Genomic DNA, 55,742 nt, shown 5'->3' on the forward strand with positions numbered 1-55,742 from the left:
CAATAAAGTTAGTTTGTCTAGCATCTAAAATAAAAATTGACGTTTCACGTTGTTTGTTTCGTTCAGTTTTCAAAGAACTGCTTAGTCGCTCATTTGCGACTTCCTTATGTTAACATCTTCGTTTTTCAATGTCAACTAAGTTTTTCAATTTCTTTTTTGTCGTTTTTTGCGTTTCCGCATCAGCGACGGTTATTAATTTATCATATAATATCTATCGACGTCAACACTTTTTAATAAAAAGTTCTTTTTCTTACATAACGAATACATTCTTCTGCATTAGCGACTCTTCGAAACAAACAAAAAATGATTTTATACCTTTCTTCCATTGCCTTTTTTACAACGTCATGAATACGTTCATCTTCAAAATCAAATAAAAGTTCTTCTAACTCTCTCTTCAATATGTATTCCATTTCTTTTTTCTCTTCTTTCGTTAACATAAACCCAAGCAAATCATCACCTCAATCACTTCTTCCAGATCAATAAAAATTAAGCCCATTTTCATTTAACAAAATCCTACCATCCATTATATCCACTACTTACGATATTAATCCCTTGTTCTCTTTTTTATATTTACAGCATATATGTAACTGAAAAGGATTGGACAAAGGGGCGTAATATTATGTTTTTCTTTTTTATTACGAGTAAAAGAAACTTTAAACACATTAGCTTAATAGTGATACTTTCCTTATTTACAGCATGGCTACTCTTTTTGAAAACATATTCACACGAGTCTGCTTTTTCAACCGCTACAGGACCTAAAGTTATTTACAAAGGCGACACCTCTAAAAAACAAGTTGCATTCACGTTTGATATTAGTTGGGGAGACAAAAAAGCAATTCCAATCCTTGATACACTTAAAGAAAGAGATATTAAGAATGCAACCTTCTTCCTTTCTGCTGCATGGGCAGAAAGACACCCTGATGTTGTTGAACGCATCATAAAAGATGGACATGAAATCGGTAGTATGGGTTATAATTACACGTCCTACACTTCTCTAGAGGCAAATGAAATACGAAGAGATCTTCTGCGAGCACAAGATGTTTTTACAAAACTCGGTGTGAAACAAATTAAACTATTGCGTCCACCTAGTGGAGACTTTAACAAGGCAACACTTAAAATAGCAGAATCACTCGGATACACTGTCGTTCATTGGAGTAATAACTCAAACGATTGGAAAAACCCTGGCGTAAACAATATCGTTTCCACCGTCTCTAATAATTTAAAAGGTGGAGATATCGTCTTATTACATGCATCCGATTCTGCTCTTCAAACAAATAAAGCTTTACCACTGCTTCTACAGAAATTAAAGAGTGACGGCTATGAGCAAATATCCGTATCACAACTTATTTCCAACACAAGTACGAAAAGTAAAGATGTCCAATAATTTTTTACACATAAAAAGCTCTACTACCTTTCGTTCAGGTAATAGAGCTTTTTTTATCCCGATATTTTCATTCGTACAACTACCCTGCGTAAAAACTCTCTTAATTAGGCCGACTTACTCGTCTTTCCAATTAAACGATGTAATATAAGTAACTGATATGCATTACATAATAAAAGTGGTATCACCATTAAATATAACCAATCTGTATCATTAATTCGAAGTGCTGGTACCCACTCAAGAATTGTTACAACAACCATAAAGAACAAAGCTGGCACAAATGCCTTTTTATTCGTTTCTTTACTTTTTATATAAGCAACGATGGCCCCAAACATAAATAACACACCAGCAACAAGTATGTTATTCCCTAATGAAATTTCCCCATTTGCAATCAATACCGATCTTAAATACACAAAATCAAATAAAACGAATGCAATGAAGAAGAGCTGGACTATATTCCATAAAGAAGATGACCTGAACATCCCTAATCCAAAACGATGAATTGTTAAATAGGCAAAAAACCCCATTTGACTTATCACACTAAAAATAAATCCTACACCCATCAACCAGAAGGAAACTGCCAAAATTTCCTTTCCGTCGAAATTTTGAAAAAACTTCGCGTACTTGTCCCACTCTAAAACAAATCCAATAATGACTGTACTAACCCCACCAAGAAACAACGTCGTAAAAAATAGTCGAACCCACTTGCGGCTATTCACAACACATCCCCCATTATCCTTATATTTCTAATTAAATTGTATCAATGACAATTTCAAAAAGCTAGCCATGTTCATGTATAAATTCCTTAAAGATATTTATATTAAAAAGAGAGAACTGTGCTGAAAGGAGTTCCAACTTATGAAACGGATGCTGCTCGTTTTGACTTCTTCTTTTCTATTTCTTGTACTTGTAGCATGTGCACAAGAAAAAGAAGCAAAGTCCGAACTTGATTATGATCAAACGAAGAAAATGATTGTTGATATTTTAAAAACCGATCAAGGTAAGAAAGCCATTCAAGATGTGTTAACTGATGAAAAAATGAAACAAGCACTCATACTAGATGAAACAGTAGTAAAGAAAACGATTGAAGATGCAATGGTATCCGATAAAGGGCAACAATTCTGGGAAAAGCTCTTTAAAGACCCTGAGTTCTCATCGAAATTCGCTAAAAGTATGGGAAAAGAACAAACAGCCTTAATGAAAACATTACTAAAAGATCCTGAATACCAAGCAGGCGTTATAGAAATTATGAAAAACCCTGAAGTAGAAAAAATGATGTTACAAACAATGAAGAGCAAAGAATACCGTCAATATTTACAACAAGTATTAACAGAAACTGCTGAAAGCCCACTCTTCCAAGCTAAGATGATTGATATTATTAGTAAAGGTGTCCAAAAAGCCGAAAAAAGTGGTTCTGATAAAAAGGAAGCCGGCGGTGAAGGTGGTTCCCAAGAAGGTAAAAAGGAACAGCAGTAAAAATAATAACGATAATAATGAGTGGACAATACATGTATCATCCACTCATTATTATTTTATTTTTGCGCAACAGTTGTTTTATCAATTACCGCTTCAGCTATTGTGCGATAAATAAGACCTGTCGTATGCGTATCTTCATATACTGACGGCGCAAAATCTTCTTTATTCCAATCAGGTTGTTGAAGCGGGATTCGGCCAAGTACTTCTGTTTGAAGTTCTGTAGCTAATTTATCTCCACCACCTCTTCCAAACACATATTCTTTTTCGCCAGTTGTTTTACTTTCAAAATAAGCCATATTTTCAACAACACCAAGAATGCTATGTTCTGTACGTAAAGCCATTGCTCCAGCACGTGCTGCTACAAATGCCGCTGTTGGATGCGGTGTTGTGACAATAATCTCTTTACAAGCCGGCAACATCGAATGTAAGTCTAGCGCAACATCACCTGTACCTGGTGGTAAATCTAAAACTAAATAATCTAAATCGCCCCATTCTACTTCTGTAAAGAAATGATTTAACATTTTCCCAAGCATAGGCCCTCTCCAAATAACCGGTGCATTATCTTCTACAAAGAATCCCATTGAGATTACCTTTACACCTAGACGCTCCACTGGAATGATTTTATCTCCTCTTACTACAGGGCGTTTTTCTATCCCCATCATATCAGGTACGCTAAAACCATAAATATCAGCATCAATGATACCAACTTTTTTCCCTAGACGAGCTAAAGCAATAGCAAGGTTAACAGAAACTGTTGATTTCCCTACTCCACCTTTTCCACTCGCCACTGCTAAAAATGTCGTTTTCGAATTTGGTGACAATAAAGATTCAGTTTGCTCTTCTTCTTGTTCTGGTGCAAACTGAGCTAATTCCTCTTCTGTAAATTCTGCAAAGCGAAGCCCTACTGTTGCTGCTCCTAGTTCTTTTACTAACTTTACAATTCCAGATTGCAATTGCATTTGTTCCGCGGTACCAGTTTTTACGATTGCAATTTTAACACTTACATGTTCCTTCTCAGGCTTGACTGTTACCTCTTTAATTGCCCCTGTTTCTTTTAACGTTTTATGTAAAAACGGATCTACAATCCCTTCTAACGCTTCCACTACTTGCTCTTTCGTTACCATAATTAGCCCAGCCCCCTGTATGAAAAATAACATAATGTTAATTAAATATATCTCTCTTTACTTTTGAAATAAATGCGTTTACATTTCCAGTATAACATATTTTCGGAAAACTTCGTTAACGAGAGAAACGCAAAAAAATCCTCCTTATTCTGGAGGATTTCCTTTTTCCGTGAAATAACGTAATATACCACGATATACTGCAGCTGCTACCTTTTGCTGATATTTCTCCGAATTTAACATATACCTTTCATTTACATTCGATAAAAAGCCAGCTTCAATTAAAGCACCTGGGGTTTTCGCATACTTTAATAAATACACATGAGAAATTGTTTTAGCAGAACGATTTGTATTCTCTAAACTCGTTCTCAACTCAGCTTGTATAAATTTCGCAGCACGTTCATTTTCAATTGAAGAACGGTAATAGAACGTTTGTGCGCCTTTCGATCCACTACTAGTTAAAGCATTTAAATGGATACTTGCAAAAAAATCTACATCGGGTTTATTAATAATCTCTACACGTTTTTTTAAATCTTCTGCTTTACGTCTACTATATGACTTTGTATCTTTCTGGGCTAAATCATAATCTCCCTCACGCGTTAAAATCACTAGTGCACCTTGCTCTTGTAAATAATCTTGCACCTTCTTTGTAATCTCAAGCGTAATATCTTTTTCTACAATATCCTTGCCACCAACAGCCCCTCCGTCTGGTCCACCATGCCCAGCATCTAATACAATTACTTTCCCTGATAAGGGTAAATTCCAAGCTCGCCACGATTTTGTAATTTGAAATTCTTGTTTGACTAAAAAAAACAAAATAACCGCAGCGAGTGCAAAAGAGATAATTCGAATTCTCTTCATACCTTTCCTCCTCCAGCTAGTCCCTCTAATTACTTATATGGGACAAGAGGAAAGTTTATGCTTGTCTTAATGAAGCTTTAATCGATATCTTCTTTCACCTTTTTCATATCCTTCCTGCCACCATAAGCCGATAAACTGCTGGCAAGATTCAAAAAGTGATTCCTCATCTTGTAACTTAATCTCCCGCATAGTCATGCTCGTTAAAAATTGAAATAGTGTTTCCGTTAATTGTTGCTCTTCTTCTAAGGCCCTATATTTCACATCAAAGAACGATTCGCCATAATAACCAAATTTGCTATATCTCGCTCCTAATAAATACGATTCTATCCCTAATTCAATGCAGTAATCTTCATACTGACGATGAAGTTCCTGCATCTGAAAGGCATCTCTAATATTTGAACGTAATGTTTTTAATGATAATTCCCGCAGCATCTTCCGCTCATATTTCAACTGCTTTTCTTTTTGTTTTTCTTGTAAGCTGACAATGACATTCATAGTACTTATAAACCTCCCTAATACGTATTAGTCTAAACTTCTAAAGAAGAAGCATACGCGAGAGGATAGCACTAAAATATTCCAAACTACAAAAATTTCAAAAGAGGAATGAAACATAAAAAACCCCAACTAAAATGGTTGGGGTTTGTAGTTCGCAAAAATTAACGTTTTGAGAACTGAGGTGCACGACGTGCGCCTTTAAGACCGTATTTTTTACGCTCTTTCATACGTGCGTCACGAGTTAATAGACCTGCACGTTTTAGTGTTAGACGGTATTCTGGATCAGCTTTTAATAAAGCGCGAGAAATACCGTGACGAATAGCACCAGCTTGACCAGTGTATCCACCACCATTTACGTTTACAAGTACATCGTAGTTACCTAAAGTTTCTGTTGCAACTAGAGGTTGTTTCACTACTTCACGTAATGCAGCAAATGGGATATAGTTTTCAAAATCACGACCGTTAATGATAACGCGTCCTTCGCCTGGAACTAGGCGTACGCGCGCTACTGAACTCTTACGACGTCCAGTGCCATAGTATTGAACCTGTGCCAAAGTAAGCCCTCCTTTAATTGATTATCCGCGAAGTTCGTAAACTTCTGGTTTTTGTGCTTGGTGTGGATGCTCTGCTCCAGCATACACGTTTAGTTTCTTAGAAACTTGACGGCCTAAGCGTCCTTTTGGAAGCATGCCTTTAATTGCAAGCTCTAACATTTGTACAGGGTAGTTTGTACGCATTTCAAGAGCTGTTCTTTGTTTAAGTCCACCTGGGTGGTTAGTGTGACGGTAGTAAATTTTATCGTTTAATTTATTACCTGTTAAATGAATTTTCTCAGCGTTAATAATAATTACATGATCACCCGTGTCAACGTGTGGTGTAAATGTAGGTTTGTTTTTACCACGTAAAATGGATGCTACTTCACTAGCAAGGCGACCTAAAGTTTGACCTTCAGCATCAACCACATACCATTTACGCTCAACTTCGTTAGCTTTTGCCATAAAAGTCGTACGCATGTGTTTCCCTCCTCGTTATCTTTTCCATAGAAAAAATCTATTGTTTATCTTAAACACGATTTCCTTCCGGGGCTAATCGTGGTTTTAGAAACAATACCATATGTTATGATATACTTTTGAGTTTCTAATGTCAAGCAAATGTTACACCAGGATTAGTTGTTATAGTTTACCTGCCATAAATAAAGCCCATGACCAGGAGCCATCTTTCCAGCAAACTGACGATTTTGTTTCGCTAAAATCTCTGGAATGCTATCCGGATCAAGCTTTCCTTGCCCTACGCTCAGTAACGTACCAACAATAATCCTGACCATATTATATAAAAATCCATTACCTACAAAACGAAAAATTAATTCGTCGTCCTGCTCAATTAGCTCGATTTCATAAATTGTTCTCACTTTATCTTTTTTGTCAGTTTTTGCCGAACAAAAAGAAGTGAAATCATGCGTTCCAATAAAATAAGGGATCGCTTTTCTTATAGCATTTATTTCGAGCGGATATGGATATTGATATACGTAATTTCTACGGAATACATCCGCAGTCTTTGATAATAATACACGATAACGATATTCTTTTCTCTCGACACCGTAACGTGCGTGAAATTCTTCTGTTTTTTTCTCTACCTGTGTGATAACAATATCATCTGGTAACATAGTGTTTAATGCATTGCTCCATTGCCACTCTTCAAGAGACAACGGTGTATCAAAGTGTATCACTTGTCCTTTAGCATGAACAGTAGAATCTGTTCTGCCCGATGCCTGAACACGAACAAGTTCCCCTTTATGCAATTTCTGTAAAGCTTTCTCTATTTCTTGTTGAACAGTACGATGCTGCGGTTGAATTTGATAACCACAAAAATGCATGCCATCATATGCAACCGTACATTTTATTCTATCCATTTCTTTATTCTCCATTACGATCGCACCCATGCCAAAATACAAGCTAAACAAAGTAAGCTTATAATCGTTACAGTATCGCTTGTTTTCCAGCGTAGTTGCCTAAATTTAGTACGTCCTTCGCCACTTTGATATCCACGGGCTTCCATAGCAATTGCTAAGTCTTCTGCACGCTTAAAAGCACTGATAAATAGAGGAACGAGTAGTGAAATGATAGCTTTCATCCTATCTTTTATCGGTCCCCCTGCAAAATCAATACCACGTGACGATTGTGCCTTCATTATTTTACTCGTTTCATCCATTAATGTCGGGATAAAACGAAGAGAAATTGACATCATTAATGCGATTTCATGAACAGGAACTTTTATACGCTTCAACGGCTTTAATAACGTCTCCAAACCATCTGTAATCTCAATGGGTGTCGTCGTTAACGTTAATAATGTCGTCATTAAAATAATAACGAAGAATCGTATAGAAATGTATATTCCTTGCTCTAATCCTTTTTCATGTATCGAAAACCAACCAAGCTGGAATAGTACTTCCCCTTCTTTATTTGTTAAAATATGCAGGAAAAATGTAAAAAGAAAAATCCATAGAATTGGTTTTAAGCCCGAAAGTACATAACGAATCGGCACTTTTGCAAAAAATAAAGCAATGAGTGCATATAAAAATAAAAATCCATATGAAATCGCATTATTTGCTAAGAAAACAACAAATACATATAAAAAGACAATCAGCAGCTTCGTACGTGGATCAAGTTGATGAATAAGAGAATTCCCTGGAATATATCTTCCAATAATCAACTGCTGCATGATTCATGACCACCTTTTCGTAACACCTGCACAACTTCATGAGTAAGATCCTCTAAAGATAAGGTAGCCTTTGGGATTGAAATGCCAAACTTCTCTTCAATTGCACGTTTATACTTTAAAGACATAGGAAGATCCACACCAATTTTCTCTAGTTCATCAGCATGTGAAAATACTTCCTCTGCACTTCCTTGCAAAAAGACCGTTCCTTTATGCATGACTACAATCTGCTCGGCATATTTAGCAGCATCCTCCATATTATGCGTTACAAGGATAACTGTAAGGCCTTTCTCCTTATGTAGCTTATAAAACATCTCCATAAGTTCATTTTGCCCTTTTGGATCTAGTCCTGCTGTAGGTTCATCTAATACAAGCACTTCGGGTTCCATCGCTAATACGCCTGCTATCGCAACACGCCTCATTTGCCCACCACTTAACTCAAATGGTGAACGCGCTAACAGGTCTGGTTCTAACCCTACAAGTTCAATTGCTTCTCTTGCCTTTTGCTTCGCTTCTTCTTCCGATACCCCAAAATTAGTAGGGCCGAAACAAATATCTTTCTCCACAGTCTCTTCAAATAACTGATGTTCTGGGAATTGAAAGACAACCCCTACCTTTTTACGTAGCGGCTTTAGCTTTTTTTCTTTCTTTCCTGCCGAAATGAAATGTTCACCAATTTGAACTGTGCCATTTGTCGGCTGCAATAAACCATTTAAATGTTGAATCATCGTCGACTTACCTGAACCAGTATGACCGATAATGGCATAATAGCCCCCACTTGGAAACGACACGTCTACATCATAAAGTGCGCGTCTTTCAAATGGAGTTTTATATTGATAACGATGTTCTACTTTTTGGAATGTAATCTCCAAAGTTCGTTCACCAAGCTTTCCATTGTAAGATGCGTATTTTGCAAGAGAATTTCATTTCTTTTTAATAATTCTGCTATTTTCACTGAAAATGGTACATCTAATCCAATTTCTTGGAGCATATGAGAGGACTTGAAAATTTGTTCTGGAGTCCCTTCCTCTAATATCTCTCCCTTATTTAAAATAATGACACGGTCTGACTGTGCCGCTTCTTCTAAATCGTGCGTAATTGATAACACGGTAATACCTTTTTCATTAACAAGTTGTCTAACCGTTTCTACCACTTCACGTCTCCCTTGAGGGTCTAGCATTGACGTTGCTTCATCTAATATCAAAATAGACGGCTGAAGTGCTAAAACGCCTGCTATTGCTACTCGCTGCTTTTGCCCACCAGATAACGAATGTGGCTCATCATTAAGAAAATCTTCCATACGGACTAGTCGTAAGGCCTGATCTAATCTTTCTACCATTTGCTCTCTTGGCATTCCGATATTCTCTAAACCAAAGACAACGTCATCTTGCACTGTTGTTCCAACAAATTGATTATCTGGATTTTGAAATACCATCCCAATTTGTTTTCGAACATCCCATACCGTTTCCTCTGACAAAACCATTGTATCATTTACTGTAATTGTCCCTGCTTCCGGCAAAAACAAACCATTCAATAATTTTGCAAGTGTAGACTTCCCAGAACCGTTTTGTCCAATAACAGATACCCATTCTCCTTCATATAAGGAGAATGAAACATCTTTTAATGCATAAGTGGCTGCACCAGGATATTGAAATGATATATTTTCTGTCCGAAGTTTCTCTTTTTTCAATACAAGGCACCCTTTCCTTCGCCAAGTAAGCCTATTTTTATATTTAAAAAAAAGGGCCATGACCAGTTTCTTGAAAAGAACTGTCCTGCCCTTTTAATTATCATTATACTAACTCGATAATTACCATTGGTGCTGCGTCTCCGCGACGTGGACCAATTTTTGCAATACGAGTGTATCCGCCTTGGCGCTCAGCATAGCGTGGAGCTACATCAGCGAATAGTTTTTGAAGTGCATCTTGACCAGTCTCAGCGTTAGCTACTTCATTGCGAATGAAAGCTGCTGCTTGACGACGAGCATGAAGATCTCCGCGTTTACCTAAAGTGATCATTTTTTCCACTACAGAACGAAGTTCTTTTGCACGAGTTTCTGTCGTTTGGATGCGCTCGTTGATAATTAAATCAGTAGCTAAGTCACGTAACATAGCTTTACGTTGCGCACTTGTACGGCCTAATTTTCTGTATGCCATTCGTAGTTCCCTCCTTTGTTGATGGGTTTAAATCCTCAGTCGTCTTTACGTAAACCTAAACCTAATTCCTCAAGTTTATGTTTAACTTCTTCTAAGGATTTACGTCCTAAGTTACGAACTTTCATCATATCTTCTTCTGTTTTGTTCGCAAGCTCTTGTACAGTATTAATTCCTGCACGTTTTAGGCAATTATAAGAACGAACAGAAAGGTCTAGTTCTTCGATAGTCATCTCAAGAACTTTCTCTTTTTGATCTTCTTCCTTCTCGACCATAATCTCAGCATTTTGTGCTTCATCAGTTAAACCAACAAAGATATTTAAATGCTCAGTTAAGATTTTGGCACCTAAAGAGATAGCTTCTTTTGGCCCGATGCTTCCATCCGTCCATACATCAAGCGTAAGCTTATCATAATTAGCCACTTGTCCGACACGTGTCTTTTCCACTTGGTAAGTCACACGTGATACTGGAGTATAAATAGAATCAATAGGAATTACTCCTATTGGTTGATCTTCGCTTTTATTTGCATCAGCTGGCGTATACCCACGGCCACGCTTTGCAGTTAAACGCACGCGGAAATGCGCATCTTTTGCTAACGTTGCAATGTGTAAATCTGGATTTAAGATTTCTACATCACTATCGTGAGTAATATCAGCAGCTGTGACAATACCTTCGCCCTGCACATCAATTTCCAACGTCTTCTCTTCTTCAGAGTAGATTTTAAGAGCTAACTTTTTCAAGTTTAAGATGATCGTTGTAACGTCTTCTACTACGCCCTCAACTGTTGAAAATTCATGTAATACGCCATCGATTTGGATAGCAGTAACAGCGGCACCAGGGAGTGAAGATAAAAGAATACGACGTAAGGAGTTACCCAACGTAGTACCATATCCACGCTCAAGCGGTTCAATTACGAATTTACCATATTTAGCATCTTCGTTAAGTTCAACCGTTTCGATTTTCGGCTTTTCGATTTCAATCATTAACTAAACCCTCCTTCAAAACGTCGAAACCCCGGTTAAACAAAGGTATAACCTCTGTCTAACCGAAAGTCCCCCTTAGGCAGTTCCCGATTGTGCACAACAAGCGATGTTTCTGTACGAAATTTCTCGATAATGCATCATATCCATTATAGACAAAAGGGAAAATTCTATACAGAAAAATTACACACGACGACGTTTTGGTGGACGACATCCATTATGAGGAACTGGAGTAACATCTCTAATTGCTGTTACTTCTAGACCTGCAGCTTGAAGAGCACGAATTGCAGCTTCACGACCAGCACCAGGACCTTTAACAGTAACCTCTAAAGTTTTTAAACCGTGCTCCATTGCAGCTTTAGCAGCAGTTTCAGCAGCCATTTGCGCAGCGAATGGAGTAGATTTACGAGATCCACGGAAACCAAGTGCACCAGCACTAGACCAAGAAAGCGCGTTACCGTGAGTATCTGTAAGTGTTACGATTGTGTTGTTGAAAGTAGAACGAATATGAGCTACACCAGCTTCAATATTCTTTTTCACACGTTTTTTACGAGTGTTTGTTTTACGTGCCATTGTTAGTTCAACCTCCTTTACTTATTATTTCTTTTTATTTGCTACTGTACGACGTGGACCTTTACGTGTACGAGCATTGTTTTTAGAGTTTTGACCACGAACTGGTAAACCACGACGGTGACGAAGACCACGGTAAGAACCGATCTCCATTAGACGTTTGATGTTAAGAGATACTTCACGACGAAGGTCTCCCTCAACTTTAATACGATCGATGATATCACGGATACGTCCTAATTCGTCTTCCGTTAAATCACGAACTCGTGTTTCTTCAGAAACACCAGCTTCAGCAAGAATTTTTTCAGCAGTTGTGCGACCAATGCCGAATACGTAAGTTAAAGAAATAACAACGCGTTTGTCACGAGGAATATCTACACCTGCGATACGTGCCATTCTGAATGCACCTCCTTCTGATTAACCTTGTTTTTGTTTATGTTTAGGGTTTTCACAAATAACCATTACTTTTCCACGTCTACGAATAACTTTACATTTTTCGCAGATTGGTTTAACTGACGGTCTTACTTTCATGTCTCGAACCTCCTTAAAGATTACGGAGTGCTATATTATTTAAAACGGTACGTAATACGACCACGATTTAAATCGTACGGAGATAATTCTACCGTAACTTTGTCTCCTGGTAAAATACGAATGAAGTTCATACGGATTTTACCAGAAACGTGAGCCAATACGACATGCCCATTCTCTAATTCTACTTTGAACATAGCATTTGGCAACGTTTCAAGAACGGTACCTTCGACTTCAATTACATCATCTTTAGCCATTCAATAGTTCTCCCTTCTTCAAATCAGTAACATTTTACACTGCTCTGAAATCCCGGAGAGCCAGCTACTTATAAAGTGGTAAGGATTTCGTATCCTGCTTCTGTAAGAGCAATCGTGTGCTCAAAATGGGCACACCATTTACCATCTACCGTTACCACTGTCCAGTCATCAGATAGTGTTTTTACATATCGTCTTCCTTGATTCACCATCGGCTCAACACAGATGACCATTCCCGGCTTTAATCTAGGGCCTCTATTTGGTGGACCATAGTGCGGGATTTGAGGGTCCTCATGTAAGTCTTGCCCGATTCCGTGACCAACATACTCCCTAACGATCGAGAATCCATTCTCTTCAGCATGGGTTTGAACCGCATGTGAGATATTTGATAATCTCTCGCCTGGTTTTACTTGTTCTAGACCAAGATACAACGATTTTTCTGTGACATCAAGTAGCTTTTGAACAGATTCAGAAATGTTTCCAACTGGATACGTCCATGCAGAATCTCCATGGTACCCATTGTATTTCGCACCAATATCGATACTGATGATATCGCCCTCTTTGAGCTTGCGCTTCCCTGGAATTCCGTGTACAAGCTCTTCATTTACAGAAGCACATATGCTCCCCGGAAATCCGTTGTATCCTTTAAAAGATGGCGTAGCACCATATTTTTGAATCGTCTTTTCCGCTATTTGATCGAGCTCTTTCGTTGTAATTCCTGGAGTAATGTGCTGTTTTAACTCTTGATGAGTCAAAGCAACGATCCTGCCCGCTTCTCGCATGATTTCTATCTCGCGAGGAGTTTTGCAGATTATCATTACGCTAAGCCTCCGATGAGAACATCGATATCAGCAAATACTTTATTGATATCTTGCTCACCATTAATGCTTTGTAAGTAACCAAGCTCCTCGTAGAAATCAAGCAAAGGTTTAGTTTGCTTAATATTTACATCTAAGCGATTTGCTACAGTTTCTTCATTGTCATCAGAGCGTTGATATAACTCGCCACCACATTTATCGCACACGTCAGCTTTTGCTGGCGGATTGAATTCTAAGTGGTAAGTCGCACCGCACTCTTTACAAATACGACGGCCTGTAAGGCGTTTTAATAACAATCCTGAATCCACATTAATGTTTAAAACATAGTCGATTTTTTTGCCAAGATCTTTCATAATCTCTTCAAGAGCTGATGCTTGTGCAACAGTTCGTGGGAAACCGTCTAATAAGAAGCCTCTTACGCAGTCTTCTTGACTTAAACGTTCACGAACGATTCCGATTGTAACTTCATCTGGAACAAGTGCCCCTTTATCAATAAAGGATTTTGCTTGTAAACCCATTTCAGTTTCAGCCTTCATAGCTGCACGGAACATATCTCCTGTTGAGATGTGAGGGATGTTATACTTGGCAACAATCTGTTCGGCTTGTGTACCTTTACCAGCACCAGGAAGCCCCATTAAAATTAAGTTCATCCTTGTTCCCCCTCAGAGTACATGAGCATGTAGGGAAGACAATACTTCCCACTTACTCACTGCTTGATAAACCCTTTGTAATGGCGTTTTACCAGTTGGCTTTCTAGTTGCTTCATTGTTTCTAAAGCAACGCCGACAACGATTAACATACTCGTTCCACCGATCTGTGCAGATGGAGGAAGATTTCCCAGCTTCGTAAAGATAACTGGTAAGATTGCAATCGCTGCTAGGAAAATTGATCCTACAAAGGTCAAACGATACAAGATTTTTGTTAGATATTGTTCTGTATTCTTACCCGGACGAATACCTGGAACATATCCACCTTGTTTGTTTAGATTCTCTGACATTTGCTCTGGATTAACCTGAACAAACGCATAGAAATATGTGAAGGCTACAATGAGCGCAACATATATGATCATTCCCACTGGGTGAGAATAGTTAAAGTTTGCAATAATCCACTGCGATACATCATGTTTCGGGAAGAACTGTGCAATAGTCGGAGGAGTAATTAAGAATGAAACAGCAAAAATTACTGGAATAACACCAGCACTATTTACCTTAAGCGGTAAATGTGTGTTTTGTGCTCCAGCATAACCACCATTTCCTCCTGTTACACGCTTCGCATATTGAATTGGGATCTTCCTAACAGCCTGTTGAATGAAAATAACACCCACAATAACTGCTAGCACAGCTAGTAAAATCAATGCAACTTTAACGATACTCATGAACAATTGATCTCCGATATTTTGAAACTGTTGCTGATACACTTGAGATATAACACTTGGGATCGCTGCGGCAATACCACCAAAGATAAGAATGGAAATACCATTACCTACACCTTTAGCTGTAATCTGTTCACCTAACCACATTAAAAATGCAGTACCAGCAGTCAGTACCGTAGCAATGTATAAATAAGTGCTCCAACCAGGATTCAAAATTAATTGTCCACCTACCATACCGTTAAAACCGATTGACATACCAAACCCCTGAATAAACGCAAGAACAATTGTAAAATAACGCGTGAATTGCGTTAGTTTACGACGGCCCATTTCACCTTGCTTCGCCCATTCCGAAAATTTAGGAACAACATCCATCTGCAATAATTGCACGATGATGGATGCTGTAATATACGGCATGATTCCCATCGCAAAGATGGAGAAGTTTTTCAAGGCTCCACCGCCAAATGTATTTAGAATACCTAAGGCATTTAATTGATCTTGTGCCTTCAGTACGTCTCCATTTGTAAATGGCACGGGGATAAACGTGCCAATCCTGAATACGATTAACATCGCTAAAGTGAATAATATTTTACGTCTTATCTCAGCAACGCGCATAAAGTTGGAGATTGTACGAAACATTAGATCACCTCAACTGATCCGCCAGCTGCTTCAATTGCTTCTTTAGCACTTGAAGAGAACTTGTGCGCTTTAACAGTTAGTTTTTTCTCTACTGCGCCGCTTGCAAGAATTTTAACACCGTCGTTTAATTTGCTGATAACGCCAGTTTCCAGCAATAATTCAGGTGTTACTTCTGTACCATCTTCAAAACGATTTAACGTTGATAAGTTTACAATAGCAAACTCTTTACGGTTAATGTTTGTGAAGCCGCGTTTTGGTAAACGACGGAATAATGGAGTTTGACCACCTTCGAAGCCAAGACGAACACCGCCGCCAGAACGTGCGTTTTGTCCTTTATGACCTTTACCAGCAGTTTTACCGTTACCAGAACCGATACCACGACCGACACGGTTACGTACTTTACGAGAACCTTCTGCAGGTTTTAATTCATGAAGTTTCATTCCCAGGCACCTCCTTATATTAATGAGTTATCCTTAAGCTTCTTTTACAGTTACAAGGTGAGAAACTTTGTTGATCATACCAAGAATAGCAGGAGTTTCTTCCTTAACTACAGTTGAATTCAACTTTTTAAGACCTAAAGCTTCTACCGTCGCACGTTGATCTTGTGGACGACCAATTACACTACGAGTGAGGGTAATTTCTAACTTTTTCGCCATTTGTTTTCCCTCCTTAACCTAGTAGCTCTTCTACAGATTTACCGCGTAATTTTGCAACATCTTCAGCGCGCTTAAGTTCGCTTAATCCGTTCACAGTAGCGCGAATCATGTTGATTGGTGTGTTAGAACCAAGAGATTTCGAAAGAATATCTTGTACACCTGCTAATTCAAGGACCGCACGAACAGGTCCACCAGCAATAACACCAGTACCCTCAGCAGCAGGCTTTAAGAATACTTCACCAGCTCCAAAATGACCGTTGATTGTGTGTGGAATTGTTGTACCAACTAATGGTACAGCGATTAAGTTTTTCTTAGCGTCTTCGATAGCTTTGCGGATTGCGTCTGGTACCTCTTGTGCTTTACCAGTACCGAATCCAACATGACCGTTTTTATCGCCAACTACAACTAGTGCAGCAAAGCGGAAACGACGACCACCCTTAACAACTTTCGCGACACGATTTATCGTAACTACACGTTCTTCAAGTTCTAATTTACTTGGGTCAATGCGATGCATCAATTTTCCCTCCTTTGACCATTAAAATTGTAATCCAGCCTCACGAGCAGCTTCAGCTAGAGCTTTAACACGGCCATGGTATAAGTAACCACCGCGATCAAATACTACTTCTTTAACGCCTTTCTCTACAGCACGCTTAGCAACTGATTCTCCAACTTTCGTAGCAGCTTCAATATTGCTAGTACCGTTAAGAGCAAGGTCTTTATCAAGAGTAGATGCACTTACTAACGTTACACCATTCACATCATCAATAACTTGAGCGTAAATATGTTGGTTAGAACGGAACACGTTTAAACGTGGACGCTCTGCAGTACCAGTAAGTTTAGCACGTACACGTGCATGTCTTTTCTTACGAGTCGCATTTTTATCAGCTTTAGTGATCATTCTTGTCACTCCTTTCTCTCACCTAACGGGTTTACTTAGCAGTTTTACCTTCTTTACGACGAACAACTTCGCCTTCGTAACGAATACCTTTACCTTTGTAAGGCTCAGGAGCACGTACAGCACGGATGTTAGCAGCAAATTCGCCAACACGTTGCTTGTCGATACCTTTGATTACGATCTTAGTTGGTGCAGGTACTTCAACTTCAAGACCTGCTTCCGGAGTCATTTCTACTGGATGAGAATAACCTACGCTTAATACAAGTTTATCACCTTGTTTTTGAGCACGGTAACCAACACCGACTAATTCAAGTCCGCGTGCGAAACCTTCAGTTACACCTTCAACCATGTTTCCGATTAAAGCACGAGTTGTACCGTGTAATGCACGGTGTTCCTTCTGTTCAGATGGACGCTCAACTGTTAATGTATTCTCTTCAATTTTGATAAGCATATCAGCATTGAAAGTACGAGTTAATTCACCTTTAGGGCCTTTTACTGTTACAGTATTGTCTTCTGCAACTGTAATAGTAACACCTGCAGGGATTTCAAGAATCTTTTTACCAATACGAGACATGTGGTCACACCTCCGTTCGTTTTAAATATATATTACCAAACGTATGCTACTACTTCTCCACCAGTTTGTAATTGACGAGCGTCTTTATCTGTCATTACTCCCTTAGATGTAGAAACAAGAGCGATACCTAATCCGTTAAGTACACGTGGTACTTCGTCAGCTTTAGCGTAAACGCGTAAGCCAGGTTTACTGATACGTTTTAATCCAGTGATTACACGTTCATTGTTTGCACCATATTTCAGGAAAATACGAAGGATACCTTGTTTGTTATCCTCGATGTATTCTACATCACGAATGAAACCTTCACGTTTTAAAAGTTCAGCGATCTCTTTTTTGATTTTAGAAGCAGGAACCTCTAATTTCTCATGACGTACCATGTTCGCATTACGGATGCGAGTAAGCATGTCTGCAATTGGATCTGTCATCACCATGTGTTTTACCTCCTTCCCATTTGTGGGTTTTACCAACTAGCTTTTTTAACACCAGGAATTTGACCTTTATATGCAAGTTCACGGAAACAAATACGGCAAAGTTTAAATTTGCGGTATACAGAATGCGGACGACCGCAGCGTTCGCAACGTGTATACTCTTGTACTTTAAACTTAGGAGTACGCTTTTGTTTCGCTATCATAGATTTTTTAGCCACGTTTTCGCCTCCTCTACTTAGCGTTGGCTTCCATTATTTTTGGAATGGCATACCGAATTGTGTTAACAGTTCACGAGCTTCTTCATCAGTTTTCGCTGTAGTAACGATTACGATGTCCATACCGCGGACTTTGCTTACTTTATCATAATCAATCTCAGGGAAAATAAGTTGCTCTTTAACACCTAATGTGTAGTTTCCACGACCATCGAATGATTTCTTAGAAACACCACGGAAATCACGTACACGTGGTAAAGAAACTGATACTAATTTGTCGAAGAACTCATACATTTGCTCGCCGCGTAAAGTTACTTTCGCACCGATTGGCATACCTTCACGAAGACGGAAACCAGCGATTGATTTTTTAGCACGAGTTACAACAGGTTTTTGACCTGTGATTTGTGTTAATTCTTCTACTGCGTTGTCTAACGCTTTTGAGTTAGATACCGCGTCACCAACACCAGTGTTGATTACGATCTTTTCGATTTTTGGTACCTGCATTACAGATTTATAGTTAAACTTGCTCACTAGAGCAGGAGTAATTTCCTTTTGGAACTTCTCTTTAAGGCGATTCAATGAAGTGACCTCCTTTCTTAAGAAAATTATTTATCTAATAATTCACCAGATTTTTTTGCAATACGAACTTTTTTACCATCTTCTACTTTGAAGCCTACACGAGTAGGTTCACCTGTTTTCGGATCTAAAATCATAACGTTAGAAACGTGAATAGGTGCTTCTTTAGTAATAATTCCACCTTGTGGATTTAATTGAGATGGCTTAGAGTGCTTCTTAACGATATTGACACCCTCAACGATAACACGGTTTTGCTTTGGGAAAGCCACAAGGATAACGCCTTGTTTTCCTTTGTCTTTACCAGTGATTACCTGTACTTTATCACCTTTTTTTACATGCATCTTAATTCTGCACCTCCTTAGCAAGGCAATACCTTAAATTATAGAACTTCTGGAGCTAAAGAAACGATCTTCATGAAGTTGCTATCACGTAATTCACGAGCTACTGGTCCGAAGATACGAGTACCACGTGGGCTCTTATCGTCTTTAATGATAACCGCTGCGTTTTCATCAAATTTGATGTAAGAACCGTCCGGACGACGAGCTCCGCTCTTCGTACGTACTACTACTGCTTTAACAACGTCACCTTTTTTAACAACGCCACCTGGTGTTGCTTGTTTTACCGTAGCAACGATAATGTCACCAATGTTAGCATATTTACGACCAGAGCCGCCTAATACTTTAATTGTTAAAAGTTCACGTGCACCAGAGTTGTCAGCAACTTTCAAACGAGATTCTTGTTGGATCATGTTATGAAACCTCCCTTCGGACTAAAAATTCCGATTCGTCTATTTAGATAATAACCGCTTCTTCAACGATTTCAACTAAACGGAAACGCTTAGTAGCAGAAAGCGGGCGAGTTTCCATGATTTTAACGATATCGCCAAGTTTCGCTTGGTTTTGCTCATCATGGGCTTTGTACTTCTTAGAATACTTAACACGTTTTCCGTACAAGGAATGAGTTTTGTAAGTTTCAACTAAAACTGTAATCGTTTTGTCCATTTTGTCAGACACTACACGACCAGTATAAACTTTGCGTTGGTTACGTTCGCTCACTATGCAAACCTCCCCTCAATTTATCGATTAATTCCGATCTCTCTTTCACGAACTACAGTTTTCATACGAGCAATTGCTTTACGCACTTCACGAATGCGAGTTGGATTCTCTAATTGTCCTGTAGCAAGTTGGAAGCGAAGATTAAACAACTCTTCCTTTAAAGCTTTAACTTTTGTTTCGATTTCGGCAGTGGTTAATTCACGAATATCATTAGTTTTCATTAGATTCACCACCATTTTCTTCACGTTTTACGAATTTACATTTCACAGGTAACTTGTGAGCTGCAAGACGTAATGCTTCGCGTGCTACCTCTTCAGATACACCCGCGATTTCGAACATAATTTTCCCAGGTTTTACTACTGCTACCCAGCCTTCTGGTGCCCCTTTACCGGAACCCATACGTACTTCTAGAGGTTTTGCAGTGTAAGGTTTAGAAGGGAAAATTTTAATCCATACTTTACCGCCACGTTTCATGTAACGAGTCATTGCACGACGAGCAGCTTCGATTTGACGGTTTGTAATCCATGAAGCAGCTTGTGCTTGTAAACCGAATTCACCGAAAGCAATTTCAGTTCCACCTTTTGCACGACCACGCATTTTACCACGATGCTCTCTACGATATTTTACGCGTTTTGGCATTAACATATTATTTTCCTCCTTCCTCAGAAGCTTTCTTTTTTGTAGGAAGGACTTCTCCACGGTAGATCCATACTTTTACGCCTAATTTACCGTATGTTGTATCAGCTTCAACTGCTGCATAGTCAATATCAGCGCGAAGTGTATGAAGTGGAACAGTTCCTTCACTGTAAGATTCTGCACGAGCGATATCAGCTCCGCCAAGACGACCAGAAACCTGTGTTTTAATACCTTTAGCACCTGCACGCATAGCACGTTGAATAACTTGCTTTTGTGCACGACGGAATGATACACGGTTTTCTAATTGACGAGCAATGTTTTCGCCTACTAATTTAGCGTTAAGATCAGCTCTCTTAACTTCTAAAATGTTGATGTGTACACGCTTGCCTGTTAATTGGTTAAGAGCTTTACGAAGTGCTTCAACTTCAGTACCACCTTTACCAATTACCATACCAGGTTTTGCTGTGTGAATTGTAACATTTACACGATTTGCTGCACGTTCGATTTCTACTTTAGCAACAGCAGAATCTTTTAAGCGTACATTAATGTACTCACGGATTTTGATGTCTTCATGTAATAATGTAGCGTAATCTTTCTCAGCGAACCAACGAGATTCCCAGTCACGGATAACGCCGACACGAAGACCAATTGGATTAACCTTTTGACCCATCGATTATCCCTCCTTCTTTTCTGATACCACAACTGTGATGTGGCTTGTGCGTTTGTTAATTTGGCTTGCACGACCCATTGCACGTGGACGGAAACGTTTTAACGTTGGACCTTCGTCAACGAAAACTTTCTCAACAACTAGGCTGTTGATGTCCATTTCATAATTGTGCTCTGCATTTGCGATTGCAGATTTTAAAACTTTTTCTACAACTGGAGAAGCAGTTTTTGGTGTGTGGTTAAGGATAGCAATCGCTTCACCCACTTGCTTACCTCGGATTAAGTCTACAACTAAACGAACTTTACGAGGAGCAATACGAACTGTTCTCGCTACTGCTTTAGCTTGCATTGAAGTGCCTCCTCTCATTATCTTCTAGTTTTCTTATCGTCAGCATCATGACCTTTATACGTACGAGTTGGTGCGAATTCACCTAACTTGTGGCCTACCATGTCTTCAGTAACATATACAGGTACATGTTTACGACCGTCATATACAGCGATTGTGTGACCGATGAACTGAGGGAAGATCGTTGAACGACGAGACCAAGTTTTAACAACTTGCTTTTGCTCAGTTTCATTTAGCTTTGCAATTTTACTCATTAAATGATCATCGACAAATGGTCCTTTTTTCAAGCTACGAGCCATTTTGGTGCCTCCCTTCGTGATTGCCGTACGGTTCTCAAAGTGAACCGTACTACAATCCCATTATTTTTTACGACGACGAACGATGAATTTGTCAGACGCTTTGTTTTTCTTACGAGTTTTGAATCCAAGAGTTGGTTTACCCCATGGAGACATTGGAGACTTACGTCCGATTGGTGAACGTCCTTCACCACCACCGTGTGGGTGATCAACTGGGTTCATTACAGAACCACGAACAGTTGGGCGCTTACCTAACCAGCGAGAGCGACCAGCTTTACCGATCTTGATAAGTTCGTGTGACTCGTTACCAACTTGACCTACAGTTGCACGGCAAGCAGATAATACAAGACGCACTTCACCAGAAGTTAAACGTACAAGAACGTATTTACCTTCTTTACCAAGTACTTGTGCAGATGTACCAGCAGAACGAACTAATTGTCCACCACGACCTGGTTTAAGCTCGATGTTATGAACAACAGTACCTACTGGAATGTTGATTAATGGTAATGCGTTACCGATTTTAATGTCAGCTTCAGCGCCAGACATAATTTCCATACCTACTTCTAAGTTCTTAGGAGCAAGAATGTAACGTTTTTCACCGTCAACGTAGTTAATTAATGCGATATTCGCAGAGCGGTTTGGATCGTATTCGATCGTAGCAACGCGTCCTGGAATTCCATCTTTGTTACGTTTGAAGTCGATGATACGGTATTGACGCTTATGTCCGCCACCTTGATGACGTACAGTGATTTTACCTTGGTTATTACGACCAGCCTTTTTGCTTAAAGGAGCAAGTAAAGACTTTTCGGGTCTGTCAGTCGTGATTTCAGCGAAATCATTCGTAGTCATGTTACGACGACCGTTAGTAGTTGGATTATACTTTTTAATTCCCATCTCAATTTCCCTCCTTCTTTAGTAAGAATTAAACGCCTTGGAAGATTTCGATTTCTTTGCTGTCAGCAGTTAGCTTAACGATTGCTTTACGACGACGGCTAGTAAAACCAGCGTGACGACCAACGCGTTTTGCTTTCGGCTTGTAGTTCATGATGTTCACTTTTTCTACTTTAACACCAAAGATCGCTTCTAGAGCATCTTTAACTTCTGTTTTATTAGATTTAACGTCCACATCGAACGTGTATTTTTTTTCAGCCATCATTTCCATAGAACGTTCAGTGATAACTGGGCGCTTAATGATATCACGAGGATCTCTCATTATGCAAGCACCTCCTCTACTTTTTCCACTGCCGCTTTTGTCATGATTAGCTTATCATGATGAAGCACGTCTAAAACGTTTACGCCATCAGCAGTGATTACTGTTACTCCAGGGATATTGCGAGCAGATAACTCTACAGATTCGTTTGCATCAGCAGTTACGATAAGAGCTTTCTTCTCAACAGTTAATCCTTTAAGTACTGCTAGCATATCTTTTGTTTTTGGTGCATTTAACACTAGGTCTTCAAGAACTACAATGTTGTTCTCAACTACTTTAGTAGCTAATGCAGATTTGATTGCTAAACGACGAACTTTCTTAGGAAGTTTGTACGCATAGCTTCTTGGTGTAGGTCCGAATACCGTACCACCACCACGCCATTGAGGAGAGCGGATAGACCCTTGACGAGCACGTCCAGTTCCTTTTTGACGCCATGGTTTACGACCACCACCGCGAACTTCAGAGCGAGTTTTTACTTTGTGTGTACCTTGACGTAAAGATGCACGTTGCATCATTACAGCTTCGAAAAGTACAGCTTCATTTGGTTCGATACCGAAAATAGCTTCAGCTAATTCGATTTCACCAACCTGTGAACCAGTTTGGTTATATACAGTAACTTTTGGCATTGGAATTCCTCCTTCCTATTGTGAATTATTTGCTAACCTTCACAGCGCCTTGAACAACTACAAGAGATTTCTTAGCACCTGGAACGTTACCTTTTACTAGTAATAAGTTGCGCTCAGTGTCAACTTGAACGATTTCTAAGTTTTGGATAGTAACTTGGTCTCCACCCATACGTCCAGCAAGTTTTTTGCCTTTGAATACACGGTTCGGAGCAACTGGGCCCATTGAACCTGGACGACGGTGATAGCGAGAACCATGAGACATAGGTCCGCGAGATTGTCCGTGGCGTTTGATAACACCTTGGAAACCTTTACCTTTAGAAATTCCTGTTACATCAACGATTTCACCTGTAGCGAATACGTCAACTTTTACCTCTTGACCAACCTCTAATCCGTCCACGTCTGCATCGCGGATTTCGCGAATGAAGCGCTTAGGAGTTGTAGATGCTTTAGCAGTGTGGCCTTGTTCAGGTTTGTTAGTTAACTTTTCACGTTTATCTTCAAATCCTAACTGAATTGCGTTGTAGCCATCAGTTTCAGTTGTTTTCTTTTGAAGAACAACGTTTGGATTAGCAGCGATAACTGTTACTGGGATTAACTCACCGTTCTCAGCAAATACTTGAGTCATACCGATCTTTCTTCCTAAGATTCCTTTGGTCATGAGTTACACCTCCTACATTTTTAAGTTATATAAATTATAGTTTGATTTCGATATCTACACCAGATGGTAAGTCTAAACGCATTAATGAATCTACTGTTTGTGGAGTAGGACTCACGATGTCGATTAGACGTTTGTGCGTGCGCATTTCGAATTGCTCACGAGAATCTTTGTACTTATGAACAGCACGAAGAATTGTGTAAACAGTTTTTTCAGTTGGTAATGGGATCGGACCAGAAACTGTTGCCCCAGAACGCTTAGCTGTTTCTACAATTTTCTCAGCAGACTGATCAAGAATACGGTGATCGTAAGCTTTTAAACGGATACGAATTTTTTCTTTTGCCATTATTTTCCCTCCTTCGTTCGCCTATTTCTAAAATAGACCTTCTCCATGGAAATTTCCCCACACCATGCCATGGCAAAGCGGCCGGGTGTGTCAGCAACCTTCCACTTCATCGCAGTCAAAGACCAACATTGTCTATTATACAATGTTATTCGTCTAGATGCAAGCATCTTTTTGTTTGCATCTGCTTTTCTCTACTTTTGCTATTATACATGGCACTTTAAAGAATTTCAAGTTTTCATCTACCAGAATTCATTTTACAGTTTCTGGGTTTTGTTTATTACTTTTTATATACTATAGAAGAAACTCGTCAAAACATAAAAATATGATTTCATTTATTATATAAACACAAACAAAAACCCCAAGGGAAAATCCCTCGGGGTTTTTTATATCAGTTAAGATTACTCAACGATAGTAGCAACTACGCCGTAACCTACTGTACGTCCACCTTCACGAATAGAGAATTTAGTTCCCTCTTCGATAGCGATTGGAGCGATAAGTTCGATAGTCATTTCGATGTTGTCACCAGGCATTACCATTTCAGTACCTTCTGGTAATTGGATGATACCAGTTACGTCAGTTGTACGGAAGTAGAACTGAGGACGGTAGTTAGCGAAGAATGGAGTGTGACGTCCACCTTCTTCTTTAGATAATACGAAAACTTCAGCTTTGAATTTAGCGTGAGCTTTTACAGAACCGCTTTTTGCAAGTACTTGTCCACGTTGGATGTCTTCACGAGCAACCCCACGAAGTAAAGCACCGATGTTGTCTCCAGCTTGAGCTTGGTCAAGAAGTTTACGGAACATCTCTACACCAGTTACAGTTGTAGAAGCATTTTCTTCAGCAAGACCGATGATTTCTACTACGTCACCAACTTTAACGATACCGCGCTCAACACGACCAGTAGCAACTGTACCACGACCTGTGATAGAGAATACGTCCTCTACAGGCATTAAGAATGGTTTGTCAGTTTCACGTTCTGGAGTTGGGATGTAAGCATCAACTTCAGCCATTAATTCAATGATTTTTGCTTCCCAATCAGCTTCTCCTTGAAGAGCTTTAAGAGCAGAACCTTTGATTACAGGAATGTCGTCGCCTGGGAATCCGTATTCAGATAATAGGTCGCGAACTTCCATTTCTACTAATTCTAATAATTCTTCGTCGTCTACCATGTCGCATTTGTTTAAGAATACAACGATGTAAGGTACACCTACTTGACGAGAAAGAAGGATGTGCTCACGAGTTTGAGGCATTGGGCCATCAGCAGCAGATACTACTAAGATACCGCCGTCCATTTGAGCAGCACCAGTGATCATGTTTTTAACATAGTCAGCGTGACCTGGGCAGTCAACGTGTGCATAGTGACGAGTTTCAGTTTCGTACTCAACGTGTGCAGTTGAGATTGTGATACCGCGCTCTCTTTCTTCTGGAGCAGCATCGATTTGATCGTATCCGCGTGCTTCAGCACCACCAGCTTTTGCAAGTACTGTAGTGATCGCAGCAGTTAATGTAGTTTTACCATGGTCAACGTGGCCGATTGTACCGATGTTAACATGGGGTTTAGAACGTTCGAATTTAGCTTTAGCCATTCTAAATTCCTCCTTAGTTTATATAGGTTATTTTATATTTAGGCTAGAAAGCGAAACTTGCGTCCCACTTTCTAAGCTTACATAAGTAGTTATACGTGAAGAATCGATAAAAATCAATTATTCACCTTTATTTTTTTTGATAATTTCTTCAGAAACAGACTTTGGTACTTCTTCATAGTGGTCAAACACCATAGAGAATGTTCCGCGTCCTTGAGTGTTAGAACGTAATGACGTTGCATAACCGAACATTTCAGAAAGTGGAACCATAGCGCGAACAACTTGAGCGTTACCGCGAGCTTCCATACCTTCTACACGTCCACGACGAGATGTTACGTCACCCATAATGTCACCCATGTACTCTTCAGGAATTACAACTTCAACTTTCATCATTGGCTCAAGAATTACTGGGTTACATTTAGAAACCGCAGCTTTAAGTGCCATAGATGCAGCGATTTTGAACGCCATCTCAGATGAATCGACATCATGGTAAGATCCGTCAACTAATGCAGCTTTAATGTCTACTACTGGATATCCAGCAAGTACACCATTTTTAAGTGCATCTTCAAGACCTGCGCCTACAGCTGGGATGTATTCACGTGGAACAACACCACCGACGATCTTGTTTTCGAATTCGAATCCTTTACCTTCTTCATTAGGTTCAAACTCAATCCAAACGTGACCAAATTGTCCACGTCCACCAGATTGACGAGCGAACTTACCTTCAACTTTCGCAGCAGCGCGGAAAGTCTCACGGTATGCTACCTGAGGAGCACCAACGTTTGCTTCAACTTTGAATTCACGGCGCATACGGTCAACGATGATATCAAGGTGAAGTTCACCCATACCAGCGATGATTGTTTGGCCAGTTTCTTGGTCAGTGTGAGCACGGAATGTTGGATCTTCTTCAGAAAGCTTAGATAATGCTGTACCCATTTTATCTTGGTCAGCTTTTGATTTTGGTTCGATAGCTACAGAGATAACTGGCTCTGGGAATTCCATAGACTCAAGGATAACAAGGCTCTTCTCGTCACAAAGAGTATCACCAGTAGTAGTATCTTTTAAACCTACAGCAGCAGCGATATCACCAGCGTAAACTGTTGAGATCTCTTCACGGCTGTTAGCGTGCATTTGTAGGATACGACCTACACGCTCACGCTTACCTTTAGTTGAGTTTTTCACGTATGATCCAGAGTTTAACACACCAGAGTACACACGGAAGAATGTTAACTTACCAACATAAGGGTCAGTCATGATTTTGAATGCTAGAGCTGAGAAAGGCTCTTCATCGCTAGACTTACGTTCTACTTCTTCATCTGTATCCGGAAGAGTACCTTTGATTGCAGGTACATCTAATGGAGATGGTAGGTAGTCGATAACTGCGTCTAACAGAATTTGAACACCTTTGTTTTTGAATGCAGAACCACAGATTACTGGGAAGAATTCTACAGAAGTTGTAGCCTTACGGATACCAGCTTTAAGCTCTTCTACAGTGATTTCTTCACCTTCTAGGTACTTCATCATCATTTCTTCATCAAGCTCAGCTACCGCTTCAATAAGTTTTCCACGGTATTCTTCAGCTAGTTCTTTATGCTCTTCAGGAATTTCAACACGTTGAATGTCTGTTCCTAAATCGTTACCGTACATGTAAGCACATTCTTCAACAAGGTCAATGATACCATTGAACTCATCTTCAGCACCGATTGGTAACTGAATTGGGTGTGCGTTTGCTTGTAAACGATCGTGGATTGTTCCTACAGAGTATAAGAAATCTGCACCGATTTTATCCATTTTGTTAACGAATACGATACGAGGTACGCCGTAAGTAGTAGCCTGACGCCAAACAGTTTCTGTTTGTGGTTCTACACCAGATTGTGCATCAAGTACTGCTACTGCGCCATCAAGTACGCGTAAAGAACGTTCTACTTCTACTGTGAAATCTACGTGACCTGGAGTGTCAATGATGTTTACACGGTGACCTTTCCATTGTGCTGTAGTTGCAGCAGAAGTAATTGTGATACCACGCTCTTGCTCTTGCTCCATCCAGTCCATCTGAGATGCACCTTCGTGAGTTTCACCGATTTTGTGAATACGTCCTGTGTAATACAGAATACGCTCAGTAGCTGTTGTTTTACCAGCATCGATGTGAGCCATGATACCAATATTACGAGTGTTTTCTAAAGAGAACTCTCTTGCCATTTGGTGTCTTGCTCCTTCCATATATGGATTGGATTTTTTATTTTAAGTAGCAAAAAAGCCACTTTATATTGTTACACATGTCAGTATGTCCAGTACCCTCATTATGTAAAACGAGCGCCCAACGAAAGGGAGAGGCATTCTCCCTCTCCACACTTCCATAAGCGACAAATAAAGCGGTTTATGCTTACATTTATTTTACGTTGAATCCTACCAACGGTAATGAGCAAATGCTTTGTTAGCTTCTGCCATTTTATGAGTGTCTTCACGTTTCTTAACAGATGCACCAGCGTTGTTAGCTGCATCTAAGATTTCGTTAGCAAGACGCTCTTCCATAGTTTTTTCACCACGAAGACGAGCGTAGTTTACTAACCAACGAAGACCTAAAGTTGTACGGCGTTCTGGACGAACCTCAACTGGAACTTGGTAGTTAGCACCACCAACACGACGAGCGCGTACTTCAAGAACAGGCATAATGTTCTTAAGAGCTTGCTCGAATACTTCCATTGGCTCTTTACCAGTACGTTCGCTTACGATATCGAACGCATTATAAAGAATTGTTTGAGATTTACCTTTTTTACCATCAACCATCATTTTGTTGATAAGGCGTGTTACTAGCTTCGAATTGTACATTGGATCTGGTAACACGTCACGTTTTGCAACAGGTCCTTTACGAGGCATATTGAGTTCCTCCTTTCATTAAAAAGTTATTATTTCTTAGCCGCTTTAGGCTTTTTAGTACCGTATTTAGAACGGCCTTGCATACGCTTGTCAACACCAGCTGTATCAAGCGCACCACGAACGATGTGGTAACGTACCCCTGGTAAGTCTTTTACACGACCACCGCGAATTAATACTACGCTGTGCTCTTGTAAGTTGTGACCGATACCTGGGATGTATGCTGTTACTTCAATACCATTTGTTAAACGAACACGAGCATATTTACGTAACGCTGAGTTAGGTTTCTTTGGAGTCATTGTACCAACACGAGTACATACACCACGTTTTTGAGGTGCAGAGATATCAGTTGATTTTTTCTTTAAAGAGTTAAAACCTTTGTTTAACGCAGGTGATTTAGATTTCCATACTTTATCAGTACGACCATTTCTCACTAATTGGTTAATAGTAGGCATTTGATTATCCTCCCTTCGCATGTTTGTATGACCACATATCCAGGTGGTTCATTATTAGTTGAAAACAAAGTTTTTGCAAGGGAGAGCAAATGCTCTCTCCTCACAAAAACAGTTTTAACTTATTATTCCTATTGCTGAAGCTCCCACTTGAATCCCCGCAACTTTTCCAAGTTTACGAACTGATTCAACTTTGGTTATGGGTATGTTATGTTGCAATGCAGTGCGAATGATAACATGGGTTAACCGCATATCAGCATCTTCCGCAATGACAACTTCTTTAACTATACCATTTTTGATTGCTTCCAATGTACGTTTATGACCAACGACTACATTTTCAGCATTTGACACTTTTTGATAAGACATATAAATATCCTCCAAAGCATCGTTCAGGAGCAACCTTGCTTATAGTAACATTTTGACTCATACAATGTCAACTAGGATTAACTGTTTTTATACAAAATTTACGACGGAAAATTTTACTGTTCCACATAAACTTCATCGTTTTCTACATTCATGTCATCTTGTGTAGTTTTAACAAGATCCACTTTGCGATAACGATTCATACCTGTTCCAGCAGGAACAAGTTTACCGATAATAACATTTTCTTTCAATCCTAGAAGCTCATCGCGTTTACCCTTAATCGCTGCATCAGTTAAGACACGAGTTGTTTCTTGGAACGATGCTGCAGATAAGAATGAATCTGTTTCAAGTGAAGCTTTTGTAATACCAAGTAGAACAGGTCTAGCTGTTGCTGGTTGTTTACCTTGCAGTAACACCTTCGCATTCGCATCAGTAAACTGATGGATATCTAGTAATGTTCCTGGTAATACATCTGTTTCACCTGCATCACTTACACGTACTTTACGTAACATTTGGCGTACCATTACTTCTACGTGTTTGTCACCAATTTCTACCCCTTGCATACGGTATACTTTTTGAACTTCACGTAATAAGTATTCTTGAACTGCCGTAATGTCCGTTACTTTTAGTAATTCTTTCGGATCAATAGAACCTTCTGTTAACTCTTTACCGTGGCTAATTTTCTGTCCTGGAATTACTTTCAGACGTGCACCGTAAGGAATAGCATACGTACGAGCTTCAACTTCACCCTGTACAACTACTTCTTGGCGATCTTTAACATCGTTGATCGCTGCGATAACACCGTCGATTTCACTGATAACAGCCTGACCTTTCGGATTACGAGCTTCGAAGATCTCTTGGATACGAGGTAAACCTTGAGTGATATCATCTCCGGCAACCCCACCTGTATGGAACGTACGCATCGTTAACTGTGTACCTGGCTCACCGATAGATTGAGCTGCGATAATACCTACCGCTTCCCCTACTTCTACGTCTGTTCCAGTTGCTAAGTTACGACCGTAACACTTCTTACATACACCGTGGCGAGTGTTACACGTAAACGCTGAACGAATGTTTACAGTTTCAACACCCGAGTTTTCAACGATATGAGCGATATCTTCAGTAATTAATTGATTTTCAGCAACTAATACTTCACCTGTTTCAGGATGTTTTACAGTTTTTCTTGCAAAACGTCCAACAAGACGATCATATAATGACTCAATAACTTCATTACCCTCTTTAATCGCACCAATTAATAAACCGCGATCTGTTCCACAATCATCTTCACGAACGATTACATCTTGTGCAACGTCAACAAGACGACGTGTTAAGTAACCAGAATCGGCAGTTTTCAGTGCTGTATCGGCAAGACCTTTACGCGCACCATGCGTAGAGATGAAGTACTCAAGTACTGTTAAACCTTCACGGAAACTTGATTTGATTGGAAGTTCGATGATACGACCAGATGGATTGGCCATCAGACCACGCATACCAGCAAGCTGAGTAAAGTTCGATGCGTTACCGCGGGCACCAGAATCACTCATCATGAAGATTGGGTTGCGTTTATTCAAGGATTTCATCAGTTTTCCTTGGATAACATCTTTTGCATTACTCCAAATAGAGATAACGCGATCGTAACGTTCTTCTTCCGTGATTAAACCGCGACGGAATTGTTTAATTACATTATCTACTTTTGCTTGTGCTTCGTGGAGAATTTCATCTTTTTCACCTAATACAAGAATGTCAGATACCCCAACTGTAATACCAGCTTTTGTAGAGTATTTGAATCCTAAGTTTTTCATACGGTCAAGCATGCGAGACGTTTCTGTAATTTTGAAACGTTTAAACACTTCCGCAATGATGTTACCAAGGATTTTCTTGCTGAATGGCGCCACTTCTTCGCGACTAGCAATAATCTCTTTAATGTTCGCACCTTTTTCAACGAAATATTTCGCTGGTGTTTCTTTTTCAAGGTTTGAATTTGTTGGTTCATTAATATAAGGGAACGACTCTGGTAAGATTTCGTTAAATATTAATTTACCAACTGTTGTTAATAGAAGCATACTCTTTTGCTCTTCAGTAAATGTTGCGTTGTTTACTGCACTTGCAGCTACTGCAACACGCGTATGAAGATGTACATATCCATTTTGATATGCAAGTAATGCTTCGTTCGCATCTTTGAAGACCATACCTTCACCGATTGCACCTTCACGCTCAAGTGTTAAGTAGTAGTTACCTAATACCATATCCTGAGATGGAGTAACAACTGGTTTACCGTCTTTCGGGTTCAAGATGTTTTGTGCCGCTAACATAAGAAGACGAGCTTCTGCTTGTGCTTCTGATGATAAAGGTACGTGAACAGCCATTTGGTCACCGTCAAAGTCCGCGTTGTATGCAGTACATACAAGTGGGTGAAGACGGATTGCGCGACCTTCTACTAATGTAGGTTCAAACGCCTGAATACCAAGACGGTGAAGTGTTGGTGCGCGGTTTAGAAGTACTGGATGTTCTTTAATCACAGATTCTAAAACGTCCCAAACTTCAGGTTGTACACGCTCGATTTTACGTTTCGCACTCTTAATGTTGTGTGCTAATCCTTTTTCAACTAACTCTTTCATTACGAAAGGTTTGAACAGTTCAAGCGCCATCTCTTTCGGTAATCCACATTGGTACATCTTTAAGTTCGGTCCTACAACGATTACAGAACGACCAGAGTAGTCAACACGTTTACCTAATAAGTTTTGACGGAAACGTCCTTGTTTACCTTTAAGCATGTGAGATAGAGATTTTAATGGACGGTTACCTGGTCCAGTAACTGGACGGCCACGACGACCATTATCGATTAATGCGTCTACAGCTTCTTGTAACATACGTTTTTCGTTTTGAACGATAATGCTTGGTGCACCTAAGTCCAATAGACGTTTTAAACGGTTATTACGGTTAATTACACGACGGTATAAGTCGTTTAAGTCAGAAGTAGCAAAACGTCCACCATCTAACTGTACCATTGGGCGTAGTTCTGGTGGGATTACTGGTAGAACATCTAAGATCATCCAAGATGGCTCATTTCCAGAGTTACGGAATGCTTCTAATACTTCTAGACGTTTAATAGCACGAGTACGGCGTTGTCCTTGTGCTGTTTTTAATTCTTCTTTTAAGAAGTCTACTTCTTTATCTAAATCGATGTCTTGTAATAGCTTTTTAATCGCTTCTGCACCCATAGCAGCTTGGAATGTGCTACCATATCGATCACGATATGCACGGTATTCTTTTTCAGAAAGTAATTGCTTCTTATCAAGTGGTGTATCTCCACTTTCTGTTACAACATAAGAAGCGAAATAAATTACTTCTTCAAGCGCGCGAGGGGACATGTCTAAGACAAGTCCCATGCGGCTCGGGATACCTTTGAAATACCAAATATGAGATACAGGAGCAGCTAATTCGATATGACCCATACGTTCACGACGCACTTTCGCACGCGTTACTTCAACACCACATCGATCACAAACTACACCTTTATAACGTACACGTTTGTATTTTCCGCAATGACATTCCCAGTCCTTTTGTGGTCCGAAAATACGCTCACAGAACAAGCCATCTTTTTCAGGCTTTAACGTACGATAGTTAATTGTTTCTGGTTTCTTAACTTCACCGTATGACCAAGAACGAATCTTGTCAGGTGAAGCAAGTCCAATCTTCATATATTCAAAGTTATTTACATCTATCAAGGGGCCTACCTCCCTTTTAGTCTACAGGTTATCCCAATTATTCCTTAGTTGTCTCAACTTCGACATTCAATTTGTCTGCTGATTGATGATCATCGTCATCTTCTGTATCACGCATTTCAATTTCTGTATCGTCGCTAGACATCATTTTAACGTCCATACCTAAACTTTGCAGCTCTTTAATCAATACTTTGAATGATTCAGGAACGCCTGGTTCTGGAACATTTTCGCCTTTAACAATTGCTTCATACGTCTTAACACGTCCAACAACATCATCAGACTTCACTGTTAAGATTTCTTGAAGAGTATAAGCAGCACCATAAGCTTCAAGTGCCCAAACCTCCATCTCACCGAAACGCTGTCCACCGAACTGAGCTTTACCTCCAAGAGGCTGCTGCGTTACAAGTGAGTATGGTCCAGTAGAACGAGCATGAAGTTTATCGTCAACCATGTGCGCAAGTTTGATCATATACATGACACCAACAGATACACGGTTATCGAATGGTTCACCAGTACGTCCGTCATACAGGATTGTTTTCGCGTCATTTGCCATACCAGCTTCTTCAATTGTGCCCCAAACATCTTCCTCACGAGCACCATCGAATACTGGTGTTGCAATGTGAATGCCAAGGTATCTTGCTGCCATACCAAGATGAAGCTCTAATACCTGACCGATATTCATACGAGATGGTACCCCTAATGGGTTTAACATGATATCGATTGGCGTACCGTCTGGTAAGTAAGGCATATCTTCTTCTGGTAAAATACGAGAGATAACACCTTTGTTACCGTGACGTCCGGCCATCTTGTCACCTTCAGAAATTTTACGTTTTTGAACGATATATGCACGCACAAGTTGATTCACGCCTGGTGGCAATTCGTCGCCATCTTCACGGTTGAATACTTTTACGTCTAAGATAATACCGCCACCACCGTGTGGTACACGTAGTGATGTATCACGTACTTCACGCGCTTTTTCTCCAAAGATAGCATGTAATAGACGTTCTTCAGCTGTTAATTCTGTTACACCTTTAGGTGTTACTTTACCAACAAGTAAATCTCCATCTTTTACTTCCGCACCAACGCGAATGATACCGCGCTCGTCAAGGTTGCGTAATGCATCTTCCCCAACGTTTGGAATATCACGTGTGATTTCTTCTGGTCCAAGCTTCGTATCACGAGCTTCTGACTCATATTCTTCAATATGAATAGAAGTATACACATCATCTTTTACAAGGCGCTCACTCATAATGATCGCATCCTCGTAGTTATAACCGTCCCAAGTCATGAAGCCAACAAGCACGTTACGTCCAAGTGCTAGTTCACCTAATTCCATAGAAGGGCCATCCGCAAGGATTTCACCTTTTACAACTTCATTTCCAACACTTACGATTGGACGTTGGTTGTAGCAAGTTCCTTGGTTAGAACGAATGAATTTTTGCATTTTGTAGCGATCTAAGTCGCCTTTTACTGTTTGACCGTCAACTTCTACATAGCGACGTACCCAAACTTCACGTGCTTCTACGCGTTCAACAACACCAGGGTGTTTACAGATTACTGCAGCACCTGAGTCTTTTGCTGATACGTACTCCATACCTGTACCTACAATCGGAGATTCCGGATTCATTAACGGAACCGCCTGACGTTGCATGTTCGCTCCCATAAGTGCGCGGTTAGAGTCATCGTTTTCTAAGAACGGAATACAAGCTGTCGCTGCCGACACTACTTGTTTTGGTGATACATCCATGTAGTCGATGCGTTCTTTATTTGTGACAATGTTTTCACCACGGAAACGAGCTACGATATCTTCATCAAGGAATTCTCCTTCTTCAGATAATTTCATATTCGCTTGGGCTACAACATAATTATCTTCTTCATCTGCTGTTAAATAATCAACATGCCCTGTTACAAGACCAGTTTCTGGGTCAACACGACGGTATGGTGTTTCAATGAAACCAAACTCATTTACTTTCGCGAATGAAGATAATGAGTTAATCAAACCGATGTTTGGTCCCTCTGGTGTTTCAATCGGACACATACGACCATAGTGAGAGTAGTGAACGTCACGTACTTCAAAGCCTGCGCGCTCACGCGTTAAACCACCAGGTCCTAATGCAGATAGTCTTCGTTTGTGAGTTAACTCTGCTAATGGGTTTGTTTGGTCCATGAACTGAGATAACTGAGAACTTCCGAAGAACTCTTTAATAGATGCAATAACAGGACGAATATTAATTAATGCCTGTGGTGTAATTGCATTTGTATCTTGGATCGACATTCTCTCACGAACAACACGTTCCATACGAGAAAGACCGATACGGAATTGATTTTGTAATAGTTCTCCAACAGAACGCAGACGACGGTTTCCTAAGTGGTCGATATCATCTGTATCCCCTACTTTGTATAGTAGGTTGAAGAAGTAACTGATAGAAGCAAGGATATCACCTGGTGTGATGTGTTTTACATCACGAGTAATGTTTGCATTACCAATTACATTAATTACACGTTCGCCTTCTGACTCAGGAGCATAAATCTTAATAGATTGCAGCTCAACATCGCCTTCTACCACTCCACCCATTGGTTTCGCTGTTTTGAATCCAATGTTTTTCTCTAAGTAAGGTAAAATGCGATCAAGTGTACGACGATCTAAGATTGTTCCTTCTGTCGCTAAAATTTCACCAGTTTCTGGATCCACTAATGTTTCAGCTAAACGTTGATTAAACAATCTGTTTTTAATGTGTAACTTCTTGTTGATCTTGTAGCGACCTACATTTGCTAAATCGTAGCGCTTTGGATCGAAGAAACGAGACACAAGTAAGCTCTTAGCATTTTCTACTGTTGGTGGTTCACCAGGGCGTAGACGCTCATAAATTTCAAGCAATGCTTTTTCTGTGCTATCTGTGTTGTCTTTTTCTAATGTGTTGCTTAAGTATTCGTTATCACCTAAAAGCTCGGTGATTTCTTGATCAGAGCCAAACCCTAATGCGCGTAACAAAACAGTTACAGGAAGTTTACGCGTACGGTCAATACGCACATATACAACATCCTTAGCATCTGTCTCATACTCTAACCAAGCTCCGCGGTTTGGAATTACAGTAGCAGTAAAACCACGTTTTCCGTTTTTATCCACTTTGCCACTATAGTATACGCTTGGAGAGCGAACTAACTGGGAAACGATAACACGTTCTGCACCGTTAATTACGAATGTTCCAGTCTCTGTCATGAGTGGGAAATCTCCCATGAACACATCTTGTTCTTTTACTTCACCAGTTTCCTTGTTGATTAGACGCACTTTTACACGAAGTGGTGCTGCATACGTCACATCACGCTCTTTGCATTCGTCTACAGAGTATTTAGGTTCACCTAAGCTGTAGTCGATAAATTCAAGCGATAGATTTCCCGTAAAGTCTTCAATCGGAGAAATGTCTTGGAACATTTCTCGCAAACCCTCATCAAGAAACCACTGATAAGAAGAGGTTTGAATTTCGATAAGATTTGGTAACTCTAATACTTCACTAATACGGGCATAACTTCTTCGTTGGCGGTGGCGTCCGTATTGAACTAGTTGACCTGTCAACTGCTTCACCCCTCAAATCATGAGTATTATAAATGCACAAAAAAATTTGTGCAAAATCACAAATAAATACAACTACTGCTATTTAGCGTAGTCTTTTTTCTCTTAAAGATAAATACGTTGAGTCTTTCTACCTGCTCAAAAAAGAAAAATGGCTTCTATAAGAAAACCATCATTCTGTTTCATAATCTGCTGATTTTACTATCTTTTCCAAGAGAAACAAAAATATACATCTTTCTCAACGCAGAAAATCATATATTGGCATTGTATAATGTTAACATAGCCAAAAATAACCGTCAACGTTTTTTTGATTTTATGATATAATATCCTTTTTTCTTTTCTACAACTTCGACTTCAGAAAACACTTCTTCTAGTTTCTTCAGTGCAGATGGCGCGCCTTGCTTCTTTTGAATAACAATCCACAACTCTCCACCCGGAACTAAATGCTCTACAGCTTTTTCTAAAATCTCATGCACGACATCTTTACCTGCACGAATTGGAGGATTAGATAGAATAGCAGCATACATACCATCTACGTTTTCATAGACGCTACTTTGAAAAATGTGCACATTTCCAATTTTATTGTTAGCGGCATTTTCTTTCGCAAGCTCAAGCGCCCTTTCATTCACATCCACCATGTGAACTTTACGGTCTTGAAACTCTTTCGCTAACGATAAACCAATTGGCCCATATCCACAACCTACGTCTAATATATCACCTTTAATATCTGGCACTTGAAACGCTTCAATTAAAAGACGAGAACCAAAGTCCACTTCGTTTTTCGAGAACACCCCACGGTCAGATAAGAAAGTAAATTGAGATCCACGAAGGGTAAATTCCCACCGCTTACGGTCACTTTTACTAGAAGGGTCGTTAGAAAAATAATGGTCTGCCATATGGCCACCTCTTTTCTTTACAGTTAAAAAAAAAGCTCGCATGAGAGCGAGCTTTTTTTAAAGCATCAAAAGTTAATTACTTAACTTCTACAGCAGCGCCAACTTCTTCAAGTTTAGCTTTGATTTCTTCAGCTTCTTCTTTAGCAGCAGCTTCTTTGATTACTTTTGGAGTGTTGTCAACTAATTCTTTAGCTTCTTTTAAGCCAAGACCAGTGATTTCACGAACAACTTTGATAACTTTGATTTTTTGTGCACCAGCGCTAGTTAGTTCCACATCAAATTCAGTTTTCTCAGCAGCAGCTTCTCCAGCGCCACCAGCAACAGCTACAGGAGCAGCAGCAGTTACGCCGAATTCTTCCTCGATAGCTTTTACTAAGTCGTTAAGTTCTAATACAGTCATAGATTTAACTGCTTCAATGATTTGTTCTTTAGTCATTGTAAATATCCTCCCTTAAATAGGTTTGTATTGTTTTATCGATAATACGTAATTATCTTTTAAAAAATTAAGCGCCTTGCTCTTCCTTTTGATCTGCAACTGCTTTAGTAGCAAGTGCAAGGTTACGGATTGGAGCTTGAAGAACGCTAAGAAGCATAGAAAGTAAGCCTTCACGTGATGGAAGAGTAGCGATAGCTTTAACCTCATCAAGTGTTACAAGTTTACCTTCGATTACGCCCGCTTTAATTTCTAAAGCTTCATGATCTTTAGCGAAGTCGTTTAATACTTTCGCAGGAGCAACTACATCCTCGTTACTGAACGCGATTGCGTTTGGTCCTGTTAAGAATTCATTTAACTCAGCCATTTCAGCAGATTCTGCAGCACGACGAGTTAGAGAGTTTTTGTAAACTTTGAACTCAACGCCAGCTTCACGTAATTGCTTACGTAATTCTGTTGCTTCAGAAACTGTTAAACCACGGTAGTCAACAACGATTGTAGATTTACTAGCGCGAAGTTTGTCCGCGATTTCAGTTACAACTTGTTGTTTAGTTTCGATTACTTTGCTCATGTTATTACACCTCCTGTAGATTATATAGAAGATGTACCGAAAGTGCACTAAAAACCTCCATGCCCAACTTGTAGACATGGAGGCATATAGTCACAGAAAAAAATTCCGCTTCGTATATTAACACCTAGGTAGGAAATTAAGTCTATTGACACCTACTGTCTACGGTACACTAATTAAATTCACAACATAAATGATTATATTAAAACTTCTTTATGAAGTCAACTTCCAAAATTTACGCTAATGTAGAAACGTCTACGCGTACGCCAGGTCCCATTGTAGAAGCAACTGTTACGTTCTTCATGTAAGTACCTTTTGCAGCAGCTGGCTTAACTTTTTGTAAAGTGTCAGCAATTGTTCTGAAGTTTTCTACTAATTTAGCATCTTCGAAAGATACTTTACCGATTGGAACGTGGATGTTACCAGCTTTATCAACGCGGTATTCAACTTTACCAGCTTTGATTTCGTTAACAGCTTTAGTTACATCGAAAGTAACTGTTCCAGTTTTAGGGTTTGGCATTAAACCTTTAGGTCCTAATACGCGACCAAGTTTACCAACTTCACCCATCATGTCAGGAGTTGCTACTACTACATCGAAATCGAACCAACCTTGTTGGATTTTACCGATGTAATCAGCATCGCCTACGAAGTCAGCTCCAGCAGCTTCAGCTTCTTTAGCTTTTTCACCTTTAGCGAATACTAATACACGTTGTACTTTACCAGTACCGTGTGGAAGAACAACTGCACCACGGATTTGTTGGTCAGCTTTCTTAGGGTCAACACCTAAACGGAATGCAGCTTCTACAGTTGCATCAAATTTAGCTGTGTTTGTTTTCTTTACTAATTCTACTGCTTCTGTTGCAGAGTAAGCAGCTGCACGATCAACAAGCTTTGCAGCTTCTACGTACTTTTTACCTCTTTTAGCCATTTTTATTTCCTCCTCGAATGTGGTTTTAGCGGAATAACCTCCCACGTTTACGCTTATTTTCAGGTATAACCTGAGGATGCGCGCCATCCATTTATTTAAAAACGATAATCATTTACGATAATAAAGGTTGCGAATTGGAATTCCAGACCCGCAACCTTTTTTAAAAAACAAATCGAATTAGTCTTCGATAACGATGCCCATACTGCGTGCAGTACCTTCAACCATACGCATTGCAGCTTCTACGCTAGCAGCGTTTAGGTCAGGCATTTTAGTTTCAGCGATTTCGCGTACTTTATCACGCTTAACAGTTGCCACTTTATTACGGTTTGGTTCACCAGAACCAGACTCAATACCAGCTACTTTCTTAAGAAGAACAGCAGCAGGAGGAGTTTTAGTAATGAAAGTGAATGAACGGTCCTCAAATACCGTAATTTCAACAGGGATGATAAGACCAGCTTGATCTGCTGTACGAGCGTTAAACTCTTTACAGAAGCCCATGATGTTAACACCTGCTTGTCCTAATGCTGGACCAACTGGTGGAGCTGGATTAGCTTTACCTGCAGGAATTTGAAGTTTTACCATTTTAATTACCTTTTTAGCCACGAGACACACCTCCTTAAGTCCGTGATGTGGTCAATTGGACAGTGATTTGCCCTCCCACGTCATATTTTATCTGTAAGGATAAAATCTTTCAAAAAACGTCTCCGATAACGAAGACGTACTGACTTAAAAGATATTATCACTTTTTACAATTCATTTCAAGTTTCATTTTATAATTTTTCAATTTGATGGAAGTCAAGTTCAACTGGAGTCTCGCGACCAAACATGTCCACAAGTACGCTAACCTTCTTCTTCTCCACATCAATTTCTTCGATAGCACCTGTATAATCTGCGAATGGTCCCTCATTTACACGTACTGTCTCATGAAGTTCAAAGTCGAAATCAACCACTTCGTTGTCCATTCCCATATGTTTCATAATGGTAACAACTTCCTCTTCTAATAGAGGTGATGGTTTAGATCCAGAACCAGAAGAGCCAACGAACCCAGTTACACCCGGCGTGTTACGTACAACATACCAAGAGTCATCAGTCATGATTAATTCTACTAATACATAACCTGGGAACACTTTTCTTTTCATTAATTTTTCTTTACCGTTTTTCATTTCTACTTCTACTTCTTCCGGGACAACAACACGGAAAATTTTATCTTGCATACCCATTGATTCTACACGTTTCTCTAGGTTTGCTTTTACTTTATTTTCATATCCAGAATAAGTATGGACAACATACCAACTTTTTTCCATTCATTTAGGACGAGCGTCCTTCCCTCCCTGACGTACATTTTTTTGCGCAAATGAAAAAACCCGTTCACCGGGCTTTTACACAGTTCTTATAAATAACATTATATCATGGATAAGTGCTTCTTATTCAAGAATTAACCAAGAATTAACCGAATTAAAGAAGAAATGCCCATATCAACTACTGCGAAGAAAATCGCAAAGAAGACAACTGTAGCGATAACAGTCGCTGTTGAACGGAGTAATTCATCTTTTTTAGGCCAACTTACTTTTTTCATTTCGCGACCTACATCGCCGAAAAAGTTCGTTAAACGCATCTACGGGACCTCCAGTGTATTATTTCAATTATTTATTTTGTTTCCTTGTGAACTGTATGCTGATTGCATGTTTTACAAAATTTCTTTATTTCAAGTCGCTCTACTGAGCTCGTATCTTTCATCGTAGAGTAGTTTCGATTTTTACACTCTTCACATGAGAGTACAACTTTTTTCCTCATTAGTTACACCAACCTTGTAACATTATGTCCCTAAAAATGTATCATACAATAAAAGACAATGTCAATGACATGCCTTTTGTACTCTCTACAAAAAGAAAACAGGTGATTTTTTTTACACCTGTAGCTCTTGTTATTAATTTGAAGTGGTACTCTCTCTCATTTCCATATATCGTTCCAATTTCCGCTTCACTCTCTGTAAAGCGTTATCAATAGATTTCACATGTCTATTTAACTGTTCCGAAATCTCTTGATAAGAACGACCGTCTAGATATAAAGAAAGCACTTTTCTTTCTAAATCGCTTAATAATTCAGATATTTTAGATTCTATATCGGTATATTCTTCCTGACTTATAATCATTTCTTCAGGATCAGTTACCTTCGCTTCCGAAATAACATCTAATAATGTCCGATCAGATTCCTCGTCATAAATCGGTTTATCTAAAGACACATACGAATTTAACGGAATATGCTTTTGCCTGGTTGCTGTTTTAATAGCGGTAATAATTTGTCGAGTGATACACAGTTCAGCAAATGCTTTGAATGAAGACAGCTTGTCCTCTTTATAATCACGAATCGCTTTAAACAATCCAATCATACCTTCTTGAACAATATCTTCTCGATCGGCACCCACTAAGAAATAAGATCTCGATTTCGCGCGAACAAAGTTCTTATATTTGTGAATCAAATATTCTAGAGCGTCAGTATTACCTTTTCGAACTAACTCAACGATTGCCTCATCTTCTAAATCACGAAATGTAACGTCGCCTACACTTACGAAGCCTGCTTCCACCTTGATCCCTCCGACCGCTATTTATTTAGAAATATTATACAGTAAAAAGACAAAGAGCGTCAATGCTTCAACGCTCTCCTCTTCTTAATTTTTCTAACTTTTCTGTAATATCCTTACTAAATATCTTTCGCATAGCAGGTTGCTTTTCTTTTGTGTCTTGTGTACGCCTTCTTACTTGTTGCTCCATCGCTTGTACTTCCAGCTCTAATTCCCGTGCAGATTTCCGGAGCGCACCTTGAGCAAATATAACCCATTGTTCCGTATAATCAGAAGTCGCAACATATATTTGCGTATTTATATTTCTAAGCTCAATTGCAAGTTGCTCTATCTTTTCATCTGCAGTTTGATTCTTCCTAGTGAATATAACTTCCACACGCGATTGTTTCATCTTTTTTTCAATACCGTGGACTGTATAAGCATCAAAAACGATCATTACCTTTGTACCTGTGTAACCTTGGTAATCCGCCATCTTATCAATCAGTGCATCTCTTGATGATTGCAAATCTACATCCCGTAGTTTCTTCAAGTCTCCCCAAGCTCCAATAATGTTGTAACCGTCAACGATTAAAATATCGTTCATTTTTTATTTACCAATTTCGTTACGTTTACGATATACCTCATACATTAACAAACTTGCAGCCACTGAAGCATTTAAGGATGTAACTTTACCAACCATCGGTAAAGTAATTAAGAAATCACATTTTTCACCAATAATACGACTCATACCTTTTCCTTCACTTCCAATTACTAATCCAATTGGCATTTTACCATCTAAATTACGGTAATCTGTTTTTCCTTTTGCATCTGTACCAGCAATCCAAAGTCCACGTTCTTTTAATTCATCGATTGTACGAGATAAATTCGTTACACGTGCAACAGGAATATATTCAATTGCCCCAGTAGATGCTTTCGCAACTGATGCAGTAAGTCCCACAGCTCTTCTTTTCGGAATAATAATTCCATGAGCTCCTGTCGCGTCCGCAGTACGCATAATAGAACCGAGGTTATGCGGGTCTTCAATTTCATCTAAAATTAAGAAGAATGGATCTTCATTACGCTTCTCTGCTACTTTGAATAGATCTTCTAGCTCAGCATATTGATATGCGGCCACTTGAGCAATTACACCTTGATGGTTCCCCTCAACTAATTGATCTAACTTCTTTTTTGGTGCATGTTGCAAAATAATTTTATTTTCTTTCGCTAGTGCTAGTACAATTTGTACTTGTCCTTTGGCAGCACCTTCTGCGATCCAAATTTTATTAATATCTCTCCCTGATCGTAACGCTTCAATTACAGGGTTACGTCCGATAATATATTCACTACTCATAATGATGTGCCCCCTTCCTTTTCTTCTAGAACAGCAATTGCCTTATATACAATTTCGTCTAATCTTTCACGATTATTTAATAAGTGATGATAGCCAATTAACGCTTCAAAGGCTGTACTATGTCGATATGTTTGTACATCTGTATTTTTCGGAACAGTACCTGAATTTGCATTACGCCCTCTTCTTAGTACTGCCTCTTCTTCCTCAGTTAAAAATGCTGTCTCTAATAAATGATAAACAACTTTCGCCTGTGCTTTTGCCGAAACAAAGCTTGTCCCTAATCGATGCAACTGATTAGGACGAACCTTCCCTTTTTGAAGTAGGTGATAGCGGATATATTGTTCATATACCGCATCACCCATATATGCTAACGCTAAGCTGTTTAATTGCTTTGCATCAATCATTCTTATCCTCTTTTCCATCTTGTACCTTGAGCGGTATCTTCTAAAATAATATTACGATCTTTTAAATCATCGCGAATTTGATCTGATAATGCAAAATCACGATTTTTACGAGCTTCAATACGTTTTTGAATAAGTGCCTCAATTTCTTCATCTAGTAACTCTTCTTGTGCTAATTCTAACCCTAAAATATCAAATAATGTTTCAAGTTGTTTTACGTATGCTTCAATTACCACTGTAGACGTATGTTCTTCCAGTAAATATTGATTTGCATGATTTGCTACATTATATAACTCAGTGATTGCATTAGCAGTATTGAAATCATCATTCATCGCTTCTTCAAATGCAGTTTGGAATTTTTCCAGATCAGCTAACCATTTCTCATTATGATCTGTTAAATCCGTACTACTTTCCATACGGTGTTTCAAATTACCGTAAGCTGTTTTAATTCTTTCCAGTCCGTTATTTGTGCTTCGTAATAACTCTTCACTGAAATTAATTGGGTGACGATAATGTACTGATAGCATAAAGAATCTAATTAACTGCGGATCATATTGCTTAATGATATCGTGAACTAAAATGAAGTTCCCAAGTGACTTAGACATTTTTTCATTATTAATATTAATATATCCATTGTGCATCCAATAACGTGCAAATGTTTTTCCTGTTAGCGCCTCAGACTGCGCGATTTCATTCTCATGATGAGGAAATGCCAAGTCTTGACCACCGGCGTGAATATCAATTGTATCCCCTAAGTATTTACGCGCCATTGCCGAGCATTCGATATGCCAGCCTGGACGACCTTGACCCCAAGGGCTTTCCCAGAAGATTTCTCCTTCTTTCGCAGCTTTCCATAGTGCAAAATCAAGAGGGTCTTGTTTCTTTTCTCCTACTTCAATACGCGCACCGTGACGTAAGTCCGCGATCGGTTGATGTGATAACTTACCGTACCCTTCGAATTCCTTCGTTCTAAAGTACACATCCCCTTCTGATTCATATGCATATCCTTTATTCACAAGTTCTTGAATAAATTCAATAATAATATCCATATTTTCTGTTACACGCGGATGAACTGTTGCATGTTTGCAACCTAGTGCCGTTACATCTTCAAAATACGCTTCCACGAAACGGTCCGCAATTGTCGGCACATCTTCGCCTAACTCATTTGCCGCTTTAATTAATTTATCATCTACGTCAGTAAAGTTAGATACATACTGCACATCGTATCCTTTATATTCTAAATAACGGCGCACTGTATCAAATACCATAGGTGGTCTTGCGTTCCCGATGTGAATATAGTTATAAACTGTAGGTCCGCATACATACATCTTTACCTTATTTTCTTCTAATGGAATAAACTCTTCCTTTTGACGTGTTAACGTATTATAAATGTGAATAGTCATTTTTATCCTTCCTTTCTACCTTTACTTCAAGTTGTTTTTTCAATTTATCAAGTTCTACTTCCATGACCTTTAATTTATCAAAAATTGGGTCTGGAAGGTCGGAATGATTCAATTCTTGACCAATCTTTACGCCATTTTGAATAACGACTCGGCCAGGTATACCTACAACTGTAGAATGTGCAGGGACTTCTTTTAATACGACAGAACCTGCTCCAATTTTAGAATTCTCTCCAACTGTAATAGAACCTAGTACTTTAGCACCCGTTGCAATTAATACATTATCTTGAATTGTAGGGTGCCTCTTTCCCTTTTCTTTACCTGTACCACCTAATGTAACTCCTTGGTAGATCGTTACATTATCACCAATTTCGCACGTTTCTCCAATTACAACCCCCATTCCATGGTCAATGAAAAAACGACGACCAATTGTTGCTCCTGGATGAATCTCAATGCCAGTAAAGAAACGACTAACTTGTGAGATCCAACGTGCAATAAAGAAGAAATTCTTTTTATAAAAAGCATGTGCAATTCGATGGGCCCAAACTGCATGTAATCCAGAGTAAGTCAAAATGACTTCGAAATAACTTCTTGCCGCTGGATCCTGTTCAAAAACGACTTCAATATCTTCCCGAAGCCTCTTAAACATCGACGTTCCCTCCCCTTTATGGGCTGCTTTTTCGAGTGAACTAACTCCCTACTTATCCCCCTAAATCTTTATACACGTGGATAAGACTTATACTCATACCAATTTTACGGTATAAAAAAAGACGCCTCTGTCATATTGACAGAGACGCCTTATAAGCGCGGTTCCACTCTGTTTAGGCTAAAAAAGCCTCAAACTCATCTCTGATAACGGTGTACACCGCTTCTGCTTACTTTACGCCCTAAGACGTTTTGCAAAGCAATTTGCTGTTCAGCAGAAGACTCGAAGGGGCATTTCAAAAATCCGCTTATAAACCACTTCCAGCCTAAAGGTGGTTCTCTCTGTAAAAAGCCTGATTTTCTACTTCTCCTTCTCGTCGCTTTTCCTTATTAGGTTTTAAGTATACTTATTATATTTCTAAACCTAGAAAATGTTAACCAATTACTTTTTGAAGACGATTTAAAACTTTTTCTTTTCCAAGAAGTGCAATAGCATTAGGAAGCTCTGGGCCATGTGTTTGACCAGTAGTTGCAACACGGATTGGCATAAATAAGTTTTTACCTTTATGACCTGTTTCCTTTTGAACTGCTTTAATAGCCGCCTTAATTGCTGCCGGTTCCATAGCTTCTAGTGCTTCTACTTGACCAGCAAATGCACGAAGTACTTCTGGTACTTGTTCACCTTTTAATACTTCTTGTCCTTCTTCTTCATAATCAACGTGATCTTTGAAGAACATTTCAGAAAGCTCTACAATTTCAGCTCCAAAGCTCATTTGTTCATGATATAACGCAATTACATCACGAATCCAAGCTTGTTCTTGTTCACTTAAAGTTTCACCTATACGTCCAGCCTTCACTAAATGCGGTAAGCTTAATTCTACCACCGTATCTAAATCTTGCTTTTTCATATATTGGTTGTTCATCCATTTTAGTTTTTGAGAATCAAATAATGCAGGTGATTTTGATAAACGAGCTGCATCAAACATTTTGATAAACTCTTCTTGAGAGAAGATTTCTTCTTCCCCTACTGGCGACCAACCTAGTAGTGCAATAAAGTTAAAGATTGCTTCTGGAAGATATCCAAGCTCTTTATATTGCTCAATAAATTGAATAATAGATTCATCACGCTTACTTAATTTTTTACGGCTTTCATTTACAATTAAAGTCATATGACCGAATTGCGGAATATCCCAACCGAAAGCTTCATAAATCATCATTTGTTTTGGCGTGTTTGAAATATGGTCATCACCACGAAGTACGTGTGTAATTTCCATTAAGTGATCATCTACTGCTACTGCAAAGTTATAAGTTGGAATCCCATCTTTTTTCACGATAACGAAATCACCGAAATCATTTGAATGGAATGCAACTTCATCTTTTACAATATCTTTAAATGTGTAATCACGGTCAGCTGGTACGCGGAAACGAATACTTGGAATACGTCCCTCAGCTTCAAATTCTTTCACTTGCGCTTCAGTTAAATCACGGTGGTTACCTGCGTAACGAGGTGTTTCACCACGAGCAATTTGCCCTTCGCGTTCTGCTTCTAGCTCTTCTTCTGTCATATAACATTTGTAAGCTAAACCACGCTCTAATAAATCTTCATATAACTTTTTATAAATATCTAAACGCTCTGTTTGACGATATGGTCCAAATTCACCACCAACATCAACACCTTCATCCCAGTCCATACCGAGCCATTTTAAGTATTTTAATTGGCTTTCTTCTCCACCAGCAACATTACGTTTTACATCAGTATCTTCAATACGAATAATAAACTTACCATCTTGATGACGAGCAAATAAATAATTAAATAATGCCGTACGCGCATTTCCGATATGTAAGTGTCCTGTTGGACTTGGCGCATAGCGCACTCTCACTTGCTTTTCCATAATTGGTACACCTTCCATTCTTAATGTCAACACATTCTATAATTGTACACCAAAAAAATGTGATTATCCATCTTACGAATTAAAAACCATTATTTTTTCTGTAATAAAACAACTGCTTGAGAAGCAATTCCTTCTTCTCTACCTGTAAATCCTAGTTTTTCTGTTGTTGTTGCCTTTACATTGATATTATCAATAGACGTTTCTAATAGTTCACTAATGCGTTTACGCATACTTTCAATATGTGGTGCCATTTTTGGCTTTTGAGCAATAATTGTACAATCTAAATTCCCTAATTCATAACCTTGTTCACGCACAAATCCCCAAACCTTTTGCAATAATACAGCTGAATCAGCATCTTTAAAGGCAGGGTCTGTATCAGGAAAATGTTTCCCGATATCTCCTGCTGCAATTGCACCTAAACACGCATCCGCGATTGTATGTAACAATACATCTGCATCAGAGTGACCGATTAATCCTTTCTCATGTGGAATTGTAATTCCGCCAATAATTAACGGTCTACCTTCCGCGAATTCATGCACATCAAAACCTTGTCCAATTCGAAACATTTTTTACATCCTCCTCGAGCTAAACTACTGAGCTTTATGACTCTATATTATATCGCTACCCTTATAAAGAAAAGCCCGGCCTTTGCCGAGCTTCTCTTCGCTATAATCATTGCTATCATTTCTTTTGAACGTGAAGAAAACTTTCAGCAATTAGTAAATCCTCTGGAGTCGTCACTTTAATATTATAGTAACTCCCCTCTACTACACCTACTTGCTTCCCGATACGTTCTACGAGACTTGCATCATCTGTACCAAGGAAACAACTCTGCTTCGCACTTCTATGAGCTTCTAACAAAAGAGAAACAGAGAACCCTTGCGGTGTTTGTACAGCTGTCAGCTGAGATCTTTCTACTGTTTCTACAACAACACCCTGCTCTACTTTCTTAACAGTATCTTTCACTGGCACCGCACAAATGGAAGCTCCATATTTTTCTGCTGCAGTTAATACGTCTTGGATCACTTTATTCGTTACGAACGGGCGCGCACCGTCATGTACAAGAACATACTCAACATCACTCGTATGCTGAATCGCATTATATACACTATCTTGTCTTTCAGCTCCACCTTGAATAAATTGTACTGGCTTTGCAACCGGATACTTCTGCATTAACTCTTCAAAATATGGACGCTCTTCTTCGTTAATTGCCATAATAATATTTTTACATGCTTTATCCTGTTCGAAAGCACGTAACGTATGCACAATAATCGGTACTTCATTAATAAGTAAGAACAACTTATTTTTGCCAGCACCCATCCGCTTTCCTTGACCAGCTGCTGGAATAATTAATGTATACATATTAATAATCCTCTACTTATAATGCTTTTTCTAATAATTTACGTTTGGCAAAAATCATGCGCCCAGCCGACGTTTGTAACACACTCGTAACGAGTACATCGAGTTGTGAGCCTACATATTCTCTACCATCTTCTACTACAATCATCGTGCCGTCATCTAAATATGCTACACCTTGATTTTGTTCTTTTCCATCTTTTACAACATAAACACTTAGTTCTTCACCTGGGAGTACAACAGGTTTAATTGCATTAGCTAAATCGTTAATGTTTAACACCGTTACCCCTTGTAATTCAGAGACTTTGTTTAAGTTGAAGTCATTCGTTACTACCGTTCCACCAGTGATTTTCGCTAACTTTACAAGTTTGCTATCCACTTCTTGAATATCGTCGAAATCACCTTCATAAATTTCTACCGGAATCGGCATCTCTTTTTGAATACGGTTTAAAATATCTAATCCTCTACGGCCACGATTACGTTTTAAAGCATCAGAAGAATCGGCAATGTGCTGAAGTTCTTCTAACACGAATTGTGGAATGACAATTGTTCCTTCTAAAAACTTTGTTTGGCAAATATCAGCAATACGTCCATCGATAATTACACTTGTATCGAGAATTTTCCAATGCGCTAAAGATTCTTCTACCTCATTTTCTGGTTCTTCATTCTCACTATTATTATTTTTCTTCTTCCCACGTTGTGGTAATGTAAATAATCCTAGCAATTCATTCCTCTTTTTAAACCCTACTTGGAATCCTAAATATCCTAGTAAAAGAGTAAAGAACACTTGCAACACTGTACTAATAACTGGAATTGTAAATTCACGAATTGGTATTAAAATTAAATACGCAACAATAAGCCCAGAGATTAAACCTAATGTACCAAACAAAACATCTGCTACAGGCGCTTTTACAAGAGCCTCTTCAATATGCTTAATAAGTTGAACAATATAATCTACAAGCCAAAATGTTGTTAAAAATAAAATAATTGCACCAATAATTGCACGAACATACGATCCTTCCAATAATGGAACAGCACCGATGTCTAATACATTAATAACTTTTGGGATTAAGTAAATCCCTAAAGCCCCCCCGATTACTAAAAAGAAGAGCTGTACAATCCGTTTTAACATCCAACCACCTCCTACTCATTATTAACCATTGTTTCGCTAATCAAAACGCCGAATGCAAAAGCGGACGTGTTTTTTTATAAATAGTTTTATTTACCAATATATCATATCATATACCAAAAATGTTCTAGTGTCGTTATATTATAGAATCAATGTAATATTCTTAATTGTGTCTACTCATATAGAGATGCTCTTGAATTCTTTTTAGACCTTCTCGTATTTTCTTCGCCCTGACTTCTCCAATTCCTTCCACATCATCTAATTCATTAATAGTTGCACGACAAACACCTTGCAAAGTTTTAAATCGATTAATTAAATTTTCAATGATAAGTGGTGGAACACGCGAAATTTTGCTTGTGATTCGGTATCCTCTCGGCGTCACACTTTCTTCTAAACTCGTTTGTCCTGGGTATCCAAGCAATTTAACTAAATCACTGTCCTCTAGAAGTTGTGTATTCGCAAGTTCTTGTAACTTTTTCAAAATTTGATGATGGTCTTGTGTTTTTTCTTGATAGTAATCTTTAATTAATAGCGCTGCCTCTGCTTCTAAGTCGGCTAATAGTTCCGTAAGTTGTAAACGAATTAACCTACCTTCTGTTCCCAATTCATGAATATAGCTCAATATTTCATTTTTAATACGTAGTACCATTTCAACACTATGTAAAACATGGACTACCTCGGACATTGTAACAACCTCTTCAAATTCTAGAATGCCCAAATTCGTAATCCCATCATTCCATACAGCCTTATATTTTTCTAACGTTTGGATAGCTTGATTCGCCTTTGTTAAAATAACGCCTATATCTTTTAGTGTATAACGTAAATTCCCTTGATATAGCGTAATTACGTTACGTCTTTGTGAAATAGCCACAACAAGGCTGCCTGTCTGCTTTGCTACACGCTCCGCCGTTCGGTGGCGCATACCTGTCTCAATAGAGTCAATAGATGACTCTGGAACTAACTGTGCGTTCGAAATCAAAATTTTACTTCCCGTTTCATTTAAAATAAGTGCCCCATCCATTTTTGCTAATTCATATAAACTAGCTGGAGAGAATGCACAATTAATATGAAAACCTCCATCAACAATACTTTTAATCTGTTCATTATATCCAAGAACAATTAATCCCCCTGTTTGTGCGCGAAGTACATTATCTATCCCTTCGCGCAGTGGTGTTCCCGGGGCCACAAGTTGTAAAATATTAATCATACTTTTGACACGTTGCTTGTTTTCTTCCATAGCCTAGCCTCCTAATGTCAAACGAAGTGCTTCTCCTAAATTAGATACACCAACTACCTCAATCCCATCTGGAATTGTCCATCCTCCCAAATTTTTTCTAGGAATAATAGCGCGTTGAAATCCTAATTTAGCTGCTTCTTGTACACGTTGTTCAATTCTTGATACTCTTCTTATTTCTCCAGTTAATCCTACTTCTCCTATTACTGCATCGGTTGGTGCCGTAGATTTATCTCTAAAACTTGAAGCTATACTTAAAGCGACAGCTAAATCAATTGCTGGTTCATCTAACTTCAAACCACCTGCTACTTTTAAATATGCATCCTGATTTTGCAATAATAAGCCTGTTCTTTTTTCTAGCACTGCCATAATAAGCGATACACGGTTATGATCAATTCCCGTTGCCATTCTTCGAGGGTTTCCAAAACTAGTAGGGGAAATTAATGCTTGTATTTCTACTAAAACTGGTCTTGTTCCTTCCATTGAGGCAACCACTGTTGATCCTGCAACCCCAACTGGTCTTTCCTCAAGAAAAATTTCAGAAGGGTTTAATACTTCTGCAAGGCCAAGCTCTTTCATTTCAAAAATACCCATTTCATTCGTAGAACCAAAACGATTCTTTACTGCTCGCAAAATGCGGTATGTATGATGACGGTCTCCTTCAAAGTAAAGAACTGCATCGACCATATGTTCTAACATACGAGGTCCTGCAATCGCTCCCTCTTTTGTCACATGTCCAACGATAAAAATAGGGATTCCTTTCGTTTTTGCAAGTTTCATTAATTCTGCTGTACATTCACGAACTTGTGCCACACTTCCCGGTGCTGATGTTACTTCAGGTAGATGTATTGTTTGAATAGAATCAATAACAACAAAGGCTGGGTTCACCTCTTCAATATGTGTTGCAATTCGCTGTAAGTCCGTCTCTGATACAACAAATAGATTACTACCATTTACATGTAAACGATCCGCACGCAGTTTAATCTGTTTTGCTGATTCTTCACCCGATATATATAGGACATCATAGGAAGAATCCGCTAATTGTGATGATATTTGTAATAGTAACGTTGATTTTCCAATCCCGGGGTCCCCACCAATCAGTACTAAGGATCCATCTACAATCCCGCCACCAAGTACACGGTTAAATTCTTGAAATTTTGTTTCAATACGCGCCTCAGACTTTGTTTCCACTTCTGTTAGACGTCTTGGTTTTGTTACTTCTGTTTGAATTGCATTCGCATAATTAAGGCGCCTTGATGATACAACCGGTTCCATCTCTTCAACAAGCGTATTCCATTGACCACATCCAGGGCATTTCCCCATATATTTTGGTGACTGATACCCACACTCTTGACATGTGAATTTTGTTTTCTTTTTAGCCATATCGTTTTATATCTCACTTCACTTTCATCTATAAACAATTTATCCTTATCGTACAAGAAAGAGGGCTATCTCGTAGCCCTCTTAGTTTGTCTATACTTATTTTACCTTTTCAGCACTATGAATGACAAATGATTCTCCTTCAACATCAAAGATAACTTTTTGTCCTTTCTCAATAGCACCTTTTAAAAGTTCTTCCGATAGTCTATCTTCTACATGTTTCTGAATTGCTCTACGAAGCGGACGAGCACCGTACTCTCGGTCAAACCCTTTATCAGCAATAGCCGAAATCGCTCCTTCTGTTAAATGCAATTCAATTTCTTGCTCTTTTAAGCGATTTACTAACTGATTTACCATAAGTGTTACAATCTCTTGAATATGTTTTTTCTCAAGCATATGGAACACGATAATTTCATCAATACGGTTTAAGAATTCTGGACGGAATGCCTTTTTCAGTTCATCCATTACTTTACCTTTCATATCTGAATAATCGCGGCTCTCATCTTGTACGTTAAATCCAAGATGTTTATTACGTTTTAACGCTTCTGCACCAACGTTAGATGTCATAATAACAATTGTATTACGGAAATCAACTGTACGCCCTTTAGAATCTGTTAAGCGACCATCTTCTAATACTTGTAGTAAAATGTTAAACACATCAGGATGAGCTTTCTCTACTTCATCTAATAAAACAACTGAATATGGCTTACGGCGAACCTTTTCTGTTAATTGTCCACCTTCTTCATATCCAACATATCCTGGAGGAGATCCAACTAAACGAGAAGTAGAATGCTTCTCCATGTACTCAGACATATCGATGCGAATCATTGCATCCTCATCACCGAACATAGATTCTGCCAACGCTCTTGCTAGCTCCGTTTTACCTACACCTGTTGGTCCTAAGAAAATAAATGAACCAATCGGACGTTTCGGATCTTTCAAACCTGCTCTAGCACGACGAACAGCTTTCGCTACAGCTACTACCGCTTCATCTTGACCAATAACACGATCGTGAAGAATCGATTCTAAGTTTAATAATTTATCAGTCTCTGTTTGTGCAAGCTTAGAAACCGGGATACGAGTCCACGTAGAAACAACATTTGCAATATCTTCTACTGTCACTTCTGAGTTTTCTTTTCCTTGTTGCTCTTTCCATTGACGCTTCGTATCTTCTAACTTCTCACGTAAACGTTGTTCCATATCACGTAAGGAAGCAGCTTTTTCAAACTCTTGACTTTGTACAGCTGCATCTTTTTCTTTTCTAATTTCCTCAAGCTTCACTTCAAGCTCTTTTAGATTTGGTGGTGTTGTATAAGAGCGTAAGCGAACCTTTGAAGCAGCTTCATCAATTAAATCAATTGCTTTATCTGGTAAGAAACGATCTGTAATATAACGATCTGAAAGCTTTACAGCTGCATCAATTGCATCATCTGTAATAGATACGCGGTGATGTGCCTCATAACGATCGCGTAAACCTTTCAAAATTTGAGTTGATTCATCTAAACTTGGCTCATCAACGTGAATTGGTTGGAAACGTCTCTCTAAAGCTGCGTCTTTTTCAATATATTTGCGATATTCATCTAACGTTGTCGCTCCAATACATTGTAACTCTCCACGAGCTAAAGATGGTTTTAAAATATTCGATGCGTCAATAGCACCTTCTGCGCCACCTGCACCAATTAATGTATGAAGTTCATCAATAAATAGAATGATATTTCCTGCTTGGCGGATTTCATCCATTACTTTCTTCAAACGGTCTTCAAATTCACCACGGTATTTCGTTCCGGCTACCACTGTACCCATATCTAGTGTCATAACACGCTTATCTCTTAAAGTTTCAGGAACTTCATTATTTACGATTTGTTGTGCTAATCCTTCTGCAATTGCCGTTTTACCTACACCAGGCTCCCCAATTAATACAGGATTGTTTTTTGTTCTACGGCTTAAAACTTCAATTACACGTTGAATTTCTTTACCACGTCCAATAACAGGGTCTAAACGATTTTCACGTGCAACAACTGTTAAATCACGTGCTAAGCTATCAAGTGTTGGTGTATTTGCATTTGTTGAAGAACCACCTTGATGACCTGAACTTGCTTCATTACTTCCAAGAAGTTGCAATACTTGTTGTCTTGCCTTATTTAAGCTAACACCTAAGTTATTTAAAACACGTGCTGCTACCCCTTCACCCTCGCGGATTAAACCAAGTAAAATATGTTCTGTTCCAACGTAAGAATGACCTAATTTACGAGCTTCATCCATAGACAGCTCAATAACCTTTTTAGCACGCGGTGTATAATGTACAGTTTGAGAAGCTTCTGTTCCGCGTCCGATTAACGCTTCTACTTCTTTTTGAACTTTCTCCGGGCTTAATCCAAGAGCAATCAACGCTTTTGCTGCAATTCCTTCACCTTCGCGTACAAGCCCAAGTAAAATATGTTCTGTTCCAATATTGTTATGCCCAATA

Annotated in this window: 71 protein-coding genes and 2 other annotated features (1 of these 73 running past the window's edge); of the genes, 2 read left to right on the forward strand and 69 right to left on the reverse strand. The window is 39.1% G+C overall.

Going from position 1 to position 55,742, the window contains the following annotated elements; translation table 11 throughout:
• Positions 1 to 230: 230 nt before the first annotated feature.
• Positions 231 to 449 (reverse strand): hypothetical protein, encoded by a 219-nt coding sequence (locus tag RCJ96_RS25415; RefSeq protein ID WP_000900296.1) that lies wholly within the window; start codon positions 447 to 449, stop codon positions 231 to 233.
• 170 nt (positions 450 to 619) lie between these two features.
• On the opposite strand from RCJ96_RS25415, the gene pdaB reads away from it, so the two are divergent.
• The gene (pdaB, locus tag RCJ96_RS25420; protein ID WP_000464707.1) at positions 620 to 1,384 is read left to right on the forward strand and encodes a polysaccharide deacetylase family sporulation protein PdaB; all 765 of its coding nucleotides are present in this window, start codon (positions 620 to 622) and stop codon (positions 1,382 to 1,384) included.
• 104 nt (positions 1,385 to 1,488) lie between these two features.
• On the opposite strand, the gene kbaA is transcribed toward pdaB, so the two are convergent.
• Positions 1,489 to 2,100, reverse strand: coding sequence for a KinB signaling pathway activation protein KbaA (gene kbaA, locus RCJ96_RS25425; RefSeq protein WP_070805071.1), 612 nt, complete (start codon positions 2,098 to 2,100; stop codon positions 1,489 to 1,491).
• Positions 2,101 to 2,239: 139 nt separating this feature from the next.
• Here kbaA and gerD point away from each other — a divergent pair, with 139 nt between their 5' ends.
• The gene (gene gerD / locus RCJ96_RS25430; RefSeq protein WP_000827519.1) at positions 2,240 to 2,857 is read left to right on the forward strand and encodes a spore germination protein GerD; all 618 of its coding nucleotides are present in this window, start codon (positions 2,240 to 2,242) and stop codon (positions 2,855 to 2,857) included.
• 56 nt (positions 2,858 to 2,913) lie between these two features.
• On the opposite strand, the gene RCJ96_RS25435 is transcribed toward gerD, so the two are convergent.
• The 67 genes from RCJ96_RS25435 to clpC all read right to left on the reverse strand — a co-directional run.
• Positions 2,914 to 3,981 carry an Mrp/NBP35 family ATP-binding protein gene (locus tag RCJ96_RS25435; RefSeq protein ID WP_000256607.1) on the reverse strand — a complete coding sequence of 356 codons (1,068 nt, stop codon included), beginning with the start codon at positions 3,979 to 3,981 and terminating at the stop codon, positions 2,914 to 2,916.
• Positions 3,982 to 4,125: 144 nt separating this feature from the next.
• Positions 4,126 to 4,839: an N-acetylmuramoyl-L-alanine amidase CwlD gene (gene cwlD, locus RCJ96_RS25440; protein ID WP_000822436.1), complete on the reverse strand. Its 714-nt coding sequence runs from the start codon at positions 4,837 to 4,839 to the stop codon at positions 4,126 to 4,128.
• A gap of 66 nt (positions 4,840 to 4,905) precedes the next feature.
• On the reverse strand, positions 4,906 to 5,334 hold the full coding sequence (locus RCJ96_RS25445) for a YbaK family protein (RefSeq protein WP_416504730.1): 429 nt from the start codon (positions 5,332 to 5,334) through the stop codon (positions 4,906 to 4,908).
• Between the two features lie 161 nt (positions 5,335 to 5,495).
• Positions 5,496 to 5,888, reverse strand: coding sequence for a 30S ribosomal protein S9 (rpsI, locus tag RCJ96_RS25450; protein WP_000079986.1), 393 nt, complete (start codon positions 5,886 to 5,888; stop codon positions 5,496 to 5,498).
• A gap of 21 nt (positions 5,889 to 5,909) precedes the next feature.
• On the reverse strand, positions 5,910 to 6,347 hold the full coding sequence (gene rplM / locus RCJ96_RS25455; protein WP_001260793.1) for a 50S ribosomal protein L13: 438 nt from the start codon (positions 6,345 to 6,347) through the stop codon (positions 5,910 to 5,912).
• Positions 6,348 to 6,499: 152 nt separating this feature from the next.
• On the reverse strand, positions 6,500 to 7,243 hold the full coding sequence (gene truA / locus RCJ96_RS25460) for a tRNA pseudouridine(38-40) synthase TruA (protein WP_002163776.1): 744 nt from the start codon (positions 7,241 to 7,243) through the stop codon (positions 6,500 to 6,502).
• A 14-nt stretch (positions 7,244 to 7,257) separates the two neighbouring features.
• Complete coding sequence (locus RCJ96_RS25465) at positions 7,258 to 8,052, reverse strand: energy-coupling factor transporter transmembrane component T family protein (RefSeq protein ID WP_001186536.1); 795 nt, start codon at positions 8,050 to 8,052, stop codon at positions 7,258 to 7,260.
• Positions 8,040 to 8,921 carry an energy-coupling factor ABC transporter ATP-binding protein gene (locus RCJ96_RS25470; protein WP_000406514.1) on the reverse strand — a complete coding sequence of 294 codons (882 nt, stop codon included), beginning with the start codon at positions 8,919 to 8,921 and terminating at the stop codon, positions 8,040 to 8,042. Before RCJ96_RS25470 ends, RCJ96_RS25465 begins: the two co-directional genes overlap by 13 nt.
• Positions 8,897 to 9,739 (reverse strand): energy-coupling factor ABC transporter ATP-binding protein, encoded by an 843-nt coding sequence (locus RCJ96_RS25475; protein WP_000711783.1) that lies wholly within the window; start codon positions 9,737 to 9,739, stop codon positions 8,897 to 8,899. The genes RCJ96_RS25470 and RCJ96_RS25475 overlap by 25 nt, the downstream gene beginning before the upstream one ends.
• Positions 9,740 to 9,842: 103 nt before the next feature.
• Complete coding sequence (gene rplQ, locus RCJ96_RS25480; RefSeq protein WP_000331490.1) at positions 9,843 to 10,205, reverse strand: 50S ribosomal protein L17; 363 nt, start codon at positions 10,203 to 10,205, stop codon at positions 9,843 to 9,845.
• 35 nt (positions 10,206 to 10,240) lie between these two features.
• Positions 10,241 to 11,185 (reverse strand): DNA-directed RNA polymerase subunit alpha, encoded by a 945-nt coding sequence (locus RCJ96_RS25485; RefSeq protein ID WP_000569643.1) that lies wholly within the window; start codon positions 11,183 to 11,185, stop codon positions 10,241 to 10,243.
• A gap of 180 nt (positions 11,186 to 11,365) precedes the next feature.
• Positions 11,366 to 11,755, reverse strand: a complete 390-nt coding sequence (gene rpsK, locus RCJ96_RS25490; protein WP_000101799.1) for a 30S ribosomal protein S11 — start codon at positions 11,753 to 11,755, stop codon at positions 11,366 to 11,368.
• 24 nt (positions 11,756 to 11,779) lie between these two features.
• A complete protein-coding gene (gene rpsM / locus RCJ96_RS25495; RefSeq protein ID WP_000090789.1) occupies positions 11,780 to 12,145 on the reverse strand; it encodes a 30S ribosomal protein S13 in 366 nt (121 codons plus the stop codon).
• A gap of 21 nt (positions 12,146 to 12,166) precedes the next feature.
• On the reverse strand, positions 12,167 to 12,280 hold the full coding sequence (gene rpmJ, locus RCJ96_RS25500; RefSeq protein WP_000868344.1) for a 50S ribosomal protein L36: 114 nt from the start codon (positions 12,278 to 12,280) through the stop codon (positions 12,167 to 12,169).
• Positions 12,281 to 12,315: 35 nt separating this feature from the next.
• The gene (gene infA, locus RCJ96_RS25505; RefSeq protein WP_001029884.1) at positions 12,316 to 12,534 is read right to left on the reverse strand and encodes a translation initiation factor IF-1; all 219 of its coding nucleotides are present in this window, start codon (positions 12,532 to 12,534) and stop codon (positions 12,316 to 12,318) included.
• Between the two features lie 68 nt (positions 12,535 to 12,602).
• Complete coding sequence (gene map / locus RCJ96_RS25510) at positions 12,603 to 13,349, reverse strand: type I methionyl aminopeptidase (RefSeq protein WP_000582539.1); 747 nt, start codon at positions 13,347 to 13,349, stop codon at positions 12,603 to 12,605.
• Positions 13,349 to 13,999, reverse strand: a complete 651-nt coding sequence (locus tag RCJ96_RS25515) for an adenylate kinase (RefSeq protein ID WP_001048996.1) — start codon at positions 13,997 to 13,999, stop codon at positions 13,349 to 13,351. Before RCJ96_RS25515 ends, map begins: the two co-directional genes overlap by 1 nt.
• Positions 14,000 to 14,055: 56 nt before the next feature.
• Positions 14,056 to 15,357: a preprotein translocase subunit SecY gene (secY, locus tag RCJ96_RS25520; RefSeq protein WP_000490114.1), complete on the reverse strand. Its 1,302-nt coding sequence runs from the start codon at positions 15,355 to 15,357 to the stop codon at positions 14,056 to 14,058.
• Positions 15,357 to 15,797 (reverse strand): 50S ribosomal protein L15, encoded by a 441-nt coding sequence (gene rplO, locus RCJ96_RS25525; RefSeq protein ID WP_000766080.1) that lies wholly within the window; start codon positions 15,795 to 15,797, stop codon positions 15,357 to 15,359. Before rplO ends, secY begins: the two co-directional genes overlap by 1 nt.
• Before the next feature lie 33 nt (positions 15,798 to 15,830).
• A complete protein-coding gene (gene rpmD, locus RCJ96_RS25530) occupies positions 15,831 to 16,013 on the reverse strand; it encodes a 50S ribosomal protein L30 (protein ID WP_001085234.1) in 183 nt (60 codons plus the stop codon).
• A gap of 13 nt (positions 16,014 to 16,026) precedes the next feature.
• Positions 16,027 to 16,527: a 30S ribosomal protein S5 gene (rpsE, locus tag RCJ96_RS25535; RefSeq protein WP_000554646.1), complete on the reverse strand. Its 501-nt coding sequence runs from the start codon at positions 16,525 to 16,527 to the stop codon at positions 16,027 to 16,029.
• A gap of 21 nt (positions 16,528 to 16,548) precedes the next feature.
• Positions 16,549 to 16,911 carry a 50S ribosomal protein L18 gene (rplR, locus tag RCJ96_RS25540; protein ID WP_000628816.1) on the reverse strand — a complete coding sequence of 121 codons (363 nt, stop codon included), beginning with the start codon at positions 16,909 to 16,911 and terminating at the stop codon, positions 16,549 to 16,551.
• Positions 16,912 to 16,942: 31 nt separating this feature from the next.
• Positions 16,943 to 17,482: a 50S ribosomal protein L6 gene (gene rplF / locus RCJ96_RS25545; RefSeq protein WP_000086558.1), complete on the reverse strand. Its 540-nt coding sequence runs from the start codon at positions 17,480 to 17,482 to the stop codon at positions 16,943 to 16,945.
• A gap of 32 nt (positions 17,483 to 17,514) precedes the next feature.
• On the reverse strand, positions 17,515 to 17,913 hold the full coding sequence (gene rpsH / locus RCJ96_RS25550; RefSeq protein ID WP_000245511.1) for a 30S ribosomal protein S8: 399 nt from the start codon (positions 17,911 to 17,913) through the stop codon (positions 17,515 to 17,517).
• Between the two features lie 29 nt (positions 17,914 to 17,942).
• Positions 17,943 to 18,128: a 30S ribosomal protein S14 gene (gene rpsN / locus RCJ96_RS25555; protein WP_001085700.1), complete on the reverse strand. Its 186-nt coding sequence runs from the start codon at positions 18,126 to 18,128 to the stop codon at positions 17,943 to 17,945.
• Positions 18,129 to 18,161: 33 nt separating this feature from the next.
• Complete coding sequence (gene rplE, locus RCJ96_RS25560; RefSeq protein WP_001080831.1) at positions 18,162 to 18,701, reverse strand: 50S ribosomal protein L5; 540 nt, start codon at positions 18,699 to 18,701, stop codon at positions 18,162 to 18,164.
• Between the two features lie 26 nt (positions 18,702 to 18,727).
• Complete coding sequence (gene rplX / locus RCJ96_RS25565) at positions 18,728 to 19,039, reverse strand: 50S ribosomal protein L24 (RefSeq protein ID WP_000558200.1); 312 nt, start codon at positions 19,037 to 19,039, stop codon at positions 18,728 to 18,730.
• 38 nt (positions 19,040 to 19,077) lie between these two features.
• Positions 19,078 to 19,446: a 50S ribosomal protein L14 gene (rplN, locus tag RCJ96_RS25570; protein ID WP_000615912.1), complete on the reverse strand. Its 369-nt coding sequence runs from the start codon at positions 19,444 to 19,446 to the stop codon at positions 19,078 to 19,080.
• A 43-nt stretch (positions 19,447 to 19,489) separates the two neighbouring features.
• Positions 19,490 to 19,753: a 30S ribosomal protein S17 gene (rpsQ, locus tag RCJ96_RS25575; protein ID WP_000004106.1), complete on the reverse strand. Its 264-nt coding sequence runs from the start codon at positions 19,751 to 19,753 to the stop codon at positions 19,490 to 19,492.
• A 20-nt stretch (positions 19,754 to 19,773) separates the two neighbouring features.
• The gene (gene rpmC / locus RCJ96_RS25580) at positions 19,774 to 19,974 is read right to left on the reverse strand and encodes a 50S ribosomal protein L29 (protein WP_000855718.1); all 201 of its coding nucleotides are present in this window, start codon (positions 19,972 to 19,974) and stop codon (positions 19,774 to 19,776) included.
• Positions 19,964 to 20,398, reverse strand: a complete 435-nt coding sequence (gene rplP, locus RCJ96_RS25585) for a 50S ribosomal protein L16 (RefSeq protein ID WP_000928969.1) — start codon at positions 20,396 to 20,398, stop codon at positions 19,964 to 19,966. Before rplP ends, rpmC begins: the two co-directional genes overlap by 11 nt.
• Before the next feature lies 1 nt (position 20,399).
• Positions 20,400 to 21,059: a 30S ribosomal protein S3 gene (gene rpsC, locus RCJ96_RS25590; protein WP_000529956.1), complete on the reverse strand. Its 660-nt coding sequence runs from the start codon at positions 21,057 to 21,059 to the stop codon at positions 20,400 to 20,402.
• Between the two features lie 3 nt (positions 21,060 to 21,062).
• Positions 21,063 to 21,404 (reverse strand): 50S ribosomal protein L22, encoded by a 342-nt coding sequence (gene rplV, locus RCJ96_RS25595; protein ID WP_001148025.1) that lies wholly within the window; start codon positions 21,402 to 21,404, stop codon positions 21,063 to 21,065.
• Positions 21,405 to 21,421: 17 nt separating this feature from the next.
• A complete protein-coding gene (gene rpsS / locus RCJ96_RS25600) occupies positions 21,422 to 21,700 on the reverse strand; it encodes a 30S ribosomal protein S19 (protein WP_000124453.1) in 279 nt (92 codons plus the stop codon).
• Positions 21,701 to 21,760: 60 nt separating this feature from the next.
• A complete protein-coding gene (gene rplB, locus RCJ96_RS25605) occupies positions 21,761 to 22,591 on the reverse strand; it encodes a 50S ribosomal protein L2 (protein WP_000511580.1) in 831 nt (276 codons plus the stop codon).
• A 28-nt stretch (positions 22,592 to 22,619) separates the two neighbouring features.
• On the reverse strand, positions 22,620 to 22,910 hold the full coding sequence (gene rplW / locus RCJ96_RS25610) for a 50S ribosomal protein L23 (protein ID WP_001205558.1): 291 nt from the start codon (positions 22,908 to 22,910) through the stop codon (positions 22,620 to 22,622).
• Positions 22,910 to 23,533, reverse strand: a complete 624-nt coding sequence (rplD, locus tag RCJ96_RS25615) for a 50S ribosomal protein L4 (protein WP_001127258.1) — start codon at positions 23,531 to 23,533, stop codon at positions 22,910 to 22,912. Before rplD ends, rplW begins: the two co-directional genes overlap by 1 nt.
• Before the next feature lie 25 nt (positions 23,534 to 23,558).
• On the reverse strand, positions 23,559 to 24,191 hold the full coding sequence (gene rplC, locus RCJ96_RS25620) for a 50S ribosomal protein L3 (protein WP_000160207.1): 633 nt from the start codon (positions 24,189 to 24,191) through the stop codon (positions 23,559 to 23,561).
• Positions 24,192 to 24,225: 34 nt separating this feature from the next.
• A complete protein-coding gene (gene rpsJ, locus RCJ96_RS25625) occupies positions 24,226 to 24,534 on the reverse strand; it encodes a 30S ribosomal protein S10 (protein WP_001040596.1) in 309 nt (102 codons plus the stop codon).
• A 398-nt stretch (positions 24,535 to 24,932) separates the two neighbouring features.
• Positions 24,933 to 26,120: an elongation factor Tu gene (gene tuf, locus RCJ96_RS25630; protein WP_001029614.1), complete on the reverse strand. Its 1,188-nt coding sequence runs from the start codon at positions 26,118 to 26,120 to the stop codon at positions 24,933 to 24,935.
• A gap of 117 nt (positions 26,121 to 26,237) precedes the next feature.
• Positions 26,238 to 28,316, reverse strand: coding sequence for an elongation factor G (gene fusA / locus RCJ96_RS25635; RefSeq protein WP_000090372.1), 2,079 nt, complete (start codon positions 28,314 to 28,316; stop codon positions 26,238 to 26,240).
• A 207-nt stretch (positions 28,317 to 28,523) separates the two neighbouring features.
• A complete protein-coding gene (gene rpsG / locus RCJ96_RS25640; protein WP_001137493.1) occupies positions 28,524 to 28,994 on the reverse strand; it encodes a 30S ribosomal protein S7 in 471 nt (156 codons plus the stop codon).
• 29 nt (positions 28,995 to 29,023) lie between these two features.
• Positions 29,024 to 29,446 (reverse strand): 30S ribosomal protein S12, encoded by a 423-nt coding sequence (gene rpsL / locus RCJ96_RS25645; protein WP_001142340.1) that lies wholly within the window; start codon positions 29,444 to 29,446, stop codon positions 29,024 to 29,026.
• Positions 29,447 to 29,560: 114 nt separating this feature from the next.
• Positions 29,561 to 29,809, reverse strand: a complete 249-nt coding sequence (locus RCJ96_RS25650; RefSeq protein ID WP_000121830.1) for a 50S ribosomal protein L7ae-like protein — start codon at positions 29,807 to 29,809, stop codon at positions 29,561 to 29,563.
• 113 nt (positions 29,810 to 29,922) lie between these two features.
• On the reverse strand, positions 29,923 to 33,534 hold the full coding sequence (gene rpoC / locus RCJ96_RS25655) for a DNA-directed RNA polymerase subunit beta' (protein ID WP_000567937.1): 3,612 nt from the start codon (positions 33,532 to 33,534) through the stop codon (positions 29,923 to 29,925).
• Between the two features lie 37 nt (positions 33,535 to 33,571).
• Positions 33,572 to 37,105, reverse strand: coding sequence for a DNA-directed RNA polymerase subunit beta (gene rpoB / locus RCJ96_RS25660; protein WP_074610579.1), 3,534 nt, complete (start codon positions 37,103 to 37,105; stop codon positions 33,572 to 33,574).
• A gap of 293 nt (positions 37,106 to 37,398) precedes the next feature.
• Positions 37,399 to 37,998 carry a class I SAM-dependent methyltransferase gene (locus tag RCJ96_RS25665; protein WP_000763279.1) on the reverse strand — a complete coding sequence of 200 codons (600 nt, stop codon included), beginning with the start codon at positions 37,996 to 37,998 and terminating at the stop codon, positions 37,399 to 37,401.
• A gap of 76 nt (positions 37,999 to 38,074) precedes the next feature.
• Positions 38,075 to 38,434 (reverse strand): 50S ribosomal protein L7/L12, encoded by a 360-nt coding sequence (gene rplL, locus RCJ96_RS25670; RefSeq protein ID WP_000159736.1) that lies wholly within the window; start codon positions 38,432 to 38,434, stop codon positions 38,075 to 38,077.
• Positions 38,435 to 38,501: 67 nt separating this feature from the next.
• On the reverse strand, positions 38,502 to 39,002 hold the full coding sequence (gene rplJ / locus RCJ96_RS25675) for a 50S ribosomal protein L10 (RefSeq protein ID WP_000048716.1): 501 nt from the start codon (positions 39,000 to 39,002) through the stop codon (positions 38,502 to 38,504).
• A gap of 39 nt (positions 39,003 to 39,041) precedes the next feature.
• Positions 39,042 to 39,185, reverse strand: a sequence feature (ribosomal protein L10 leader region).
• Positions 39,186 to 39,234: 49 nt separating this feature from the next.
• On the reverse strand, positions 39,235 to 39,927 hold the full coding sequence (rplA, locus tag RCJ96_RS25680) for a 50S ribosomal protein L1 (RefSeq protein WP_002020168.1): 693 nt from the start codon (positions 39,925 to 39,927) through the stop codon (positions 39,235 to 39,237).
• Positions 39,928 to 40,104: 177 nt separating this feature from the next.
• Positions 40,105 to 40,530: a 50S ribosomal protein L11 gene (rplK, locus tag RCJ96_RS25685; protein ID WP_001085872.1), complete on the reverse strand. Its 426-nt coding sequence runs from the start codon at positions 40,528 to 40,530 to the stop codon at positions 40,105 to 40,107.
• Positions 40,531 to 40,697: 167 nt separating this feature from the next.
• Positions 40,698 to 41,231: a transcription termination/antitermination protein NusG gene (gene nusG / locus RCJ96_RS25690; RefSeq protein WP_000415794.1), complete on the reverse strand. Its 534-nt coding sequence runs from the start codon at positions 41,229 to 41,231 to the stop codon at positions 40,698 to 40,700.
• Between the two features lie 131 nt (positions 41,232 to 41,362).
• On the reverse strand, positions 41,363 to 41,542 hold the full coding sequence (gene secE, locus RCJ96_RS25695; protein ID WP_001241321.1) for a preprotein translocase subunit SecE: 180 nt from the start codon (positions 41,540 to 41,542) through the stop codon (positions 41,363 to 41,365).
• A 32-nt stretch (positions 41,543 to 41,574) separates the two neighbouring features.
• Entirely contained in the window at positions 41,575 to 41,721 is a 147-nt protein-coding gene (gene rpmG / locus RCJ96_RS25700) for a 50S ribosomal protein L33 (protein WP_002070160.1), read from the reverse strand.
• Between the two features lie 133 nt (positions 41,722 to 41,854).
• Positions 41,855 to 42,511, reverse strand: a complete 657-nt coding sequence (locus tag RCJ96_RS25705) for an RNA polymerase sporulation sigma factor SigH (RefSeq protein WP_000387199.1) — start codon at positions 42,509 to 42,511, stop codon at positions 41,855 to 41,857.
• Between the two features lie 67 nt (positions 42,512 to 42,578).
• Positions 42,579 to 43,091: an NYN domain-containing protein gene (locus tag RCJ96_RS25710; protein ID WP_000997883.1), complete on the reverse strand. Its 513-nt coding sequence runs from the start codon at positions 43,089 to 43,091 to the stop codon at positions 42,579 to 42,581.
• A 3-nt stretch (positions 43,092 to 43,094) separates the two neighbouring features.
• Complete coding sequence (gene rlmB, locus RCJ96_RS25715; RefSeq protein ID WP_000093759.1) at positions 43,095 to 43,838, reverse strand: 23S rRNA (guanosine(2251)-2'-O)-methyltransferase RlmB; 744 nt, start codon at positions 43,836 to 43,838, stop codon at positions 43,095 to 43,097.
• Complete coding sequence (locus RCJ96_RS25720) at positions 43,835 to 44,242, reverse strand: Mini-ribonuclease 3 (protein WP_074610577.1); 408 nt, start codon at positions 44,240 to 44,242, stop codon at positions 43,835 to 43,837. The genes rlmB and RCJ96_RS25720 overlap by 4 nt, the downstream gene beginning before the upstream one ends.
• Before the next feature lie 2 nt (positions 44,243 to 44,244).
• Positions 44,245 to 45,642: a cysteine--tRNA ligase gene (gene cysS, locus RCJ96_RS25725; RefSeq protein WP_074610575.1), complete on the reverse strand. Its 1,398-nt coding sequence runs from the start codon at positions 45,640 to 45,642 to the stop codon at positions 44,245 to 44,247.
• Positions 45,623 to 46,288: a serine O-acetyltransferase gene (gene cysE / locus RCJ96_RS25730; protein ID WP_000476500.1), complete on the reverse strand. Its 666-nt coding sequence runs from the start codon at positions 46,286 to 46,288 to the stop codon at positions 45,623 to 45,625. Before cysE ends, cysS begins: the two co-directional genes overlap by 20 nt.
• Positions 46,289 to 46,425: 137 nt before the next feature.
• Positions 46,426 to 46,671: a binding site (T-box leader), on the reverse strand.
• 47 nt (positions 46,672 to 46,718) lie between these two features.
• Positions 46,719 to 48,176 carry a glutamate--tRNA ligase gene (gltX, locus tag RCJ96_RS25735; RefSeq protein ID WP_000415154.1) on the reverse strand — a complete coding sequence of 486 codons (1,458 nt, stop codon included), beginning with the start codon at positions 48,174 to 48,176 and terminating at the stop codon, positions 46,719 to 46,721.
• An 89-nt stretch (positions 48,177 to 48,265) separates the two neighbouring features.
• Positions 48,266 to 48,742 carry a 2-C-methyl-D-erythritol 2,4-cyclodiphosphate synthase gene (gene ispF, locus RCJ96_RS25740; RefSeq protein WP_000488392.1) on the reverse strand — a complete coding sequence of 159 codons (477 nt, stop codon included), beginning with the start codon at positions 48,740 to 48,742 and terminating at the stop codon, positions 48,266 to 48,268.
• Between the two features lie 115 nt (positions 48,743 to 48,857).
• A complete protein-coding gene (gene ispD / locus RCJ96_RS25745) occupies positions 48,858 to 49,538 on the reverse strand; it encodes a 2-C-methyl-D-erythritol 4-phosphate cytidylyltransferase (RefSeq protein WP_000288305.1) in 681 nt (226 codons plus the stop codon).
• A 16-nt stretch (positions 49,539 to 49,554) separates the two neighbouring features.
• Complete coding sequence (locus RCJ96_RS25750) at positions 49,555 to 50,664, reverse strand: PIN/TRAM domain-containing protein (RefSeq protein WP_000919684.1); 1,110 nt, start codon at positions 50,662 to 50,664, stop codon at positions 49,555 to 49,557.
• Between the two features lie 160 nt (positions 50,665 to 50,824).
• Positions 50,825 to 51,898, reverse strand: a complete 1,074-nt coding sequence (gene disA / locus RCJ96_RS25755) for a DNA integrity scanning diadenylate cyclase DisA (RefSeq protein ID WP_000392171.1) — start codon at positions 51,896 to 51,898, stop codon at positions 50,825 to 50,827.
• Positions 51,899 to 51,901: 3 nt separating this feature from the next.
• Positions 51,902 to 53,278 carry a DNA repair protein RadA gene (gene radA, locus RCJ96_RS25760; protein ID WP_001085212.1) on the reverse strand — a complete coding sequence of 459 codons (1,377 nt, stop codon included), beginning with the start codon at positions 53,276 to 53,278 and terminating at the stop codon, positions 51,902 to 51,904.
• A gap of 96 nt (positions 53,279 to 53,374) precedes the next feature.
• On the reverse strand, positions 53,375 to 55,742 hold the 3' portion of the coding sequence (gene clpC, locus RCJ96_RS25765; RefSeq protein WP_000971179.1) for an ATP-dependent protease ATP-binding subunit ClpC. It continues 68 nt past the right edge of the window; only the last 2,368 of its 2,436 coding nucleotides appear in the window; its start codon lies beyond the right edge, outside the window — the gene reads right to left on this strand; its stop codon occupies positions 53,375 to 53,377.

It is taken from the genome of Bacillus sp. BSL6 (assembly GCF_052928345.1).

What these genes read in the sequence shown, in the direction of transcription:
- pdaB (WP_000464707.1), top strand. Translation starts at nt 620, where the DNA reads ATGTTTTTCTTTTTTATTACGAGTAAAAGAAACTTTAAACACATTAGC.
- gerD (WP_000827519.1), top strand. Translation starts at nt 2,240, where the DNA reads ATGAAACGGATGCTGCTCGTTTTGACTTCTTCTTTTCTATTTCTTGTA.
- RCJ96_RS25435 (WP_000256607.1), bottom strand. Translation starts at nt 3,981, where the DNA reads ATGGTAACGAAAGAGCAAGTAGTGGAAGCGTTAGAAGGGATTGTAGAT.
- cwlD (WP_000822436.1), bottom strand. Translation starts at nt 4,839, where the DNA reads ATGAAGAGAATTCGAATTATCTCTTTTGCACTCGCTGCGGTTATTTTG.
- RCJ96_RS25445 (WP_416504730.1), bottom strand. Translation starts at nt 5,334, where the DNA reads ATGAATGTCATTGTCAGCTTACAAGAAAAACAAAAAGAAAAGCAGTTG.
- rplM (WP_001260793.1), bottom strand. Translation starts at nt 6,347, where the DNA reads ATGCGTACGACTTTTATGGCAAAAGCTAACGAAGTTGAGCGTAAATGG.
- truA (WP_002163776.1), bottom strand. Translation starts at nt 7,243, where the DNA reads ATGGATAGAATAAAATGTACGGTTGCATATGATGGCATGCATTTTTGT.
- RCJ96_RS25465 (WP_001186536.1), bottom strand. Translation starts at nt 8,052, where the DNA reads ATGCAGCAGTTGATTATTGGAAGATATATTCCAGGGAATTCTCTTATT.
- rplQ (WP_000331490.1), bottom strand. Translation starts at nt 10,205, where the DNA reads ATGGCATACAGAAAATTAGGCCGTACAAGTGCGCAACGTAAAGCTATG.
- RCJ96_RS25485 (WP_000569643.1), bottom strand. Translation starts at nt 11,185, where the DNA reads ATGATTGAAATCGAAAAGCCGAAAATCGAAACGGTTGAACTTAACGAA.
- rpsK (WP_000101799.1), bottom strand. Translation starts at nt 11,755, where the DNA reads ATGGCACGTAAAACAAACACTCGTAAAAAACGTGTGAAAAAGAATATT.
- rpsM (WP_000090789.1), bottom strand. Translation starts at nt 12,145, where the DNA reads ATGGCACGTATCGCAGGTGTAGATATTCCTCGTGACAAACGCGTTGTT.
- rpmJ (WP_000868344.1), bottom strand. Translation starts at nt 12,280, where the DNA reads ATGAAAGTAAGACCGTCAGTTAAACCAATCTGCGAAAAATGTAAAGTT.
- infA (WP_001029884.1), bottom strand. Translation starts at nt 12,534, where the DNA reads ATGGCTAAAGATGATGTAATTGAAGTCGAAGGTACCGTTCTTGAAACG.
- map (WP_000582539.1), bottom strand. Translation starts at nt 13,349, where the DNA reads ATGATAATCTGCAAAACTCCTCGCGAGATAGAAATCATGCGAGAAGCG.
- RCJ96_RS25515 (WP_001048996.1), bottom strand. Translation starts at nt 13,999, where the DNA reads ATGAACTTAATTTTAATGGGGCTTCCTGGTGCTGGTAAAGGTACACAA.
- secY (WP_000490114.1), bottom strand. Translation starts at nt 15,357, where the DNA reads ATGTTTCGTACAATCTCCAACTTTATGCGCGTTGCTGAGATAAGACGT.
- rplO (WP_000766080.1), bottom strand. Translation starts at nt 15,797, where the DNA reads ATGAAACTTCATGAATTAAAACCTGCAGAAGGTTCTCGTAAAGTACGT.
- rpmD (WP_001085234.1), bottom strand. Translation starts at nt 16,013, where the DNA reads ATGGCGAAAAAGTTAGAAATTACCCTCACTCGTAGTGTAATTGGTCGT.
- rpsE (WP_000554646.1), bottom strand. Translation starts at nt 16,527, where the DNA reads ATGCATCGCATTGACCCAAGTAAATTAGAACTTGAAGAACGTGTAGTT.
- rplR (WP_000628816.1), bottom strand. Translation starts at nt 16,911, where the DNA reads ATGATCACTAAAGCTGATAAAAATGCGACTCGTAAGAAAAGACATGCA.
- rplF (WP_000086558.1), bottom strand. Translation starts at nt 17,482, where the DNA reads ATGTCTCGTATTGGTAAAAAGATTCTTGAAATCCCTGCAGGTGTTACT.
- rpsH (WP_000245511.1), bottom strand. Translation starts at nt 17,913, where the DNA reads ATGGTGATGACAGATCCAATTGCAGACATGCTTACTCGCATCCGTAAT.
- rplX (WP_000558200.1), bottom strand. Translation starts at nt 19,039, where the DNA reads ATGCATGTAAAAAAAGGTGATAAAGTACAGGTAATCACTGGTAAAGAC.
- rplN (WP_000615912.1), bottom strand. Translation starts at nt 19,446, where the DNA reads ATGATCCAACAAGAATCTCGTTTGAAAGTTGCTGACAACTCTGGTGCA.
- rpmC (WP_000855718.1), bottom strand. Translation starts at nt 19,974, where the DNA reads ATGAAAACTAATGATATTCGTGAATTAACCACTGCCGAAATCGAAACA.
- rplP (WP_000928969.1), bottom strand. Translation starts at nt 20,398, where the DNA reads ATGTTAATGCCAAAACGCGTAAAATATCGTAGAGAGCATCGTGGTAAA.
- rpsC (WP_000529956.1), bottom strand. Translation starts at nt 21,059, where the DNA reads ATGGGTCAAAAGGTTAATCCAATTGGTCTTCGTGTCGGCGTTATCCGT.
- rplV (WP_001148025.1), bottom strand. Translation starts at nt 21,404, where the DNA reads ATGCAAGCTAAAGCAGTAGCGAGAACAGTTCGTATTGCTCCTCGTAAA.
- rpsS (WP_000124453.1), bottom strand. Translation starts at nt 21,700, where the DNA reads ATGGCTCGTAGCTTGAAAAAAGGACCATTTGTCGATGATCATTTAATG.
- rplB (WP_000511580.1), bottom strand. Translation starts at nt 22,591, where the DNA reads ATGGGAATTAAAAAGTATAATCCAACTACTAACGGTCGTCGTAACATG.
- rplW (WP_001205558.1), bottom strand. Translation starts at nt 22,910, where the DNA reads ATGAGAGATCCTCGTGATATCATTAAGCGCCCAGTTATCACTGAACGT.
- rplD (WP_001127258.1), bottom strand. Translation starts at nt 23,533, where the DNA reads ATGCCAAAAGTTACTGTATATAACCAAACTGGTTCACAGGTTGGTGAA.
- rplC (WP_000160207.1), bottom strand. Translation starts at nt 24,191, where the DNA reads ATGACCAAAGGAATCTTAGGAAGAAAGATCGGTATGACTCAAGTATTT.
- rpsJ (WP_001040596.1), bottom strand. Translation starts at nt 24,534, where the DNA reads ATGGCAAAAGAAAAAATTCGTATCCGTTTAAAAGCTTACGATCACCGT.
- tuf (WP_001029614.1), bottom strand. Translation starts at nt 26,120, where the DNA reads ATGGCTAAAGCTAAATTCGAACGTTCTAAACCCCATGTTAACATCGGT.
- fusA (WP_000090372.1), bottom strand. Translation starts at nt 28,316, where the DNA reads ATGGCAAGAGAGTTCTCTTTAGAAAACACTCGTAATATTGGTATCATG.
- rpsG (WP_001137493.1), bottom strand. Translation starts at nt 28,994, where the DNA reads ATGCCTCGTAAAGGACCTGTTGCAAAACGTGACGTGTTACCAGATCCA.
- rpsL (WP_001142340.1), bottom strand. Translation starts at nt 29,446, where the DNA reads ATGCCTACTATTAACCAATTAGTGAGAAATGGTCGTACTGATAAAGTA.
- RCJ96_RS25650 (WP_000121830.1), bottom strand. Translation starts at nt 29,809, where the DNA reads ATGTCTTATCAAAAAGTGTCAAATGCTGAAAATGTAGTCGTTGGTCAT.
- RCJ96_RS25665 (WP_000763279.1), bottom strand. Translation starts at nt 37,998, where the DNA reads ATGGCAGACCATTATTTTTCTAACGACCCTTCTAGTAAAAGTGACCGT.
- rplL (WP_000159736.1), bottom strand. Translation starts at nt 38,434, where the DNA reads ATGACTAAAGAACAAATCATTGAAGCAGTTAAATCTATGACTGTATTA.
- rplJ (WP_000048716.1), bottom strand. Translation starts at nt 39,002, where the DNA reads ATGAGCAAAGTAATCGAAACTAAACAACAAGTTGTAACTGAAATCGCG.
- rplA (WP_002020168.1), bottom strand. Translation starts at nt 39,927, where the DNA reads ATGGCTAAAAGAGGTAAAAAGTACGTAGAAGCTGCAAAGCTTGTTGAT.
- nusG (WP_000415794.1), bottom strand. Translation starts at nt 41,231, where the DNA reads ATGGAAAAAAGTTGGTATGTTGTCCATACTTATTCTGGATATGAAAAT.
- secE (WP_001241321.1), bottom strand. Translation starts at nt 41,542, where the DNA reads ATGCGTTTAACGAACTTTTTCGGCGATGTAGGTCGCGAAATGAAAAAA.
- rpmG (WP_002070160.1), bottom strand. Translation starts at nt 41,721, where the DNA reads ATGAGGAAAAAAGTTGTACTCTCATGTGAAGAGTGTAAAAATCGAAAC.
- RCJ96_RS25710 (WP_000997883.1), bottom strand. Translation starts at nt 43,091, where the DNA reads ATGAACGATATTTTAATCGTTGACGGTTACAACATTATTGGAGCTTGG.
- rlmB (WP_000093759.1), bottom strand. Translation starts at nt 43,838, where the DNA reads ATGAGTAGTGAATATATTATCGGACGTAACCCTGTAATTGAAGCGTTA.
- RCJ96_RS25720 (WP_074610577.1), bottom strand. Translation starts at nt 44,242, where the DNA reads ATGATTGATGCAAAGCAATTAAACAGCTTAGCGTTAGCATATATGGGT.
- cysS (WP_074610575.1), bottom strand. Translation starts at nt 45,642, where the DNA reads ATGACTATTCACATTTATAATACGTTAACACGTCAAAAGGAAGAGTTT.
- cysE (WP_000476500.1), bottom strand. Translation starts at nt 46,288, where the DNA reads ATGTTTAAGAGGCTTCGGGAAGATATTGAAGTCGTTTTTGAACAGGAT.
- gltX (WP_000415154.1), bottom strand. Translation starts at nt 48,176, where the DNA reads ATGGAAAAGCAAGTGAGAGTGCGCTATGCGCCAAGTCCAACAGGACAC.
- ispF (WP_000488392.1), bottom strand. Translation starts at nt 48,742, where the DNA reads ATGTTTCGAATTGGACAAGGTTTTGATGTGCATGAATTCGCGGAAGGT.
- ispD (WP_000288305.1), bottom strand. Translation starts at nt 49,538, where the DNA reads ATGTATACATTAATTATTCCAGCAGCTGGTCAAGGAAAGCGGATGGGT.
- RCJ96_RS25750 (WP_000919684.1), bottom strand. Translation starts at nt 50,664, where the DNA reads ATGTTAAAACGGATTGTACAGCTCTTCTTTTTAGTAATCGGGGGGGCT.
- disA (WP_000392171.1), bottom strand. Translation starts at nt 51,898, where the DNA reads ATGGAAGAAAACAAGCAACGTGTCAAAAGTATGATTAATATTTTACAA.
- radA (WP_001085212.1), bottom strand. Translation starts at nt 53,278, where the DNA reads ATGGCTAAAAAGAAAACAAAATTCACATGTCAAGAGTGTGGGTATCAG.